Annotated in this window: 49 protein-coding genes and 1 pseudogene (1 of these 50 running past the window's edge); 14 read left to right on the top strand and 36 right to left on the bottom strand. The window is 62.9% G+C overall.

All coding sequences use genetic code 11. From position 1 onward, the window contains the following. Positions 1-295: 295 nt before the first annotated feature. The 9 genes from NKH43_RS17220 to bglB all read right to left on the bottom strand — a co-directional run bounded on the left by NKH43_RS17220 (position 296) and on the right by bglB (position 12,441). Positions 296-1,876, bottom strand: a complete 1,581-nt coding sequence (locus NKH43_RS17220; protein WP_352483675.1) for an MFS transporter — start codon at positions 1,874-1,876, stop codon at positions 296-298. Continuing rightward, a complete protein-coding gene (locus NKH43_RS17225; RefSeq protein WP_352483676.1) occupies positions 1,873-2,967 on the bottom strand; it encodes an HlyD family secretion protein in 1,095 nt (364 codons plus the stop codon). Before NKH43_RS17225 ends, NKH43_RS17220 begins: the two co-directional genes overlap by 4 nt. Positions 2,968-3,474: 507 nt before the next feature. Next, a complete protein-coding gene (locus NKH43_RS17230) occupies positions 3,475-4,563 on the bottom strand; it encodes an ABC transporter ATP-binding protein (protein WP_352483677.1) in 1,089 nt (362 codons plus the stop codon). A gap of 7 nt (positions 4,564-4,570) precedes the next feature. After that, the gene (locus NKH43_RS17235) at positions 4,571-5,623 is read right to left on the bottom strand and encodes a carbohydrate ABC transporter permease (protein ID WP_023716976.1); all 1,053 of its coding nucleotides are present in this window, start codon (positions 5,621-5,623) and stop codon (positions 4,571-4,573) included. After that, positions 5,620-6,642, bottom strand: coding sequence for a carbohydrate ABC transporter permease (locus NKH43_RS17240; RefSeq protein WP_023716975.1), 1,023 nt, complete (start codon positions 6,640-6,642; stop codon positions 5,620-5,622). The genes NKH43_RS17235 and NKH43_RS17240 overlap by 4 nt, the downstream gene beginning before the upstream one ends. Next, positions 6,639-7,907, bottom strand: a complete 1,269-nt coding sequence (locus tag NKH43_RS17245; RefSeq protein ID WP_352859157.1) for an ABC transporter substrate-binding protein — start codon at positions 7,905-7,907, stop codon at positions 6,639-6,641. Before NKH43_RS17245 ends, NKH43_RS17240 begins: the two co-directional genes overlap by 4 nt. Before the next feature lie 87 nt (positions 7,908-7,994). Then, complete coding sequence (locus tag NKH43_RS17250; protein WP_352589048.1) at positions 7,995-10,514, bottom strand: hypothetical protein; 2,520 nt, start codon at positions 10,512-10,514, stop codon at positions 7,995-7,997. Continuing rightward, positions 10,511-11,344, bottom strand: a complete 834-nt coding sequence (kduI, locus tag NKH43_RS17255) for a 5-dehydro-4-deoxy-D-glucuronate isomerase (protein ID WP_051409560.1) — start codon at positions 11,342-11,344, stop codon at positions 10,511-10,513. Before kduI ends, NKH43_RS17250 begins: the two co-directional genes overlap by 4 nt. After that, positions 11,341-12,441, bottom strand: coding sequence for a beta-galactosidase BglB (gene bglB, locus NKH43_RS17260; RefSeq protein ID WP_352494368.1), 1,101 nt, complete (start codon positions 12,439-12,441; stop codon positions 11,341-11,343). The genes kduI and bglB overlap by 4 nt, the downstream gene beginning before the upstream one ends. 110 nt (positions 12,442-12,551) lie before the next feature. Here bglB and NKH43_RS17265 point away from each other — a divergent pair, with 110 nt between their 5' ends. After that, entirely contained in the window at positions 12,552-13,619 is a 1,068-nt protein-coding gene (locus NKH43_RS17265) for a LacI family DNA-binding transcriptional regulator (protein ID WP_352859158.1), read from the top strand. On the opposite strand, the gene NKH43_RS17270 is transcribed toward NKH43_RS17265, so the two are convergent. After that, the gene (locus NKH43_RS17270; RefSeq protein ID WP_023716969.1) at positions 13,604-14,086 is read right to left on the bottom strand and encodes a flavin reductase family protein; all 483 of its coding nucleotides are present in this window, start codon (positions 14,084-14,086) and stop codon (positions 13,604-13,606) included. The genes NKH43_RS17265 and NKH43_RS17270 overlap by 16 nt on opposite strands. Beyond that, entirely contained in the window at positions 14,086-15,243 is a 1,158-nt protein-coding gene (locus NKH43_RS17275; RefSeq protein ID WP_352859160.1) for an LLM class flavin-dependent oxidoreductase, read from the bottom strand. The genes NKH43_RS17270 and NKH43_RS17275 overlap by 1 nt, the downstream gene beginning before the upstream one ends. Before the next feature lie 224 nt (positions 15,244-15,467). On the opposite strand from NKH43_RS17275, the gene NKH43_RS17280 reads away from it, so the two are divergent. Continuing rightward, entirely contained in the window at positions 15,468-16,124 is a 657-nt protein-coding gene (locus tag NKH43_RS17280) for a GntR family transcriptional regulator (protein ID WP_352589045.1), read from the top strand. 60 nt (positions 16,125-16,184) lie between these two features. After that, entirely contained in the window at positions 16,185-17,258 is a 1,074-nt protein-coding gene (locus NKH43_RS17285; RefSeq protein WP_502898288.1) for a Gfo/Idh/MocA family protein, read from the top strand. Between the two features lie 30 nt (positions 17,259-17,288). Here NKH43_RS17285 and NKH43_RS17290 read toward each other — a convergent pair whose 3' ends face one another. From NKH43_RS17290 to NKH43_RS17355, 14 genes and pseudogenes are all read right to left on the bottom strand, one after another. Then, positions 17,289-18,347, bottom strand: a complete 1,059-nt coding sequence (locus NKH43_RS17290) for an ABC transporter ATP-binding protein (RefSeq protein WP_352859161.1) — start codon at positions 18,345-18,347, stop codon at positions 17,289-17,291. Between the two features lie 39 nt (positions 18,348-18,386). Beyond that, complete coding sequence (locus tag NKH43_RS17295; RefSeq protein ID WP_352483688.1) at positions 18,387-19,208, bottom strand: carbohydrate ABC transporter permease; 822 nt, start codon at positions 19,206-19,208, stop codon at positions 18,387-18,389. Beyond that, positions 19,209-20,111, bottom strand: a complete 903-nt coding sequence (locus NKH43_RS17300) for a carbohydrate ABC transporter permease (protein ID WP_352494401.1) — start codon at positions 20,109-20,111, stop codon at positions 19,209-19,211. A gap of 35 nt (positions 20,112-20,146) precedes the next feature. Further along, a complete protein-coding gene (locus tag NKH43_RS17305) occupies positions 20,147-21,484 on the bottom strand; it encodes an extracellular solute-binding protein (RefSeq protein WP_023716964.1) in 1,338 nt (445 codons plus the stop codon). Positions 21,485-21,545: 61 nt separating this feature from the next. Continuing rightward, the gene (locus tag NKH43_RS17310) at positions 21,546-22,205 is read right to left on the bottom strand and encodes a GntR family transcriptional regulator (protein ID WP_023716963.1); all 660 of its coding nucleotides are present in this window, start codon (positions 22,203-22,205) and stop codon (positions 21,546-21,548) included. Positions 22,206-22,244: 39 nt separating this feature from the next. Next, positions 22,245-23,129 carry a dihydrodipicolinate synthase family protein gene (locus tag NKH43_RS17315; RefSeq protein ID WP_352859163.1) on the bottom strand — a complete coding sequence of 295 codons (885 nt, stop codon included), beginning with the start codon at positions 23,127-23,129 and terminating at the stop codon, positions 22,245-22,247. A 202-nt stretch (positions 23,130-23,331) separates the two neighbouring features. Next, on the bottom strand, positions 23,332-25,128 hold the full coding sequence (locus NKH43_RS17320; protein WP_352859165.1) for an ABC transporter ATP-binding protein: 1,797 nt from the start codon (positions 25,126-25,128) through the stop codon (positions 23,332-23,334). After that, positions 25,125-26,069 (bottom strand): acetamidase/formamidase family protein, encoded by a 945-nt coding sequence (locus tag NKH43_RS17325; protein WP_023716959.1) that lies wholly within the window; start codon positions 26,067-26,069, stop codon positions 25,125-25,127. The genes NKH43_RS17320 and NKH43_RS17325 overlap by 4 nt, the downstream gene beginning before the upstream one ends. Next, positions 26,059-27,708, bottom strand: coding sequence for an ABC transporter substrate-binding protein (locus NKH43_RS17330; protein WP_352859167.1), 1,650 nt, complete (start codon positions 27,706-27,708; stop codon positions 26,059-26,061). The genes NKH43_RS17325 and NKH43_RS17330 overlap by 11 nt, the downstream gene beginning before the upstream one ends. Before the next feature lie 32 nt (positions 27,709-27,740). Next, on the bottom strand, positions 27,741-28,661 hold the full coding sequence (locus NKH43_RS17335) for an ABC transporter permease (RefSeq protein WP_352547582.1): 921 nt from the start codon (positions 28,659-28,661) through the stop codon (positions 27,741-27,743). After that, on the bottom strand, positions 28,658-29,524 hold the full coding sequence (locus NKH43_RS17340; protein ID WP_352589251.1) for an ABC transporter permease: 867 nt from the start codon (positions 29,522-29,524) through the stop codon (positions 28,658-28,660). The genes NKH43_RS17335 and NKH43_RS17340 overlap by 4 nt, the downstream gene beginning before the upstream one ends. A gap of 19 nt (positions 29,525-29,543) precedes the next feature. Continuing rightward, positions 29,544-30,141, bottom strand: a pseudogene (locus tag NKH43_RS17345) (ANTAR domain-containing response regulator). Next, entirely contained in the window at positions 30,138-30,896 is a 759-nt protein-coding gene (locus tag NKH43_RS17350; protein ID WP_352859201.1) for a transporter substrate-binding protein, read from the bottom strand. The pseudogene NKH43_RS17345 and the gene NKH43_RS17350 overlap by 4 nt, the downstream one beginning before the upstream one ends. Then, positions 30,788-31,258, bottom strand: a complete 471-nt coding sequence (locus NKH43_RS17355; RefSeq protein WP_352859168.1) for a transporter substrate-binding protein — start codon at positions 31,256-31,258, stop codon at positions 30,788-30,790. The genes NKH43_RS17350 and NKH43_RS17355 overlap by 109 nt, the downstream gene beginning before the upstream one ends. A 517-nt stretch (positions 31,259-31,775) precedes the next feature. Here NKH43_RS17355 and NKH43_RS17360 point away from each other — a divergent pair. Next, positions 31,776-32,891: a hypothetical protein gene (locus NKH43_RS17360; RefSeq protein ID WP_352859169.1), complete on the top strand. Its 1,116-nt coding sequence runs from the start codon at positions 31,776-31,778 to the stop codon at positions 32,889-32,891. 54 nt (positions 32,892-32,945) lie between these two features. On the opposite strand, the gene nadE is transcribed toward NKH43_RS17360, so the two are convergent. The 8 genes from nadE to NKH43_RS17400 all read right to left on the bottom strand — a co-directional run bounded on the left by nadE (position 32,946) and on the right by NKH43_RS17400 (position 44,046). Beyond that, the gene (nadE, locus tag NKH43_RS17365; RefSeq protein ID WP_352483696.1) at positions 32,946-33,953 is read right to left on the bottom strand and encodes an NAD(+) synthase; all 1,008 of its coding nucleotides are present in this window, start codon (positions 33,951-33,953) and stop codon (positions 32,946-32,948) included. After that, entirely contained in the window at positions 33,950-35,497 is a 1,548-nt protein-coding gene (locus tag NKH43_RS17370; RefSeq protein ID WP_352483697.1) for a class I adenylate-forming enzyme family protein, read from the bottom strand. Before NKH43_RS17370 ends, nadE begins: the two co-directional genes overlap by 4 nt. 22 nt (positions 35,498-35,519) lie before the next feature. Further along, positions 35,520-35,783, bottom strand: a complete 264-nt coding sequence (locus NKH43_RS17375; RefSeq protein WP_156948004.1) for an acyl carrier protein — start codon at positions 35,781-35,783, stop codon at positions 35,520-35,522. Positions 35,784-35,802: 19 nt separating this feature from the next. Next, complete coding sequence (gene asnB / locus NKH43_RS17380) at positions 35,803-37,740, bottom strand: asparagine synthase (glutamine-hydrolyzing) (protein WP_352859171.1); 1,938 nt, start codon at positions 37,738-37,740, stop codon at positions 35,803-35,805. Between the two features lie 293 nt (positions 37,741-38,033). After that, positions 38,034-39,002 (bottom strand): NAD-dependent epimerase/dehydratase family protein, encoded by a 969-nt coding sequence (locus NKH43_RS17385; protein WP_352483699.1) that lies wholly within the window; start codon positions 39,000-39,002, stop codon positions 38,034-38,036. A 109-nt stretch (positions 39,003-39,111) separates the two neighbouring features. Continuing rightward, positions 39,112-42,570: a chromosome segregation protein SMC gene (gene smc / locus NKH43_RS17390; RefSeq protein WP_352859173.1), complete on the bottom strand. Its 3,459-nt coding sequence runs from the start codon at positions 42,568-42,570 to the stop codon at positions 39,112-39,114. A 117-nt stretch (positions 42,571-42,687) separates the two neighbouring features. Continuing rightward, a complete protein-coding gene (locus NKH43_RS17395; protein ID WP_023716945.1) occupies positions 42,688-43,416 on the bottom strand; it encodes a DsbA family protein in 729 nt (242 codons plus the stop codon). A 129-nt stretch (positions 43,417-43,545) separates the two neighbouring features. Next, a complete protein-coding gene (locus tag NKH43_RS17400; protein ID WP_023716944.1) occupies positions 43,546-44,046 on the bottom strand; it encodes a DUF721 domain-containing protein in 501 nt (166 codons plus the stop codon). A 56-nt stretch (positions 44,047-44,102) separates the two neighbouring features. On the opposite strand from NKH43_RS17400, the gene mutY reads away from it, so the two are divergent. Further along, the gene (gene mutY, locus NKH43_RS17405; protein ID WP_352859175.1) at positions 44,103-45,215 is read left to right on the top strand and encodes an A/G-specific adenine glycosylase; all 1,113 of its coding nucleotides are present in this window, start codon (positions 44,103-44,105) and stop codon (positions 45,213-45,215) included. Between the two features lie 15 nt (positions 45,216-45,230). Continuing rightward, the gene (locus NKH43_RS17410; RefSeq protein ID WP_352859177.1) at positions 45,231-45,842 is read left to right on the top strand and encodes an HAD family hydrolase; all 612 of its coding nucleotides are present in this window, start codon (positions 45,231-45,233) and stop codon (positions 45,840-45,842) included. Between the two features lie 65 nt (positions 45,843-45,907). Here NKH43_RS17410 and NKH43_RS17415 read toward each other — a convergent pair whose 3' ends face one another. Beyond that, complete coding sequence (locus NKH43_RS17415) at positions 45,908-47,041, bottom strand: site-specific DNA-methyltransferase (RefSeq protein WP_023716941.1); 1,134 nt, start codon at positions 47,039-47,041, stop codon at positions 45,908-45,910. Between the two features lie 180 nt (positions 47,042-47,221). On the opposite strand from NKH43_RS17415, the gene NKH43_RS17420 reads away from it, so the two are divergent. Then, entirely contained in the window at positions 47,222-47,911 is a 690-nt protein-coding gene (locus tag NKH43_RS17420) for an HAD family hydrolase (RefSeq protein ID WP_352639125.1), read from the top strand. Between the two features lie 38 nt (positions 47,912-47,949). Here NKH43_RS17420 and NKH43_RS17425 read toward each other — a convergent pair whose 3' ends face one another. Further along, entirely contained in the window at positions 47,950-48,654 is a 705-nt protein-coding gene (locus NKH43_RS17425) for a hypothetical protein (protein ID WP_352639123.1), read from the bottom strand. Between the two features lie 127 nt (positions 48,655-48,781). On the opposite strand from NKH43_RS17425, the gene thrC reads away from it, so the two are divergent. From thrC to NKH43_RS17445, 4 genes are read left to right on the top strand one after another with little or no spacing between them, the layout of a single operon-like run. Continuing rightward, positions 48,782-50,179, top strand: a complete 1,398-nt coding sequence (thrC, locus tag NKH43_RS17430) for a threonine synthase (protein ID WP_352846083.1) — start codon at positions 48,782-48,784, stop codon at positions 50,177-50,179. Between the two features lie 14 nt (positions 50,180-50,193). Continuing rightward, on the top strand, positions 50,194-51,486 hold the full coding sequence (locus NKH43_RS17435) for a M16 family metallopeptidase (RefSeq protein WP_023716937.1): 1,293 nt from the start codon (positions 50,194-50,196) through the stop codon (positions 51,484-51,486). A gap of 15 nt (positions 51,487-51,501) precedes the next feature. Beyond that, a complete protein-coding gene (locus NKH43_RS17440; RefSeq protein ID WP_023716936.1) occupies positions 51,502-52,098 on the top strand; it encodes a GNAT family N-acetyltransferase in 597 nt (198 codons plus the stop codon). Between the two features lie 2 nt (positions 52,099-52,100). Then, positions 52,101-54,989, top strand: a complete 2,889-nt coding sequence (locus NKH43_RS17445) for an EAL domain-containing protein (protein ID WP_023716935.1) — start codon at positions 52,101-52,103, stop codon at positions 54,987-54,989. Between the two features lie 23 nt (positions 54,990-55,012). Here NKH43_RS17445 and NKH43_RS17450 read toward each other — a convergent pair whose 3' ends face one another. Next, positions 55,013-55,621, bottom strand: a complete 609-nt coding sequence (locus NKH43_RS17450) for a YqgE/AlgH family protein (protein ID WP_023716934.1) — start codon at positions 55,619-55,621, stop codon at positions 55,013-55,015. A gap of 147 nt (positions 55,622-55,768) precedes the next feature. Here NKH43_RS17450 and NKH43_RS17455 point away from each other — a divergent pair, with 147 nt between their 5' ends. From NKH43_RS17455 to NKH43_RS17465, 3 genes are all read left to right on the top strand, one after another. Next, the gene (locus NKH43_RS17455) at positions 55,769-56,575 is read left to right on the top strand and encodes a protein-disulfide reductase DsbD domain-containing protein (RefSeq protein WP_023716933.1); all 807 of its coding nucleotides are present in this window, start codon (positions 55,769-55,771) and stop codon (positions 56,573-56,575) included. A gap of 83 nt (positions 56,576-56,658) precedes the next feature. Next, the gene (locus NKH43_RS17460) at positions 56,659-57,159 is read left to right on the top strand and encodes a peroxiredoxin (RefSeq protein WP_352589027.1); all 501 of its coding nucleotides are present in this window, start codon (positions 56,659-56,661) and stop codon (positions 57,157-57,159) included. Positions 57,160-57,305: 146 nt separating this feature from the next. After that, a protein-coding gene (locus tag NKH43_RS17465) for a DUF2938 domain-containing protein (RefSeq protein WP_023716931.1) crosses the window boundary here: on the top strand, positions 57,306-57,671 show its 5' portion. It continues 114 nt past the right edge of the window; the window shows 366 of its 480 coding nt (coding positions 1-366); the start codon lies at positions 57,306-57,308; its stop codon lies beyond the right edge, outside the window.

Genomic DNA, 57,671 nt, shown 5'->3' on the forward strand with positions numbered 1-57,671 from the left:
CACCACCGTGCCATGGCCGCTCGCCCTTCAGAGCAAGCGCCGTTCTCTCTCCAAAACTTTTTGCAGAACCTTCAGGACACTATCGACGCGGATCGACGCGTCAACACCCACCACTGGGAAATACGAGCCGGACAGGTAAGACGCTCGGCTGCCTCTTCGTCGGCTGCAGAGTGAAACCGGAAAAACCTCTGCATTCGTCATCCCTGTCTCGTCCGGTTAACACGGCTCATGAGATAATCTGGAAGCCTCGCCCGACCAAAACATCTGTTCCAAAGTATAGGGCCTGGACGCGGTTTTAGTTCTGCGGAGCGGCTTGGCGGGCGAGCAATTGTTTGGCGACAATGAGACAGGGCGCAGCGACCGCGAACAGCAGGACGAGCGCGAAGAAAGCTTCGTCGAACGAGATAGTGGCGACCTGCTTCTCAAGCGCGCGCTGCAGCAGCGGCAGCGCGGCCTTGGTCGCCGCGGCGCTGTCGATACTATTCGCCAGAACGTTCGCAGTGGCTCTCAAGCGCTGGTCCACGGCTGGATCGCCATTGACGAGGTGGGACGTCAGTATCGTCCGGTTGTGGACATTCTGGTGATCAATATACGTTTGCAAGAGGGCTGTGCCGGTCAGACCGCCCGCCTGCTTGCCGAAGTTGAACAGCCCGATGCCGAACGGCAGCGCATCAGGGGCAAGGCCCTGCAGTGTAATCAGCGTCAGTGCCACGAACAGAAGGCCGAGGCCGAATCCCCGCAGCAGCAGAGCAAGGGTCAGGTCCGGTGATCCGCTACCGCTCGTCGAAGCGGACAGCAGCCACATGGCGCCTGCGAAGAGCAGAATGCCAAACGGAGCAAGCGTGATCGGGCGCATCCCGGTCTTTTGGATGAGGAAGCCGGACAACAAAAGTCCAAGCGCGAGCATGGCTCCGCTTGGCAGCAGAAGCACTCCCGCGCCCGTGGCGGTAAAATCGAGCACGTTGAGGGCAAAAGCCGGAATGAGATAGGCGCTGCCCGAAAGGGCAGAGCCGGCGACGATGCTGACGAGAAGGCCAAAGCGAAAGTCCGGATTGCCAAGGGGCGAGATGGCCAGCAGTGAGCCTTCTGAACGAAGGCGGGTCTTCCAGACGGCCAGGAGGCCGGCAGCCGTCACACCGGTTGCGGCAAGGAAGGTGATGTCGGTGTCGTCGAACCAGTTGAACCTGCTGCCTTGCAGCAGGACGTAGGTCAAAAGCGCGGCGCTGATGCCGAGCAACGATATCCCGACGGCAGGAAACCTGGTTTTCCGCCAAAAGGTCCGATCGCCGTCCGCCGCCAACAGGACAAGGGAGACGATGCCGAGCGGAATGATGCTCAGGAATATCCACTCCCAAGTCAGATGGTCGACAAGCCAGCCCTGCAGGGCCGGCGTGACGGTTGTCGGAGCCATGACGGCGCCTACGGCAAAAACCGCCTGAACGACCGGCTGATGCCGATGAGGGAAGCGAAAGAACAGCAGCGTCTGGCCGGCGACGAGAATTGTGCCGCCAGCCAGCCCCTGGACAATGCGGCAGATGCAAATCCAGGTGAGGTCCACCGACAACGTCAAGGCCGCGGATGCCAGCAGAAGGGCGACAACCCCCGCGCGCAGGCAGACGGTCGGCCTGGCTGCCGTTACAAGAAGCGGAGCGACAAGGAACGCCGTCAGCTTCGCCGCGATGAAAACCACGTCGACCATCGCCAGCTCGTCCGACGTTGCGTAGGTGTCGCCAAGCATGTCGATCCGGCCGATGGACAGTGCGGTGGATGCGACCGCGTCCATGAAGGCGGCCAGCACGACGCCGGTTGCTATCAAGGAAGCGCGCAGGGTACCGGGATGGCGCTGCACAGCCGCCGTTTCGGCGAGGTGCATCATTGCGCTGAGCGCCCGTTCGCGGTCCCGCCTGTCTGCATTTCCTGCGCTACTGCCGGAGCATCCCTGGTGCCGACGGTGATGACAACACGAGCCGAGAGTCCCGGAACCAGGCGGCCGGGCAACGGATTGCGCGTCATCCTGATCTTGACCGGCACGCGTTGGACGACGCGGATGAAGTTGCCGGTGGCATTGTCCGGCGGCAGCAGGCTGAAGGCTGCGCCGCTGCCAGGAGCGAAGCTGTCGACAAGGCCGTCGATTTGCAGATCTGGATATTCATCAACCATGACGCGGACCCGTTGGCCGATCTCAACCTGCTTCAGCTGCGTTTCCTTGAAGTTTGCGACGATCCAGACATCGTTAACCGGAACGATGTCCAGGGCTGCCGTCCCTGGGGTGACATAGCGGCCGACCCGGATCTGGCGATTGCCGACGATGCCGTCGACCGGGGCCCTCACGACGGTGTTGGCCAGGTCTAGCATTGCCAGGTCGAGCGCTGCCTGTGCCTGCGACAGGGCTGCCTGCGCGCCGGACAATTGTGCATCCAGGACGCCGAGCTTCAACTTCTGAGCCAACAGATTGGCCTCTGCGCCGTCCAGCGATGCCCTTGCCTTGTCATGGCCGGCCTGCGCATCCTGCAGCTTCTGATCGCTTGCGGTTCCGTTCTTCTGCAGCGTGACGTAGCGGCTTAAGTTGGCGCGGGCGAATTGCAGGTCGGCTGCGGCAGATTGCTTCTGCGCCTCGGCCTGCGCGATCAATGCGTCCTGCAGTTCACGGGTCGCCTTGATGTTGGCGATTTCCGCCTGCCGGGCGGCGACGTTGGCTTTCGCCTGCTCCGCCTTGGCCTTGTAGTCGCTGTCGTCGATGCGAAACAGGACAGCACCTTTTGACACATTGGCATTGTCGTCTATGTCGACTTCGACGACGTAACCGGCGAGCTTCGGAGCGATGCTGGTAATGTCTCCGCGGAGATAGGCGTTATCGGTCGTTTCCTCGAACCGGCCCCTTGTAAACCACTGCCAGCTCCAAATAGCTGCCATTGGCAGCACCATAAGGGCAACGAGGGCGATCGCGATCTTGCGGGGTTGGCTCATGATTGCCTCGACCCCAAGTCGACGCGCTCACTTTCGAAGGAGATCTCCGCCTGCCGAAGAGCGAGCCGTTCGGCAAGGCTGCAAACCCACGGTGCGCAATAGAGTCTCACGAGAACGTCTCCGTCGAGCTGCGGCTCTGCAACAAGGCAGAACTGAAGAACGATCGCGGATTTCACGGCCTCGCCGCTATCATGCGGACGAACATCCCATTTGCCCTGATCGGTAGTTCGTACTGAACCTCAGCACAGGTCGTATTGTCAGTCGGCCGGATTCAGGCGCGCGAACGTGGCGGCGCGGATCTCCGTATTGCCGAAGACCGTCCACGAGAAAATCCACTTTGAAGTAAATTCCGGACATCCCGTGGCAGCAATGATCGCAGAGAGCGTCCTCTTGAAGAGTTTGGTTGTCTTAACGTTCACCTATTTTGTGTTTTGACAAGCGCGCAACACGCGTTCGCTGTGCAGCAGTTGCGACAGTTCATGAAACAACCCGCTATCTTGCCTCCGGCTAACGCGGTGCGACACGCAGCCCGGCGGCATCGAAGAGATGCATGCGCTCCGGCGGCAGAGCGAGGTGGATCGGCGGCCCTTGCGATTCAACGCCCTGCTGCTTGAGAACGGCGATAAGTTTGCTGTCGCCGGCAATGGTGGCGTGGACAACGGTTTCCGGTCCCAGCGCCTCGGCCAGCGTTATCCGCGCTTCCACCGATCCCTTGCTGCCATCCGAAAGTTGGATGTCGTGTGGTCGGATGCCAAGCGTCGCGTCGTCTCCCGGTTTCAGCGCGACCCCGTCGGCGGCGACCGAGGCCGACAGCCCGCCCGGACCTTCGACACGCACCTCGGCGCCGCTTGCCGAACGCACCTTCACCGGCAGCAGGTTCATCCGCGGCGCGCCGATGAAGCCGGCGACGAACAGGTTGGCCGGCGCGTTGTAGAGATCGAGCGGCCGGCCGACCTGTTCGATCCGCCCCGAGCGCATGACCACGATGCGGTCCGCCAGCGTCATCGCCTCGATCTGGTCATGGGTGACGTAGATCATCGTGGTTGCCAGCCGCCGGTGCAGGCCCGCCAGTTCAGCGCGCATGGTGATGCGCAGTTCGGCATCGAGGTTGGACAGCGGTTCGTCGAGTAGAAAGGCGGTCGGATTGCGCACCACCGCACGGCCGATCGCCACGCGCTGCTTCTGGCCGCCCGACAATTGACCGGGCCGGCGGTCTAGATAGGAAGCAATTTCCAGCATGCGCGTCGCTTCCGTGATCCGCGCGTCGATCTCGGCTTTCGGCATACGGATGTTTTCGAGCCCGAAGGCGAGGTTCTGGCGCACGCTCATGTGCGGGTAGAGCGCGTAAGACTGGAACACCATCGCCAGACCGCGCTGCGCGGCCGAAACGTTGGTGACGTCGACCCCGTCGATCTCAATCTTGCCGTCGGTCGGCCGATCGAGCCCGGCAATCAGCCGCAGCAGCGTGGACTTGCCGCAACCCGACGGGCCGACGAGGACTAGCATCTCGCCGTCCCCGACGTCGAGGTTGATGCCGTGCAAGATCTTCATCTTGCCGTAAGCGCGATCGATGTTGGTCAGCGTTATCCGTCCCATGACATCCTCACTTCAGTCCGGTGCCGGCAATGCCGGAAGTGATGTAACGCTGCAGGAAGACGAAGACGAGGACGACGGGGATCATCGTCACCACGGTCATCGCCAGGATGTAGTGCCACTGCACGTTTAGCTGGCCGGCATAGGTGTTGAGGCCGACCTGGAGTGTGTAGAGTTCCTTGCGCGACAGCACCACCAGCGGCCACAGAAAGTCGTTCCAGCGCCAGACGACCGAGAAGATCGCCAGCACGGCGAGCGCCGGTGCTGCAAGCGGCAATACGATGCGCCAGTAGATCTGCCATTCGGAAGCGTTGTCCATGCGCGCCGCATCGAGCAGCTCGTCCGGGATGGTCAGCATATATTGGCGCAGCAGGAAGACGCCGGTCGGCGTCGCCACGGTCGGCAAGATCACGCCCCACAGCGAATCGAGCAGTCCGACGGCGCCCACCACCGAATAGAGCGGCACCAGGATGACCGACAGCGGCACCATCAGCGTACCGACGATCACAAGCATCGTCAGATCGCGGCCGCGGAACTTGTATTTCGACAAGGCGAAGGCGGCCATCGAATTGGTGAGCAGCGTGATCAGCGTCGCCATTGCCGTCACAAAGACCGAATTGCGCAGATAGCGCAGGAAGTCGAAATGGACGAAGGGCTCGGTGTAGTTCTCCGTTGCGAAGCCGATTTCGCGCACCGGCTGCCGGTCGGCGATGTTGACCTTGACGATATCGTTCGGCGCCTGCGGGTCCACCATTTGCGCCATGATGCCGATGCGCCGCACCTCGGCCAGCACCTTGGTCGAACCATCCGGAAGCTTCACCCTGTAGAGGGCCAGCGGCTTATCGTAGCCTTCGACCCTCGCCTGTTGGCTGACATAAGGCATTATGGTCGGCGGGAACTCGGCGAGCTGTGCCGGTGTCTTGAATGACGAACCCACCAGCCAAACGGCCGGACCGAACATGATGACAACGCCGCCGAGCAGCCACAGCCAGCTCACGATATCCGTCCAGTGCCAGCCGCGACCGCCGCGCCGGCGGGTCAGGAATGTCATGACGCTGCTCATTCGCGGGCTCCTTTCCGCTCACCCCGGCGTCCGACCTGCAGCTGAACTAAGGTGAGCACGACCAGCACCAACCCCATCAAGATCGAAGCCGCCGAAGCCAGCCCCGGATTGCGCAGCAGGGAGGCGAAGCCGATCTCATAGATGTACTGCGTGATATAGAGGGTCGAGGTTCCCGGCCCTCCACCCGTCAGCACATAGACTTCGTCGAAGATCTGCACGGCGCGGATCAGCGTCAGCACGATGACGACAAGCAGGTTAGGCATCAGCAGCGGCAGCGTGATGCGCCAGAACACCCGCGCCGGCTTCGTGCCGTCCATCTCGGCCGCTTCGTAAAGGTCGCGCGGGATCGCCTGCAATCCGGCAAGCAGGATAAGCGTATAAAAGCCCATATGGGCCCAGACCGAAACGCTGACGGCGGCGGTGAAAGCCCAGAAGCGGTCGGTCAGCCAGTTGTGCGGCTCGCCGCCCAGATCATGGACGATCAGGTTCAGCAAGCCCTGGCGTTGCAGGATCCAGCGCCAGATCAGACCGGTGACGACGGGCGACAGCAGCACCGGAAAGAAGAACACCGCGCGCCAGAAGCTGCGCCCGACGATCTCACGGTTGAGGATCAGCGCTGTCGCCATCGACACGACCGTCATCAGCGCCACCTGCACGACGACGAACAGGCCGGTATTGTGCACGGCCTTCCAGAAGAGATCCTCGTGGCAAGTGGCAGTGTCCAGGTAGTTGCCGCAATCGAGCAGGCGCTGGTATTGCTCGAGCCCGACATAGGTTCGGTCCTGCAGGAAGTAGGCCGTTCCTGACGTGGCCGAATAGAAGAAGTTGATGATCATCGGCACCAGGACGAAAATGCCGAAGATCGCCATGTTTGGGGCCAGGAAGAACGCGGCCATGCCGCCGGTGCCCGTCGCGCGCTGCCAGAACTTCAGCGGCACGTTGACGATCGATGCCAGCCACACGACCGGCGCCGCGAGGGCGGCGCCAATCCATGCCTTCAGTGTCGCGGCGGCGGTCACTTCGCCTCGGCAACCTTGTCGGCGATATCCTGGTCGATCCTGCCCCAGGCATCGTCGAGGCTGAGCTCGCCGGCCATCACCTGGCTGACGCGCGTCACCAGCGCGGCGAAGTAAGCATTGGCCCACTTCCACGGCGGCAGCGCATCGGCCGCCGGCAGGGTTTCACCCGCCGCCTTGACGAATTTGTCGAGCGCCGGACCGACATTCTTGTCGGCCGAGACCCATTTCAGCCCGCCCTTGTCTACGACGCCCTTGTGCGCGGGCAGAAACAGCGTGCGCTCGCTGAACTCTTCCACCACGTCTTCACGGGTCAGATAATCCATGACCTTGGCGACATCCTTGGGATTCTTCGTGTATTTGATGGCGACCAGCGCCGCGCCGCCTTTCACGCCCGAACAGCCTGTAGTACCGCAGGGCGAGCCGGTTGCCACCCAGTCGAAACTGTCGCCGATCTTGGTCGACAGATTGGCGACCTGCCAGCTGCCCGAATAGTAGAACGGGATCTGGGCGTTGATGAAGTCGTCGGCGGCCGCGCGGTAGGTCGAGCCTGCCGCCGACACCCAGGTATCCTTCAGCATCAGGCCCTTGGCGGTCCAGTCGACGAGCTTGCCGACGAACGCCTTGGTGCCGTCGTCCACTTTGGCCGGCATGCCATTGGGGCCGATATAGTTCGCTCCGAAGGAGACATTCGGACCCGAAATGCGGTGGCCGGAACGGTCGATGGCGAAGGCAGCCGGAAGCTGTTGGCTCTTCGCCACCTCGGCGGCGGCGTTGATCCAGTCGTCCCAGGTCGCCTTGTCGCCGGGCAGCGGCACGCCGGCCTGTTCGAACAACGTCTTGTTGGCGAAGCCGCCGGTGAGCGTGAGCTGGGTCATGAAACCCGGGATGGCGTTGGAGCCGTCGGGGCGCATCCAGTCCAGCGTGTCAGCGAAATTGTCCTCCCAATATTTCGGATCGGCCACCAGTGGCCTGAGATCGAGCCAGTGCTGGGCAAGCTCCTTGATGTTCGTGACGCGGGCGATGTCCGGGCCCTGGCCGGCTTCGAGCTGGATGGGCAGCTGCTCCTGGATCACCTTGTAGGCGACGTTGTCGAGCGTGACGTGGATGTCGGGATTGTCCTTCATGAAGCGGTTCAGAATGTCCTGAATGACATCGCCTTCGACACCGTCCGAATACCACATGATGCGCACGTCGCCGGCAAACGCGCTGGTCGATGCGAGCAGACTGACCGATAGCGCGGCCAGCAAAGTGCGGGACTTATTCATGCTTTCGTCTCCTCCTTTAGCGGGGCGGCGCCCCGATAGTTCAAGCCGCTACGCCCTCTCCTCTTGAGCGTCGCAGCCGATTCCTCCCTACTCTCTGTGCTTCATGCGCATCGCCTCACCGCGCACGGTCCAGTTGGCCGGATCGAGTGTACGTCCCTCGGCCACGATCCTTGCGTCGGCGAGGAAATGCACCGTGCCGTACTCCGGATCCTCGACGATCAACTCGCCGTCGGGACCCGACCGCACCGACAGGCCGGCAAAGGCGCCCGCCCAGGCGTCGAGCGCCGGCAGATTGGCATCCCTGTCACCGAGGCGAACGATCCATGTCGTCCTGCGTCCCGCCGCCCGCAACTCGTTGCCGGCCGTCGGGCCGGCCTCTACCTGCGTGAGCGGAACATCCGTCTTCAGCATGACGAAGGCGCCGCCGGATTGCGCGAACGCCCGATCGCCACCCACTCGCACGGCATCGAAGGCACGTGCGGGGAACCAGGCGTGCGTGAAGTCGGGCTGTTCATCCGAGCAGGAGAAGCTGACGATGGCGAGGTCGCGGTATTGGTGAAGCCGGGGCAACGTGCCTGAGCCACCCCAATATGATGGTCTGCCATATCCCGACTGCAGCACTTCGCCGGGGTGGTTGATCCAGATCTGCGCATCCGGATTCTTGCCCAGCCGGGCGTGAATGACGGTCTCCTGATAACCCCATTGATTCCAGCGATAGCCAGCGGCGCTGCCCATCGCATGGCCGCGCGTCTTGTAGTGGTAGAGCCGCGCGAAGCGGTCTTGTCCCTGCGCGAAAGTCCATTCCCACGCCGTATCGTCGGTGAGGGAAGCAATTGCTGCCAACCCGTCCGGAACGCTCAAATCGTGATCCCGCAGGCACAATGCCAGCTGCGGCAGCGCGTGAAAGCGCATGCCGTAATTGCCCTTGCCCCAAAGCATGCGGCAGATGCCGGACAATTCCAGGGAACGCGCGGCGCGCAGCGTGTGCTCGTAGGAGCGGCCCTGCGCCCCGGTGAGGATGCCGCGATGCGCCGAGCGGGCGACGATTTCAAGCAGGCGTATGACTGCGTTGCCGGCACGTTCGGCGATGTCCTTGTCCGGGGCCAGCGCGCAGAGCGCGCACAGGCCCTTGAGGTCGATCGGAAAATAGGGCGCCGAGTTGAACTCGGCCATCTCCCATGCCTCGAAATGATCGAGCCAGGCGCGTACCCGCGCGGCTCCCACCGCGGACTGTTCGCGGCCAAGGCGGCCCGACCGCACGAACCGCACATCAGGCAACAGGCTCCCAGCAATATAGGCGGCGGTGTGGAAGAGCAGCGCGTGGTTCTCGGAGAAGTACCACTGCACATCATTGCCGGGCTCGTCCATCCAGTAGCGATAGCCGAGGATGGCGTTGTCGATGCGCGCGCGCAGGCTCACTTCCAGCCGATCGCCATAGGCCTTGCGGCACCACAGCAGCGGCACCAGGATGAAGTCGGCGCAATCGTGACAATCCTCGATCGCCGGCAGCGTGCCGGAGATCATGGCGTCGGTCTCGGCGCCCTGCTGCCCGATCGCCAGGCGCGCCAGCGCGCGCACCGTATCGGCCTCGGCGTGATCGGCGACCTCGCGCAAAGCCTCATCTATACGCGCGGTAAGCGTTTCCGGCGCATCGCCCTGACGGTGCGCGTGGCATATCTCGACGCCGAAGACACGCGATACGGCATGGTCTGCGACCCTCAGCGACACCTTGAAATGGCGAAAGTCGGCCGGCAGCTGCTCGGTATCGGCGATCGGCAGCCGCGTCTGGCCCGTTGGCAGATCGAAGGCGAAGCGCACCGGCGTCTCGATCGACATGAAATCGCCTTCGATCTCGATCTCGACTTGCGCGTCGCGCGGCAGGGCCACGCCGGTGACGAGCGCCACCTCGCCGCCGTCATAGGCGGGACGGTCGAAATGCATGTCGTCGAGGGCTGCTTCCATCGCATCGGCAACGCCGCTCTCGACTTCGATCGGCAGTGCGACCGAAGCAGCCGGACCGGATAGATAATCGAGCTGGAAATAGTAGCGGGCGTCGCGCTCGGCGAGATCGTCGAACCATATGCGAATGTCGTTGCGGCCGACCCTCAGCACGATCTTGAAGTGCTCGGCACTTTCCAGATTGCGGCCGTAGGGCGCCATCCAGCCGGCTTCCTCGCCATTGGCAAAGAGTATGGCGCCGCCGCATGTACGCAGCCGTACCATCACCTCGCCACTCGAGGCCGCCTCGATGGTGGTCTCGGCCCAGGTCCCAAGCACCGTCGGCCGGAACCAGAAGCCCGACAGGTCGATGCGTGGCGAGGCGAAGGGCAACCAGATGCGCTCAGCGCCGAATTCGGCGCTGACCTGTGGTCGCTTGCCGCGTCGTTCCGCTGCGAACTGCGTGCGGCACGGATATTCATGGGGAATGAAATTCTTGTGCTTGGTAAGGAAGAAGAAGGGATCCATCTCGCCTTGCATGGGCTGGTCGGCCACGTCGTAGCGTTGCTCGGCGATAGACCCGAGCCGCCAATAGACGATTGGCTGCCCCGCCACGAGCGGCCGGCGCAGCGTAAAGTCCGTCCGAACGCTTTGCGCGGCCTCGCTCATCGCAAATCCTTCACGGGTACTGGATCGACATCGGTGTAGGCCTGGTTCTCGCCGGTCATGCCCCAGACGAAAGCATAGGGGCCGGTGCCGGCACCCATATGGATAGACCAGGCGGGCGACAGGACAACGTCACCGTCCGCAACCATCAGGTGGCGCGTCTTGTCAGGCCGGCCCATCAGATGGACCACACGGTCGGCCTCGGCGAGGTCGAAGTAGCAATAAGCTTCCATGCGCCGCTCATGCAGATGCGGCGGCATGGTATTCCACACACTGCCCGGCGCGAGGTCGGTGATCCCCATCAGCAAGAGGCAGGACGGGGCCACTTCGGGATGGATGTACATGCGCAGCGTGCGCCTGTTCGCGCGAGCCTCCTCGCCGAGCACAAGCGGCTTGGCTTCGCTGTTGACGATGAGACGGTGCGCAATAGCGGCGCCGGCCGGCACCGAGTTCATATAGAAGCGTGCCGGCCTCTCCGGATCGTCGCTCTCCAGCGTCACCTCGCGCGCTCCGCGTCCGATATAGACGATGTCGCGGTTAGCCACGGGAAAGCGCCTGCCGTCCACCGCGACGGCGCCATTGCCGCCGAGATTGGCGATGCCCATCTCGCGCGCGTCAAAGAAGAGCGGCGTGCCGACTTCGGCCCCGTTGCCGAATGTCAGCGGGTTGGCCAGCGGCACCGCGCCACCGACGATCATGCGGTCGACATGGGTGTAGACGAATTCGATCGCGCCGGGCCGGAACAAGCCGTCGACCAGGAACTCGGCCCTCAGCCGGTCCGTGTCCATGCCGGCAATATCGCCCGGCGACACGCCATAGAGCGTCCGCATCATGCCGCCTCCACCTTCGACTGCAGATGCCGGGTCCCTTCGGTCAAGCACAGAATGGCCAGCGCCTGTCCGTAGCCCGTCGGATGGATGGGTATATCGCGATAGAACTGCAGGTCGGCGCCCATGCGTGTGCCATAAGACACGTTCGCCACCACACCTTTGTCATCGATGTTGGCCACCACGGCTTCCAAGGCGCGGAGGCCGGCGGCACGGCACTCTGTCGAGCCGATTCCGAGCCGCGCGGCCTTCATCAACCCGTAGCCGAAGCCGGCCGTGGCGGAAATCTCCTCGTAAGACGTCGGGTCGTCGAGCAGAGTGTGCCATGCGCCCGAACCTGCCTGCACCTCGAGCAGGGCGTTGATCTGCGTCTCCAGCACGCCGAGCAGATAGGCCCGGACCGAGGGTGCAATTTCGGCGAACTCCACCAGTTCGAGGATACCGACGGTAATCCAGGCATTGCCTCTCGCCCAACGCGCACGGGCGAAATTGTGCCGTCCCGCGAACGTCCAGCCGTGAAACCACAGCCCTGATGCCGGATCGGCGAGATAACGGGCGTGGACCAGGAATTGCCTTTCTGCTTCCTCGACGAAGCGACGCTGACCGGCAGCCTGGCCGTAGGATGCGAGGAACAGCGCCACCATGAACAGCGTGTCGTCCCACAATTCGTCGTCGTTGACCCGGTCCGAAACATCATGCTGGAAACCGCCTTCGGGCGTCCGTGGCAAGGCGGTGACTACCTGCTCGGCCCATTCGCGCAGGACCGGCTCGAAGCGCGGCTGGCGCCGGCGCCGCCACAATTCGCTTAGCGCCAGCAGAGGCGCCGTGGTGTTGACGTTCATCGCAGGGAGACCGGCAGCGATGCGTCGGTCGTACCAGGCCTCGATCGTCTGCAGCAGCCGATCGTCGCCGGTCTGCGCCCACAGCCGAACCAGCCCGTAGAGCCCGACGCCCTGCGGCCATTCCCAGCTGTCGAAGCTGACATAGTCGCCCGGCGTGCCGTCGAGATTCGGCTCATGGAACCGCCCGTCATGACGCAAGCCGGTCATGCCGGCCACGAGGCTGGCAAGCACGGAATTCAGGCGTTCGGCCGACAGCGGCATCACTCCTCCCGTTTCTCCCGCTTCATCGGAACTGTTTCACAGCCATTTTTCTTGCGCAATCTGAAAATTTTTTGCATTAATCGGGTGACTTGGCGGAGATGACGGAGCGGATGAATATCCAGGGCAAGCGCGGGCGCCCCAGCCGCCGCATTCGACTTGAGGAGATCGCGGCGCGTTGCGGCGTGTCGGTCAGCACCGCCTCCCGTGCGCTGAGCGGTGTCGGCGGCGTGAGGGACGAGCTTCGCACCAGGATCATCGAAACGGCGAAGTCGATGAACTATGCCATTCCCGCCTCGGTTGCCGGCCGCAAGGTCATCCTGGCCGCAAGCAGCGTGGCAATGGTGGACAGTGCCCGCAATCAGTTCACCTACCATGTCCTTGATGGGCTCAACGAGCGCGCCCGGTTGCTGGGCGTCGAACTGGTGACCCGGCCGGTTTCGGCGCCCGAGGACGAAATCGCGCTGCTGCGTGAATCCGAGCGCGACGACACCGTCGCCGGCTGCCTGTTTCTGACACTGGACGATGACGATGTGCTGACGCTGACAGCCGGATTCGCCAAGCCGATCGTGCTCGTCAACGGCGACGATTCCTCGATGCGCCATTCGAGCGTGACGCCCTGCAATCGCTCTGCCGCCATGCTTGCCGCGCAGCATCTGATCGGCCTCGGCCACCGCCGCATCCTGTTCCTGATGCGGCGTGGGCGGCGCACGATCGAGCGGCGCTACGAAGGTTGGCGCGACGCGCTGATCACGGCCGGCATTGTCGGCTTCGACGACTTCGTGGTCGAGGTGCAGGACTGGCTGCCGGAACTTGCGAGCAGGGCCGTGACCGAGCGCATCGCGGCCCGCGGCCTCGATTTCACCGCCGTGCTGACGGCCGGCGACAGCCTGGCGTTTGGTGCCATCGCCGGCGTCCAGGAGGCCGGATATTCGGTGCCTGGCGATGTGTCCGTGGTCGGTATGGACGACTTGCCGCTCGCTGCCTTCTGCAATCCGCCGCTGACGGCGATGCACATTCCCATGCGCGAGATCGGATCGGCGGCGCTTAGCCTGTTGCTCGACGACATGGCCCATTCGGGGTCGCCGCCGCGTCGCGTCGAACTTGCCTGCAATCTCGTGGTGCGCCAGTCGACGGCACCAGCCCGGAGCGGCGCCGGCGGTCATCAACTGGCCTCTTGAGCGCGCGACTTGCCGCCAGCAAAGAGCAACGGCAACCCCTCTTGCGTCTCCAGTTCAAGGACACGTCCAAGCAGGATCATATGGTCGCCAGCCGGAAAGCGGTCGGCGACGCTGCATTCGAACCGCGCCAGCGCGCGCGGCAGCAATGGCACGCCGTGCTCGCTCCATGACAGGTCAAGATCGGCAAAGTCCGTCCCCGACTTCGAAAAACGCCAGCACAGATCGATTTGATCTTCCGCCAGCACGTGAATGGCGTAGTGCGCGGAATTGGCGAAGGCTTCGAACCGGCGCGAGTGGCGGCCGATAGACCAGAGCACCAGCGGCGGGTCGAGCGACACGGATGAGAAGCTGTTGGCGGTGATTGCGACCGGGCCGTCGGCCGTGCCGGTGGTGACGACCGTGACGCCGGTGGCGAAACGCCCGAAGGCATTGCGCAAAAGGCCTGGATCGCACACGACATGCTCCATCAGCGGCGCTCCCCCGTTCCCAGTGGTGTCGCCGGGATCCGTTCGGGCACCCGGCCATAGGCGTGCGGGAGCGAGCATGTCTTGAGCTGGGGCAGGACCTTGGTGCCGAAATGACGCGCCTCGTCGAGATGGGGGTAGCCGGAAAAGATGAAGGCGCGGATCCCCATCTTCATATACGCCTCGATTTCCGACAGAACCTGATCGGTCGAGCCCACCAGCGCCGCGCCGCAGCCAGAGCGCGCCCGCCCGACCCCCGTCCACAGATGCGGCTCGACATAGCCTTCGGCATCGGCGATCTGGCGGTTCCTGGCCTGGTGCGATACGCCGAGCGATCGGGCGTCGAGCGCGCGCTCGCGGATCGCCCTGCCCTGCTCGTCGTCCAGCCTCGAAACCAGCTCCCGGGCATATTCCTTTGCCTCTGCCTCGGTATCGCGCACGATCATGTGGACGCGCAGGCCGTAGTCGAGCGTCCGCCCATGACGCTCGGCGCGCTCGTGGACTGCTCTCATGCGGCCGGCAAGCTCCTCCTTGGTTTCCGGCCACATCAGGTAGACGTCGCACTGTTCGGCGCAAAGCTCGAGCGCGTCGGGCGAATAACCGCCGAAATAGAGCAGCGGGCCGCCATTCTGCTGATAGGGCTTCGCCGGCGCCGTCGAGAGCCCTTTGTAGCGATAGACCTCGCCCTCGAAATCGATGCTGTCCCTGGTCCAGGCCTGGCGCAGGATCTGCACCACCTCGCGGGAACGCTGATAGCGGTAGGCGCTGTCGGCTGTCTCGCCCGGAAAGCCCGACGAAATGACGTTCACCGTCAGCCGGCCTTCCAGCATGTGGTCCAGCGTCGCAATCGTGCGCGCCAGCATGATCGGCTGCATCTCGCCGCAGCGCACAGCGGCAAGCAGATTGATCTTCGACGTGATCGGCGCGCAGCCGGCAACGAAGCTCAGCGTGTCCTGGCCGACCTGATAGGACGACGGACACAAGATGTTGCGGAAACCGAGTGCCTCGGACGTCTTCACGATCTCGGAGCAATGCGCCCAGCCCGAGCGCAGTGCGCCGTCCGGCACGCCGAGATATCGATAGTCGTCCGAGCAGAGTGCGGCGAACCACGAGACTTCGGCAGCATCGAGATCCGGCGAGGTGATTGGGACGATGCTCATTGCCACTCTTCAGAAAAGACGTCCGGGCCACTCAATGACGTCCGGAGCTGCGAATAGGGCTTGCGTAGCATTCGTTTCTGTGTAGATCAATACTGTATCAATTTTGGAGCCAAACCCGAAACCGAGATGCGATTGGAACACCGATGCATTTGACAAGGGCGGACCCAGGCCACCGATCCAGCCAGATGCGCGGGCCCTTGCCTGTGCACTTGCAGACCAGCGAAATGCTGATCCGCGAAATCGCGGCCGGACGGCTGCCCGACGGGGCGCGGCTGCCGCCCGAGCGCGAGATGGCCGCGAGCCTCGGGATTGCCGTCGGCACGCTCAGGCGCGCGCTGGCAGATTTGACCGAAAAGGGCCTTCTCGATCGCATCCAGGGCTCGGGTAACTATGTGCGAGCGCGCGGCGACTTGCTCGGGATCTATGCCTTCTTTCGCCTGGAGCGCATCGGCGGTGGCGGCCTGCCGAGCGCCGACGTGCTGTCCGTCGAGCGGCTGCCCAAGCCCGCCGACCTGCCGCAATTCGGCAGCACCGGCGAAGCCCACCGTATACGCCGGCTGCGGCGGCTTGACGGCGAGCCGGCCGCGGTCGAGGAGATCTGGCTCGACGTCAGCCGCGCCGAGCGGCTCAAGCGCGAGGACCTGTCGGAATCCCTCTATCTCCACTACCGGCTCGCGCTCGGCTTTTCGATCGTTCGCGCCGAAGACCACGTCGCCGTCGCGCCTGCGCCGGACTGGGCCCCGCTCGAGTTCAGGCCATCGCCGGGGACGGTCGTGGGTTTCATTGAACGTATCGCCTGGGCTGGCGACGGCGCCAGCGCGGAATATTCCCGCAGCTGGTTCGATCCGGGCGCGGCGCGCTACGTCACGCGTTTCAGATAGGCCGGAGGAAGTCGCAGCGTGACCAGATCATCGATCGGCTACGGCATCATCGGCTGCGGCATGATGGGCCGCGAGCACATCCGCAACATCGCTCTGTTGCCCGACGCGCATGTGGCCGCGATCTTCGAGCCGGACCCCGGCATGTTGGCGGCGTCGCTGGCGACGGCGTCGGGCGCGCGATCGGCGGCATCGATCGCCAAACTGCTGGCCATGGACGAGGTAGACTGCGTCTTGATTGCCAGCCCCAACCACCAGCACCTCGGTCAGATGGAGCAGATCGCCGCACTTCGACCACTGCCGGTGCTGGTGGAAAAGCCGCTCTTCACCGACGCCGCTGGCGAGGGGCGGATCGCGGCGCTGAAAGCTCGGCTTCCGCTCGTGTGGGTGGCCATGGAATACCGCTATATGCCGCCCGTCGCCGCATTCATCGAGCAGGCGCGCCACGCCACCGGCGGCATCCGCATGCTGACGGTCCGCGAGCACCGTTTCCCGTTTCTGACCAAGGTCGGCGACTGGAACCGCTTCAACCGCAACACCGGCGGCACGTTCGTCGAGAAGTGCTGCCACTTCTTCGACCTGATGCGGCTGATCCTCGGATCCGACCCCGTCCGCGTGATGGCGAGCGCTGGACAGGCCGTAAACCATCTCGACGAACGCTACGGCGGTGAGAGGCCGGATATCCTTGACCATGGCTATGTGCTGGTTGATTTCGCGAGCGGTGCGCGCGCCATGCTGGAACTCTGCATGTTCGCCGAGGGCAGCCGCTACCAGGACGAACTCTGCGCTGTCGGCGGCGACGGAAAGATCGAATGTCTGGTGCCGGGTCCCGGTCGCTTCTGGCCGACCCACCTTGGCCCTGCGCCAGTGCCCCAGTTGATCGTCAGCCCGCGCAATCTGCCTGGACCACGCCTGCTGGAGATTCCCGTCGACCCCCGGCTGCTCGAGGCAGGCGACCATAACGGTTCGACCTATTTCGAGCATGTCCGCTTCACCGCTGCGGTGCGCGGACAAGGCAAAGTGGAAGTGACCTTGCAAGACGGCTGGTGGGCCGTCGTCATGGGTCTCGCCGCCCAGAGATCGGCCCGCGAAGGCCGCGCCATCGAACTTGCCGTTGAATTCGCGTTGCCGACCTGAGGCCGACCACGCATTCACCAGACCATAGGGTCAGATGCGCCGACCGGTTGCTGCGTCGAACAGATGCGCACATGCGCGGTCGATCTCGATCCGCACCGGCGCGCCCTGCTTGAGCGGAAGCCGTTCGCGGAAAAGGCAGGAAATTTCCTCGCCGGCGCAGTCGACCTTGGCGAAGATTTCCGAACCTGTGGCTTCCAGAAGCGTGACCGTGCCTAGCATTCCCCCGGCAGTTGCGCGGATATGTTCGGGGCGGATGCCGTAGACGAGTTCGCGTCCTGCGGCATCCGCCGGCTGGGCGCCTTCCGGCAACGGCAGGATCAACCCGCCGGCGCTGCGGAACACGCCCTCCTCGATGCGGCCGGCAATGAAGTTCATGGCGGGCGAGCCGATGAAACCGGCAACGAAGAGATTGGCCGGATGGTCGTAGAGGTCCAGCGGCGCGCCGATCTGCTCGACCAGGCCGTCATGCAGTACGACGATCTTGTCGGCCATAGTCATGGCCTCGATCTGGTCGTGCGTGACATAGATGGTCGTGGTACCCAGCCGCTGGTGCAGGGCCTTGATCTCGCCGCGCATCTGGACGCGCAACTTGGCGTCGAGGTTGGAGAGCGGCTCGTCGAACAGGAAGACCTGCGGGTCGCGTACGATCGCGCGGCCCATGGCGACGCGCTGGCGCTGGCCGCCGGAAAGCTGGCGCGGATAGCGGTCGAGCAGCTTTTCGAGGCCAAGAATGCCGGCTGCCTTCCTGACCCGCCCAGCGGTATCGGTCGGGTCGGCTTTCTTGATCTTGAGGGCAAAGCCCATATTGTCGGCCACAGTCATATGCGGATAGAGCGCATAGTTCTGGAACACCATCGCGATGTTCCGGTCTCGCGCCCGCAGATTGTTGACCATGCGCTCGCCGATTGCGATCCTCCCGCCCGAGATCGTTTCAAGTCCGGCAATCATGCGCAGCAGCGTCGACTTTCCGCATCCCGACGGGCCGACCAGGATGACGAACTCGCCGTCGGCGATATCGACACTGACGTCGTGAATAATCTTGGTGGCCCCGAAGGCCTTCTGCACGTTGTTGATCGTTACCGATGCCATTGGATCTTTCCTGGAAAAAAAGTGATGTCCGGACGCGCCTCAGCCGCCCTTGACGGCGCCGGCGGTCAACCCCGCGACGATCTGCCTTTGCGCGAACATGGTCAGGATCAGCACCGGCAACGTCACCACCAGCGCCGCCGCGGCGAGCGGCCCCCAGCTGACCTGCTCGTAGGACAGCATGTTGTAGACGGCGACCGGCAATGTGCGCGTCTCCCGGCTGGCGAGCACCACGCCGAAGACGAAATTGTTCCACGAGAAGATCACGGACAGGATGAAGGCGACGACGATGCCCGGCTTGGCGATGGGCAGGGCAACCAGCCGGAAAACCTGCCAGGAGTTGGCGCCGTCGATGTTGGCCGCCTCTTCCAGTTCCATCGGCGTGGTCTCGAAATAGCCGATCATCACCCAGACCACGATCGGCACCGTCACCACCAGATGGATGATGATCTGCGGCCAGAGCGTGCCGAGGATCCCGATCCATTGGAACAGCAGAAACAGCGGGATGAGATAGGATAGCCCAGGCGTCATGCGGGCGATCATGATGACGACCGCCGACCGTTCAGCCTTGAGCCGTGCGATGCCATAGCCGGCCGGTACGCCGATCAGCAGCGCCAGCAAGGTCGCCGTGCCGGTCACCAGAACCGAGTTCCAGAGATAGAGCAGGAAATTGTTCTCCTCGAACACCTTTACATAGTTCGACCAGGCGAAACGTTCGGGGATCAGGATCGGCGGATAGGCACCGTTGTCGATTTCGAACTTCAGCGACAGCGAGATCATCCAGAGGAAGAACAGGATCGCCGGCGAGACGAAAACCAGGGCAGCGAAAAACAGACCGATCTGGTTGAGCAGCCGCGAACTCATCTATTTGCCCTCCGTATCGATCCACTGCGAGCGTTGACGCAGCATTAGGAGGACAAAAGACAGGGCCACGATGACAATGAAGAACACCACGGCCATGGCCGAGCCGTAGCCGATATCGTAGTAGGAGAAGGCGGTGTTGTAGAGATAGATGTTGATGGTTTCCGAGGCCGTGCCCGGCCCGCCCTGGGTCATCGCGTAGATGATGTCGAAGCTCTTCAGCGCATCGATGGTGCGGATGATGACCGCGATCATCAGGAACGGTGCGATCATCGGCAAAGTGAGATAGCGGAATTGCTGCCAGGCATTGGCGCCGTCGATCTCGGCGCTTTCGAAGGGCTCGCGCGGCACCGAAGCCAGCCCACCCAGCACAATCAGCATGACCAGCGGCGTCCACTGCCAGGTCTCGACCGCAACCAGCGACGGAATGACCGTGTTGGCATTGAATATCCATTCCTGAGCCGGGATGCCGACCAGCGACAGCAAGTAGTTGAGTACGCCGAGCTGAGGATGGAACATCATGGTCCAAACCAGTGCCACAGCAACGGGCGTCGCCATCATCGGCATGACGAAGACGCCGCGCAGCAGACCGCGCAGCGGAAACCTGGCGTCGAAGATCAGGGCGGCCACGGTGCCCAGGAGCATCGGCGCTGCAACCGAGAGGAAGGTGTAGGTCAACGTATGAACAAGGGATTCCCAGAAACGTGGGTCGCTTGCCAGGCGGAGGTAGTTTTCCATCCCGGCAAAGCTCCGCGACTGGCCGAGCGTCCAGCGGTTGACGCTCATCCACAGCGTGAAAGCCCAAGGAAAAACGATGACGGCGCCAACGACGACGAGTGCGGGGACAACGAAAGGCCAGTAGTTGGGAGCCAGCCGGATCGTCTGGCTCCCGTCGATAACCGGCATCGTCACCCCGGTCTGTTCTGGGGTGGTGGCCGACATCAGCCCTGCTCGCTCCTGTCGAGAACCGGCTGGAACTGCTCGGTGGCCTTCTTCAGCTCGGCGGCGGGATCGGCGCCGGCAATCATGTTGGTCAGCGCCACGCCATAGATGTCGCGGAATTCGGTGACGGGAATGATGACCGGCAGCGCCAGCCGGCTGATATTGCCTGAGCCGATCACGGCATCAAGCCAGCTTGCCGGCATAGTGACGCCTTCGCGCACCTTGGGATCCTCCAGCACGGATTTGCGGAACGGAACGCCGGCGCCGGCCTGCAACAGCCTCGCGCCCATGGCTGGCGATACCGCCCACTGGCAGAACAGATAGGCGGCCTCCTTCTTCTCGCTGGCGGCGGTAACGCCAATCCCGTCGCCAAAGGTGCCCGAGGCATGCGCCTTGGGACCCTTGGGCATGACGCCGTAGCCGACCTTGCCGACCACCCTCGATTTTTCCGGGTTTTCCATCGGCGGGGCAAAACCCACGCCGTCGAGCCACATGCCGATCTTGCCTTGCAGGAAGGCAGACTGTGCTTCGGCCCAATTGAACCCGGTGACGCCCGGAGGGGCGGACTTGGTCATCAATCTTTGATAGAGCGCGGCAGCCTCGATCGCCTCGGGAGCCTCGGTGCGCAGCTTGCCCTTGTCGTCGAGCGGCGTCATGTCGTAGCCGAGCATCAGCGATGTCCACACCGGCGTATTTGCGTTCTTGAGCCCGCGGGCGACGAAGCCGTATGTATTGGTCGACGGGTCGGTCAGCGCTTCGGCGGCGGCCACCAGTTGCTCGAAGGTCTCGGGGTATTTGAGGCCCTTGGCCTCGAACAGCTCCTTGTTCCAATAGAGTATCCAGTAGTCCACCGAGAAGGGTAGCGAGCGCAGCACGCCCTGGCCGTCCTTGGCAAACAGCATGCCGGCCTCGGCGAAGTCGCTTTCGACCAACCCCGGGTCGGTGAGCGACGGGTCGGCGAGGTAGCCGGCGATGTCAGCCAGCCAGCCACCTTTCTCGAACTGGCGCTTTTGCACGTGGTAGCTCAGATGCACGACGTCGAAGCTGGGCTTGCCCGAGCTCAATTCGATCACCGTCTTCTGGCGCTGCTGCTGCTCGGGCGTGGCCTCGGCATTGACCTTGATGCCGGTCAGTTCCTCGAACTCGGCGAGATATTTCAGGATGGTGTCGCTGCGCGGGCTTTTCACCAGATTGACGTCAAGCGTCGTCCCGGCAAAGCGTTTCCAGTCGACGCCTGCGGCAAAGCTAGGGCGGAGCCCCACAAGGCCGGCGGCGGTGAGCGCCGCGGTTCCGGCAAGGAGTTGCCTCCTGGTTGGGTTGAACAGATTGGACGACATTTCTTCCTCCCGGTTGCTGTCGTTGTGGATGCGCCGCGAACCGCGGCGCGGCTATATTTCCTCAGATCTGGAGCGCCAGCCGGCGCGCATTGTCGATATGCAGACTGATCGCTTCAACCGCCTTTTGCGAATTGCGGCTCTCCATGGCTTCGATGACCGCCAAATGTTCGCGCATCACCGGCACCACGCGACCGTCGATGCGGAAACGCTCCTGGTGGATCAGCCGGATTTTCACCGAGTTGACCAGATAGGCCTTGGCGATGATCTCGTTGCCCAGCGCATTGATAAAGGTATCGTGCATGGCCCAGTCGATGGTCTGGGCCTTGGCTTCCATTTCCGGCGTCGGCGCCTGCCCCAGAGCTTGAGCCAGCATCTCCTCGTGTTCGCGCCGCATGCGGGCAAGTTCGGCATCTGAAGCGCTGGCCGTGAATAGCGCCACCGCCTCGCGTTCCATGAATAGCCGAAACTGAAAGGCCTCGCGGATCAGATTGATGTCGATGTGCGCGATTTGCATGCCGCGCTGCGGGATGGTGGTCAGCAATCCCTCGGCCTCGAGACGCGGGACGATCTCGCGAATAGCGCCCAGCGGCAGCCCGGTGAAAGCGACCAGTTCGCGCTGTGACACGAACTGCCCCGGCCGCAGATCACGGGCCAGCAAATGCCGCGTGAAGCTGGCATAGGCTTTCTCCCGGAGAGTGATCGGTTCGCTGCCGTCTTCCACTTCAGCTCGCTTCCTTGTCGGCCAGCCCGGCCTTGTCGGTCAGGCCGCCTCTGTCGCAAACAGCCTGTCGTAGGCCGCGGCAAGCTGCCGCCGTCCTTGTGGGCCGATCGCCTCCAGGGGCGGGCGGACCGCCAGCCAGCGCTCGTCGCCGGTCGTGCGCGCGACCATGACCTTCACCGCCGGTGTGACCGAGTATTTGAGCAATTCGAGCACGAAGTCCTCGACGCGTGGGTCGTCGCGGCCGTCTTCGACCATTGCGAGGATTTCGCCGGTAACAAAATTAGCCATGCCGGAAATCGCACCCTGTCCGCCGCGGCGCACGCTTCTCGCCAGATGCCGTTCGTCGCCGATCAGGATCACCAGATCGCCATGCGCTTCAAGCAGCGCCTCACTGTAGCTCCAGTCCCCGCCGGAATCCTTCACCCCGGCCACCACAGCGGGAAAGGCGGCGCGCAACCGGCCGATCAGCCCAAGCGGGAGCGGCACCATGGTGACAGAGGGGATGTTATAGAGGAGCACATCACGCGCCAGCGGGCCGAGTGCGGCGAAGACGGCGGAAAACCATCCGAACAGCCCGTTCTCGCCTACATTCTTGAAGTAGCTCGGCGGAGCGAGCAGAATGTTGCGAACGCCGCGCTGCAAAGCGTGCCGAGCCTGATCGGCGGCATCTTCGATTGCATCGACCAGCACGCCGGCGACGAGCTGATGTGCCGGTATACCGGCCGCCAACATGGCTTCGGTGACGATCCGCCGCTCGTCGGTGCCCACCGAGGCTCCTTCCCCGGTGGTGCCGAACAGCGTCGCGCTGCTGCAGCCGGCGCCAAGGCAGGCTCGGGCGTGCGCGATCATCGGCGCGAGCGCTATCTGCCCCGACGGGTCGAAGGGTGTGGCTAAGGCAACCGAAAGACCAAAGCGGGAAGCCAATGCGATCTCCGTTGAAATCAATGTGCACGTAGCGTTAGCACGCTAACATGTCAGATGTAAACTGGCGATCTTGCCAACTCGGCATCGCCGATTGGCGCTGCCGCGGCAGCGCCATCACCGATCACATCCTGCCGCCCGAGCATCACATATGCTGCTGTCCCCGAGCGTCTGCGGATTGGCTGGACGAGGCGGCCTAAGCTGATCAAGTGGCGACGAGGTGGCCGTCGCCAACATCTTCAAGCTTGAGTTTCCGGGGCTCGTCACCGATGCGCCGCACAGCGCTTGGAATTTCGCTGTCCAAACGGGCGAACCGGGCGCGGCGCCGGCCTGGATCGGGAACCGGAACGGCTTCGATCAGCCGCTTTGTGTAAGGATGGCGCGGGTTGGAGAAGATCTGGTCGCGGGTGCCCATCTCGACGATCTGCCCCAGATACATTACCGCCACGCGATCGGAGATGTTCTCTACCACCGCCATGTCGTGCGAGATGAAGAGATATGCGACACCGAATTCGCGCTGCAGTTCCTTCAGCAATCTTAACACGCGCGCCTGCACCGACACATCGAGAGCAGAGACGCTCTCGTCGGCAATGATCAGCTTTGGTCGCAGCGCCAGCGCCCGTGCAACGCAGATTCGCTGGCGCTGCCCGCCGGAGAATTCGTGGGGATAGCGCTCCATCTGGTCAGCGGAGAGGCCGACGCGTTCGAACAGTGCGGCGATCTGGGCGTGCCGTTGCTCTTTGTCGCCGAGGCCGTGGATCAGCAGAGGCTCGGCGACGAGATCGCCTACTCGCATGCGCGGGTCGAGGGACGCGAAGGGATCCTGAAAGATCATCTGCACATTGCGGCGTACAGCCTTGCGCTCCTTGCGGCTGAGCGCCGACAAGTCGTGGCTGCCGATTGAAATGCTGCCGGTGTAGGGCACCAGCCCGGCGATCGCCTTGGCCGTCGTCGACTTGCCGCAGCCCGATTCGCCGACCAGCGACAGCGTTTCGTGCGGCGCGATCGAGAAACTGACGCCCTCGACCGCGTGCACCCTGCGGTCAACGCGACCGAAGAAGCCGCCGCGCAGGTCGAAGCGGACGTGAAGATCGCTGACGGATACAAGCTCGGCCGGCATGTGGGCGGCGTCTTGTCGGTCTTCGGCCGGCCGTCCACCGCCGATGCGTGGCACGGCGGCCAGAAGCTCGCGCGTATAATCTGCCTGCGGGCGGGTGAAGATGTCGGTCGCGCTGCCCTGCTCGACCATCCGGCCATCGCGCATGATGATAACGCGGTCCGCCATCTCGGCGACGACACCCATGTCGTGCGTGATCAGGATAACGCTGGTGCCGTGCTCGCGCTGCAGGTCACGCAGCAACTCCAGCACCTCGCCCTGAACGGTGACGTCGAGGGCGGTCGTCGGTTCATCGGCGATCAGCACATCCGGGTTCAGGGCCAGAGCCATGGCAATCATCACACGCTGGCGCATGCCGCCTGAGAGTTCGTGCGGATAGTGCTCGAGCCGCCGTTCGGCATCCGGAATTCGGACTGCCTTCAGCGCCTCGAGCGCCCTCAGCCGCGAGTTGGAGCGCGACAGCGAGGCGTGTGCCTCGATCGCCTCCGTGAGCTGCCGGCCGATGGAAAGAACCGGATTGAGCGATGTCATCGGTTCCTGAAAGATCATGGCAATGCGGTCGCCGCGGATGCGGCGCATACCACTCTCGCTAAGAGCCGCGAGATCCTGATCGCCGAGCCGGATGGAGCCTGATCTGATGCGTGCCGCCGGCTGCGGCAGCAAGCCCATGATGGCCAGCGCCGTCATCGACTTGCCGGAACCGGACTCGCCGGCGATGCAAAGCGTTTCGCCGCGCATCAGGTCGAATGTCAGGTCGGAAACGACGTCGCGGTCGCCCTCTTCGCCGCGCACGGCGACGCTCAGACCTGAGACGCTGAGTACCGGCCTGACAGAGCCACTCTCCGCGGCGCCCTGCCCGGATCGTTTGATGTCCTCCACCTTCATTCAAAGACGCAGCGGGGGAAGTAGAAAGAAACCACCCAGTTGGGCATGTCGACGATCTCGCTGATGCGCAGGTCGCCGCAAACCGACACGAGCATATAGGCGTCTACCGGATCCATGCGGTAGCGGCCGGAGAGCAGGTCGATCATCTGCGAGACGGCGCTCCTGGCGCCGTCCATCAGATCCGGCCCGATACCGGTTGTCACCTCATAGCCCTTGGCGTCGAGATGTCGCGACACCGGACCGGGCGTCGTGAAACGCGGCGTCCGCAGCCGGGCATCCTTGACCAGATCGAGCGTCAGCACGGCGTCCATGGGGCTCTCGATCGCCGTGCCGCAGACCTCGCCGTCGCCTTGCGCGGCGTGCGTGTCACCGACCGAGAACAACGCTCCCGCGACCTCTACGGGCAGGTAGAGCACCGTGCCGGCAGCGAGATCACGGATGTCCATATTGCCGCCCACGCGCCGCGGCGGGACCACCGAATGCAGACCCGGCTCAGCCGGGGCATTGCCGATGGTGCCGGCGAAGGGCTTGAGCGGCACCCGGCCGCTCTTGCCGAACAGCGCGGGTTCGAGCGAGGCGGCGTCGTACTTCCAGATATTCAGTGCCGGTTGAGTGAAGTCATCCGCCAACAGACCGAATCCCGGGATATTCGCTGTCCAACCGAAGCCGGACGGCTTGAACGCCTCGATGGTGATTTTCAGGGCATCGCCCGGCTCTGCCCCGTCGACATAGATTGGCCCAGTGACAGGGTTCACCTTGGCAAAATCGAGCAAAGCAACGTCGTCAACGGTGCTCTCCATCGTCAGCTGCCCGCCGGACGAGTCCAGGCACTGGAACTCGATCGTCGACCCTGGCGCCACCCGTTCGGCCGGGACAAAGGAATTGTCCCAGCCGAAATGATGGTGGCGCCCGTGGATGGTGTAGTCGCAGTTATTGCACATCGGTCACATACACATTGTCGTAGTTGATCGGGATGTGGACCGGGTCGACATAGAGGTTGTCCGCGCCACCCATGCGGGTTGATTTCATGGTGAAACGCTGCTCGTTGAACACCGGTGCCCAGGGCGCGTCTTCCATGATCTTGCCGTAGATCTCGCTCCACATCTTGGCGCGTTCGCCAGCCTTGGCCGGGTCGACGATGGAGTCGGCTTCGGCCGCCTTGGCGTCGAGCTCCTTGTTGCAATACCACGACCAGTTCCAGCCGCCCGGGACGGCACCAGCGCAGCCAAGGATCGGGCCGTAGAAGTTCGACGGATCGGGGAAGTCGGCGATCCAGGCCATGCCGCCGGACCAGATCATCGGCGCACCGGCCTTGTCGCCGCCGGCGGCGATGACGTTGGCCTGGGCGAGCGACTGGATGCTGGCCTTAATGCCGACCGCCGCCAGATCCTGCTGGATGGCCTGCGCGATACGCGGGTTGGGATCGGTATTCATGGCAAACAGCTGCGTGTCAAAACCACCGGGATGCCCCGCCTCGGCAAGCAAGGCCTTGGCCTTGGCCTTGGCTACGTCATAGGAATAGCCCTTGAATTCTTTGTCGTAGCCAGGCATCGACGGCGGCAATGGCTGATTGGCCGGCACCGCACGGTTGTTGATCAGTTGGACGATGCGGTCCTTGTTGATCGCCATGTTGACCGCCTGCCGCACCTTCACATTGTCGAACGGCGCCATGGTGGTATTCATGGTGATATAGCCGGTGTGCAACTGGCCGCCCTCGACGACACGGGCCTTCTGCTCGGGATCGGCCATCACCTCCTGGAATTTCGCCGGCGGAATGCCGTCGCCGGGAACGTCGATCTCGCCTTTCTGGAGCCGCAGCAGCGCCACGATCGGCTCCTGACCGATCTCAAAGGTGATCTTGTCGAGATGCGGCAGGCCCTTGTGCCAGTAATCCGGGTTACGCTCGAAGACCACGCGCTGGCCGAGCGTCCATTCCGCGAGCTTGAAGGCGCCGGTGCCGACCGGATGTTTGCCGAAGTCCGCGCCGTATTTTTCGACCTCTTCCTTCGGCACGATATGCGAGAAGTTGATCGCCATGACATGCAGGAAGGTGGCGTCGGGCCGGGTCAGCTCGAACTTGATCGTGTAGGGATCGACGACGGTTATGCCGGCCAGGCTTTCCGCCTTGCCGGCAGCGACATCGTCATAGCCTTTGATCGACCCGAAGAAGCCGGCACCAGGGCTCTGTGTCTTTGGATTGGTGACCCGGTCGAGCGAATATTTCACGTCGTCGGCGGTCATCTCACGGCCATTGTGGAACTTCACTCCTTGGCGCAGCTTGAAGGTGAAGGTCTTGCCGTCGGGCGCAATCTCGTAGCTCTCGGCAAGGTCGGGCCGCAGGTTGGTGGTGCCCGGCTCGTAGTCCATCAGCCCGTCGAACAGGCTCTTGATCATCGACCAGTTCTGCCAGTCATAGCCGATGGCCGGATCGAGCGTAGCGACGTCGTCCTTGTAGGTAATGGTGATCGCGCCGCCCTGCTTGGCATTCGGATCGACGGCGTCTTCGGCGCGTACGCTCGTCATGCCAAGCACCAGCGCAAGCGCCGATGCCGCCACGGTCGATATCAGATATTTTCTCATGTCATGTTCCCTTTCTCTGGTGTTCTTGGTTTTCATCTGAGCTTGATGCGTGGATCGATGAACGGTGCGACAGTGTCGGCCAGGAGATTGCCGAGCACGATGGCAAAGGCCGAAACCAGGGTGACCCCCATGATGATCGGAATGTCGATGCGCTGAATGGCCTGCCAGGCTAGCTGGCCGATGCCTGGCCAGCCGAACACGCTTTCGACAACCACGATGCCGCCCATGAAGATGCCGATGTCGATGCCGATCATGGCAATGACCGGCAGGATGGCGTTGGGCAGCGCGTGCCGGAAGATAATGGCGCTGCGTGCAAGACCCTTGGCACGCGCGGTACGCACGTAATCCTGGCGCAGCACGTCGATCATCGACGAGCGCATCATGCGGGCGTACCAGCCTGCGCCGAGAATTCCCATGGTCAGCGACGGCAGCACCAGATGGCGCCAAGTGCCGTAACCGCCGATCGGGAACCAACCGAGCCGCACCGCGAACACATAAAGCAGCAGCAGGCCGACAACGAATTGCGGCGCCGAGACGCCGACGAAGGAGGCGACCATCAGCGACTGGTCGGTGGCGGTGCCGCGCTTGACGGCGGCGATGAGGCCCATCGTAAGCCCGATCACGACTTCGCAAGTAATGGCGCCGACCATCAGCAGCAGGCTTGCCGGCAGCCGCGAGACGATCAGCTCCGTGACCTCCGAGCGCTGAATGTAGGAGCGCCCCAGATCGCCGCTGAGCAGGCTGATCAGATAGTGCCAATACTGGACGACAAAGGGCTGGTCGAGGCCGAGCTGCCGGCGGATGTTCTCGACCGTCTCGGGCGTGGCGCTGCGGCCGGCGATCTGGCGGACGGGATCGGCGGGCAGCAGATAGAGCAGCGCAAAGGTGATCAGAGAGACGCCGAGCAAGATGAGCACGGACTGGACAACGCGGCGGCCGAGATAGGCGATCATCTTCGCCCCCTTTGCGTCGGATCGAGAATGTCGCGCAACGCATCGCCGACTAGGTTAAAGGCTAGCGCTAGCGCCAGGATCGCCGCACCCGGAAAGAAAACCAGCCAGGGCGCTGCCTGAAAATAGGTTTGGTTTTCGAAGATGATGTTGCCCCAGGAAGCAGTCGGCGGTTGCACGCCGATGCCGAGATAGCTGAGCGTCGCTTCCAGAAGCACCGTGGTCGAGATGCCGAGCGTGCCCCAGACGATGATCGTCGGCAAAAGGTGCGGCAGGATATGACGAAACAGGATGCGTGGAGCGCTTGCGCCGATGGTGCGCTCAGCATCGATGAACTCGCGCTCGGAGAGCGAACTTGTCTCGGTGTAGATGACGCGGGCGGTCTGCACCCAGTTCACCAATGCGATCACCATAGCGACGATCCACAGGCTCGGCTGGAGCACCGCCGCCAGGCAGATGGCGAGCAGCAGCGCCGGGAAAGCCATCATCAAATCGGTGAAGCGCATAAGCGCGCTGCCGATCCAGCCGCGGAAATAGCCGGCCGTGATGCCGACCAGCGTGCCGATCAGAAGCGCCACGCCATTGGCGACGATGCCGATGATCAGCGACGTGCGCGCGCCGAAGAGAAGACGGGTCAGCAGGTCGCGGCCAAGCAGGTCGGTGCCTAGCCAGAATTGGGCTCCCGGCGGCAGTGGCGCGCCTTCAAGCGTGAGCCCGTCAAACATCTGCTCGTTCGGATCGTAGCCTGTCAGCCACGGTGCAAGAATGGCGCCGGCCAAGACAAGGGCAATAATCCCGAGGCCGAGCAATGCGAGAGGCCGTTTTAGCAGACGTCGCCAGACGCCGGCGCGAGGCTTGGCTGGCATACGCCCCGCGGCTGAAAGCTCAGGCGCGATCGGATTGGTCATCGTCGCCTTCTTCTTGTGTCATCGCCACGATCCTGCGCGCGGCGTCCTCGACGCTGATTTGCCAGCTCATCGCCAGCGAGCGAAGCTGCGCATAGGCACGGCCGTCCTCGGCGCCCTTCGACAAGACCTCCACCGCGCGTACGATGGTCTGGCGCTCCGCGACCCGCTGACGAAGCGAGGCGATCTCGCTGGCCAGAAGCTTGCGCGCCTCGAAACTCTGCCTTGCGATCAAAAGCGCGCTATAGACGCCGGCGTTGCCGACCGGTTTCAGCAATTGGGCATCGGCCTTGTGCGACAGTGCCCATTCGACACGCCCCGGCGGAGCCGATCAGCGCTATCAGCGGCATCGGTGCCTCGCCCGGCTTCCACGGAAATTGCTCGTCAAAGCCGAGGTCTACGTCGAAGAAAACGAAGTCCGCCGCCAAGGCTTCGGCCGGCAGTTCCGGCCAGAAGCCAATCGCCTCAAGGCCGATGGCCGACAATTGCCTTGTGATCGCCTGCACGGTCGGATGTGGACGATGCAGGACAAAAGCCCTGGCGCCTCCAAGGTTCGGGATACGCGCCATCTTGCTCACGACACCACCCGCAGGCGTGGCCGCCCGAACGTCTCCGTCCGGTCATAGCGGGAAAGGTAGGGATCGGGTGCCACGCCCTTCGTCAGCGTGACCGTTTTGAACGATGTCCCATCGATACGTCCGATCTGCACCGGCAAGGTAGCGTGCTGGGTTTGCGGATCGATGGCGATGTCGCCCAGCGGTGTTCGAAATGATGTTCCGGCAAAGACCTTGGGCAGGTCCGTCCATTGTGCACCGGGGTTGCGGGTGAGGATCTCGGCGAGCGTGCGCACCGAGGCATAAGCCGCCGCCTCGAAGGATGAGGCAGGCATGACGGAAGACACTGAAGCCGCTCCGCGATCCGCCCCCGAGGTGTCGTGAAAATAGGGCCCAACGGAAAGATGACCATCCCCTGCCCCGTTGAGCGCCGGCAATTCGCATTCCGTGAGATTGCAGGACAGGATCGGGCAACGCTCCGGCCTGAAATGCGGGTCGCGCCGGCCAAGCTCGGCATAGGCGGCGATAAACGCATAGGAAGAAGGGCCGATGAGATTGTTCAGAATGAAATCAGGTCTCGTCGCCTGTACCTCCGCGATCAGCCTCGCAACATCGACCTCGCCAAGCGGCAGATAGCGTTCGCCCAGCACCTTGCCGCCGGCGTCCGCAATCAGGTCGCGCGCCACACGGTTGGTCTCCCAACCCCAGATGTAGTTGGAACCGAGCAGGAAGCCGTCGGCGCCGAAACGAGGCACGACATAGGCAAGTAGCGGTACCAGATGCTGATTGGGGCAGGCGTGGGTGTAGACGACATGCTCATTGAGCCCTCGTACGGGCAGGCATACCACAGCGTGCCGCCTGCCCTTTCCAGGATTGGAATGACCTCCTTGCGGCTCCACGAGGTGACGCAGCCAATGATGTGACGCGCGCCGCTGTTGGCGAGAATGTCCGCGCAGCCGCTTGCATACCGATCGATGTTGCCCTGCGGGTCGCGCTCGACCGGGATGAATTCGAAGGGGACAACGGGATCGGCGTTGACGTCGGCGATGGCGTTCATCGCGCCCGCACGGCAGGATTCGGACACCAGCCGGTAGTTGCCGGACCGCGAATAGAGAATGCCGATCTCGATATGCCGTTTCAAGCAAAGCCTCAAAATGACAATGCCCCGCAGCCACCGCCGCAAGGCGAGGCATACGAGGCATTCTTGCCGCCCGGCGGCCAGAGCCGGTATTTGTCTCACCGTATTACGCCCGCGCCCCCAGTCAAGAGCCGCCACACGAAACTTTGGCCAGCCGAAACGGTTCGACGCGGAGCACGCAACTCATGCCGCTGGTCGTGTAGAGTCCGCCGGGAACCAAAATTACTGATGTCCAGGTATGAGGCCGGACAACCTGGTTCGCTACCATTCAAAGCAACGACTTTAATATCGGTTTACCTGAATCTGCTAGCAGCAATGACGCCGGTTTTCGTCGGTCAAGCAAAGGGTCCACCTTGCCGCAGCAATTCAGCACTCCGTTCAGTCACCGGGGCGACCGCAACTGGTCGAGGTTGCACGGCTTCATGGGCGTCGAGTTGGAACTCGCGTCCGATGTTCTCGTGCCTCGTGTCGCCTTGGCCCGGAAGCTCGGCGGACGGGACTTCGGTGCCGGGAGCCGGGCTTGAGCATCATTCGCGCCTTGCAAGGCGCCGACCTCCCGGCAGTCGCGGACATGTTTCAGCGCGTGCTGCTGAAGGAAGGGACGAAAGCGCCGGCCTCTCTCGTCGAATACATGAGACGGTTTTATCTGGATGCGCCCGGTTGCGGCGGCGACCTCCGGTCGCTTGTCCATGTCAACGACGCCGGTCGCGTCTCCGGATTTGTCGGTGTCCACGTGCTGCCGATGACGTTCAACGGCCGACAACTACGCGCCGCCATCTGTAGCTCGCTCATGGTCGAGGACCATGAGCACGATCCGCTGGCCGGCGCCCGCTTGCTGAAAGCATACCTTGATGGTCCGCAGGACATCTCCTTCAGCGAGACGGCCAACGATATCTCCGTGAAATTGTGGACCCGGCTGCGCGGCGCGGTCCTGCCGCAATACAGCCTTGACTGGGTCCGCGTGATGCGCCCCGCGGCCTTCATGCTCAGCCTTTCCGCCAATCGCCTGACGCTTGCCCGAATGCTCAATCCGTTGACGCGTGCCGTCGACCGATTTTATTGCAGGAGGATGACGCCCAGCGAACGACGCTGGTCAGGTGTGGCGGTGGAAGGGGCAGGCCACGGAGCATTTCGGATATCCGAAATCGACAGCCACACATTTGCCAAGCTCATCGAGCCGTTTACCGCTCAATTCGCCCTGCGCCCGGATTGGACGGAAGGCCAACTCGACCACATCCTGACCGATGCGGCACAGAAGCCGGATTTAGGCGAGCTTGTCTTCGGTTGCGTGACATCGCCAGTCGGCAACAATGTCGGCGCTTTCGCCTATTACGCACGGAAGTATCAAATTGGTCGCGTGCTGCAGATCCTCGCCCTCCCCGGCCAGGCGGGCTCGGTGATAGACTGCCTTATCGATCATGCCGCCGCGCGCGGCGTCAGCGGCCTGCGCGGACGTGTTCAACCTGCACTTCTGGAGGCGATGCTTGGACGACGCATCGCTTTCCTGACCGTTGCCTCAACGGTGGTGCATTCACGTGATCCAGAGCTGTTGGACGCCATGAAGAACTCGCAAGTCTTCCTGAACGGTCTTGCGGGCGAGCAGTGGAGCCGGCTGATCGGGAGCCGTTTCAGCTAGAGTCGGGACACGTTCAAATCGAACCGTCCATCCGTGGCCCGGTTTCGAGGCGGTTCAGGTGCCGATTTCCTCGACTTCATCAACGAGTTGCGGACGCTGGTGCAGATAACGCGTCGCCTTGCGTTTGGCGATGATATCGGCCCAGACGCGTTCCACTTGTGAGGCGGCCAACCCCGCCGCCTGCCCCACCAGCTCAGCCGCCACGCCGTTGTTGAGGCCGTAAAGGCAAATATCCATACGGTCATAAGGAAGCGAGAAGTAGAACTCCTCCTGGGTCTGCGCCAGCGAGTAGGTATCGGTGGTCGGCGGCCGGTTCCGGATTTCCTCCGGAACACCGAGATGGGCCGCCAGCGCATAGACCTGCGTTTTATAGAGGTGCGCGATCGGCTTGACGTCCGCTGCGCCGTCACCGTTCTTCACGAAGAAACCCTGATCGTATTCCAGCCGGTTCGGCGTTCCAAGGACGGCGAAGTTCAAGCGGTCGGCGTGATAGTATTCGATCTGCTTGCGGGTGCGCTGTTTCATGTTGGTGGCGGCGACGATACCAAGATAGACAGGCAACGGCATTCTCAGTTTCGTCTGCTTGCCTTCCGGATCCTGCACCACCAGGGATGAGATATTGTAGCCCTTGCCCTCGAGGGCGTTCGCGATCACGATCTTCGAGGCCCAGCCTTCGGCGTATTCCGGGACCAATTCGCGGATAAAGGCGTCGCGACGCTGGTAGCAGCCCATCGCGCTCAGGGTCGGCCCGATATCCTCTACGATAGCCTCGACGCCAAAAGTTTCGGCGACGAGGCGGCCGAGCCGCAGACTTTCGGGATCGGAATCGCTTTCCGGCATGAACAGGCAAAGCACATTCCGCGGTCCGACGGCTCGCGCGGCCAACGCGACCGACACGCTCGAATCGATCCCGCCCGAAAGACCGAGCACAAGGCCCCGCTTGCGAAACCCGCGCAACTGCTGACGCAAAGCCGTTACGACACGGTCCGTTTCGGCGGCCAGGTCGATCGCCAGAGCCTGCGCCAGAAAGGTCCGCGCGTCCTTGGCGGGGCGAACATTCATTGAGCGGCCTCCATGGTTTCTGCCGCAAGCCGACGACTGACCTTGCCGGTATCGGTCTTCGGCAGTTCCCGGCGGAACTCGATGACCCTGGGGACCATAAAGTCCTCAAGGTGGCGTGCACAATGACGAATGATATCCTTTTCGCTAAGCGCCGGGTCGGACCGTACGATGAGTGCACCGATCGCATGCCCGAGCACGGGATCCGGCACACCGACAACCACTGCTTCCGCGATGCCCGGATGCGCGTGAAGCACGGCTTCCACTTCCTTGGGCGCGACTTTCTCCCCCCGCGACTTTATGATGTCGTCCTTGCGGCCGACGAAATAAAGAAAGCCTTCCTCATCGGCCCGGAACAGATCGCCGGTGTAGAGAACCATCTCCCAAGGATTCGGACCTGGGCGAAGGGCTTGTGCCGTCGCAGCTTCGTTTCGCCAATAACCCTGCATGACGTGCGGCCCGCGAATGACCAACTCACCTGCTACGCCCGGCGGCACTCGTTGCCCGTAGTCGTCGACGACAAAGGCCTCGGTGTTCGGAATGGCTATCCCGACCGACCCCGGCCGGTGGTCGAGTTCCTCGGGTGGCAGATAGGTGCAGCGCTTGCATTCCGTCAGGCCATACATCGAATAGAGCCTGACATCGGGGAAAAGAAACCGCAGGCGTTCTATGTGAGCCGGCGGCAAGGCAGCCGCCGTGTTGGAAATATAGCGAAGGCTGGGCAGGAAGCCCGGCGCCAGGTCACGCATCTGCAGGATCATCGCTGCCATCGTGGGCACGAGCGGAAGACCGGTGACGCCTTCCTGGCGGATACGTTCAAAGACCGCCTGGGGAAAAGCGAAGGACTTCTCGAGCACGAGCGTGGCGCCGAGCCTGACAGCCATCAGCAACTGATAGAGCCCGTAGTCGAAAGCCAAGGGCAGAACATTCAAGATGATGTCGTCCGGCGAATTGCGCAGATAGGTGGTGATTGAGTCGGCCGCCGCGTCGCAATTGCGGTGCGTCATCATCACGCCCTTGGGCCGGCCGGTCGAGCCCGAGGTGTAGATCAACATCGCAAGATCGACGTCAATGCCGCGGTGGTCAATCTCCCTGGCTTGGAACGTCAAGCAATCCGCCAGGGATGTGGCGCCTGCCGGGCATTGGTTATCCGCACCAAGGGTGGAAGCCACGAAGATGCCGGTCTTGCCGGAGGATCCGGACGCCTCGGCGACCAAGGGCATCAGTTTTGCTTGCGTAAGGATCGCAGCTGCGTCGCAATCGGCGATGATGTAGGCAAGCTTTTCGGCCTTGGTAGATGCGTTGATCGGACTGAAAGTCGCGCCTGCCTTAAGAACTGCGAAAATCGAAACCGCAGCCTCCCAGCAATTGTCCATGAAGATCAGGACGCGGTCGTCGCGCCTGACGCCATTCGTGAAAAGGGCGGCGGCCAGGCGGCTTGAGAGATCGTCCAGCTCTTCGTAACACAGCCTTTTGTGCTCGGTGATCAATGCCGTTTTGGCTGGATGGGCAGCGGCCTTGGCAGCCAGAAAATGTTCGATCCGCACGGACGCTCCTCGCCAATTGCGCCTACGCTGCCAGCGCTTCTGCTTTCGCCTTGATGAAGGCGGAGATACGGTCAATCGAATCCAGATTGGCCGGTACGATGTCGGTATCGACCATCGCGATGCCGAAATCATCCTCAATGAAAGCTACGAGTTCCAGCACGGCCGTCGAGTCGATGATGTCGTTCTCGATCAGTGATGCCGTGTCTGCAAGCTCGTAGGACGAGTCGCCGAACAGGAAGTTGTCGACGATAAAGGTTTTGACCTTGTCCTTGATTGTTACCATGATGTTTTCTTCCCTCGATTTCTCAGGCCGCTCGTGCTGTACCGACCTTTTGGCCGGTGAAAATCTTCTGCCACAGTTGGGTCGACAAAATGCCGACGAAGGCAGCATTGTCGCGGAACCCGGACGCTGGCTGCAAGCGGCATTTCTCGTGCAGGTTCGCCACCGCCTTGGCGTTGAATAGTCCTCCGGCGGCGATGCTCGCCTCGCTGAGCGAGTCGCGCACGTAGTCCAGTTCTCCGGCTCCAACGAAGGAGCGGGCTTCCGGCGCCCGGTAAGGCTGTTTGGTGCGCTCCCCGATGGCCGTCGGGAGCAAGTGCTTGGCAACTTTGCGCAGTATGTGTTTTTCCACCAGTCCCTTCAGCTTCATTTCCGGCGGAAGTCTTGCTGCAAACTCCACCAAACGATGATCGAGGAAGGGGAAACGCCCTTCAATACCGTGCGCCATGGCCATCCGGTCGCCCTGGCTCGAGAGGATGTAGCCCGGCAGGAGAAAGCGGGTTTCGAGATATTGCCCCTGATGCAGCGGATGCCACCGGGAAAACGCCTCAGGCAACCGGCTGGCCAGTTCCTCGGCTGCGTCATAGCCCTTCAATGTCGCGCGCAGGTCACCGGAAAAGAACATCTTCGCCGCTGATGTGGTCTTGAAACGCGGCCGATGCGAGAACAGCGGATCGTCCAGGGCAGCGCTGCCGGTGCCGAAGAACGCAGCCAGGTACTCCACGGACTGCTGTTGCAGCCCCGGCAGATAGGGATAAAGCTTGCGGAACAGCTGTGGCCTGCTGCGCGATGCCGGCTGTCGTCCGCAGAAACGGCGAACCCGCGCTTCCTTGAAGACATCATAGCCGGCAAAGACCTCGTCGGCGCCTTCGCCTGTCAGCACCACTTTCAAACCGGCCTGGCGAACGAGGCCGGACAGTTGATAGAGGGGGGCGGGGGCGGTGCGGATGATCGGCCGTTCGGCAAAGCGGATGACTTCGGGAAACACACCGGCGATATCGCCGGCACGGCAGGCGATGGTTCGATGATAGGTGCCAAGCGCCAACGCCATTTCGGTCTGAAAGGCGCTTTCGTCATGCTCGGCGCTGTCGAACGTCACGGAAAATGTCTGCAGCTTAAGAGGAGTCATGCCGGCCGCGATTGCCGAAACGAGGGATGAATCGAGCCCGCCCGAAAGGTAAGAACCGACCGGAACGTCGGCGCGCATGCGAAGCTTCACCGCGTCGGTCAAAAGGGCCTGCAGTTCTTCGGCCGCATCGTCCTCATTGCTAATTTTTGATGGCGCGTCGAGATACGGGTAGTCTAGGTGCCAATATGGTTTGACCGTGACTTGCCCCAGTGTCGCGATCATCACGCTTCCCGGCTCCAGCTCGTGGATGTTGCGGAAAGCCGTGCGTGGAGCGATCGGCGCCCACAGCGTAAAGATCTGGTCGAGTGCGATCTGATCGATTTCGGCCGAGACGCCGGGCACCTTCAGCAGGGCTTTTATCTCCGACGCAAAGTAGAGCACCCCGTCCCTGCTGGTGTAGAACAGCGGCCGAACACCCATGCGGTCTCTTGCAAGCACCATCCGCCGACGCCGATTATCCCATATCGTGAAGGCGAAATCACCGTTCAGGAGCGACAGGCAGTCCTCGCCCATCTCGTCATACAGCTGCAGGAGAACTTCTGTGTCGCTCGACGTGCGGAAGCGTCGGCCCTTGGCCAGCAGTCCTTCGCGCAATTCCACGTAATTGAAAATCTCGCCGTTGAACGCAATCGTCAAATTGCCGGTCTCGTCGGACATCGGTTGCTGGCCATCACCAATCCCGATCACCGACAGCCGCGCATGCCCAAGTCCAGCTTCGGGCGCTACGAATTTCCCTTGTTCATCCGGCCCGCGATGGGCGATCGCAGACGTCATGCGCGCAAGCAAAGCTTCCGCATCCCGGACTGAACCGAAATAGCCCCCGAATCCGCACATCTACACAGCTCATACTGAACAGCAAGCCACAGAACATAGCGTTCATAAGCGCCTCAAAGGTTAATCAGATACTTTTCAGCGAGCATGTGGTTAACAGGATGTTAGGACAGTATGATGCTTTTTGCAGTCCGACTTGTACCCACTCCAGGTCACGCTTGATGGTGAGCTACTGTCGCACGAGCCCATGGGCCAGGTTCTTCAAAGCTTCGCGCCGGATCAGTTGCGGATTTGGGCCGAATGCCAGTGATATCGGTTCGCATCGAGATAGGAGATGTCACAGCGAGCGGTGCAAATTACTGCTTCGAGTACGGCCGGTACCAATCGACAAACTTCTTCAGCCCGTCCTCTATCGAAACGCTAGGCCTAAAGCCGAAATCCCGCTCCAGCGCGGTCATGTCAGCATAAGTCTTCTCGACGTCGCTCGCCTGCATCGGCTCGTTGTGGCGGATTGCCTTGACCCCGAGCAGCCTTTCCAGAATGTCGATGAAGTCGCCCAGCCGCACCGGCCGGTTGTTGCCGACATTGTAAAGCCTGTTCGGCGGAACGTCCGTGGGGGGCTTGTCGAGCACAGCGACAACCGCCTTCACAACATCGTCTATGTAGGTGAAATCGCGCCACATTTCGCCATTGTTGAAGACCCGGATCGGATTGCCCTCGAGCATCGCCTTGCTGAACATCCAATAGGCCATGTCGGGGCGGCCCCAGGGACCATAGACCGTGAAAAACCGCAGGCCGGTCTGCGGTATGCCGAACAGATGGGCGTAGGTGTGGCTCATCAGTTCATCGGTTTTCTTGGTGGCGGCGTAAAGCGAGACGGGCTTGTCGACCTGATCGGCCTCGCTGAACGGCACGCTGCGGTTGCCACCATAGACCGAGCTCGACGAGGCATAGACCAGATGCTCGAATGCCGGTTCGGCGCGACAGAATTCGAGCACTTCGAGGTGGCCCATGACATTGGAACGGATATAGAGCCGTGGATTGTCGAGTGAGTGACGCACGCCGGCCTGCGCTGCGAGATGCACGATCCTGACGATGCCTTTCCCGGCCAAAGCGGCCGCAAGCGCGCCCTGTTCGGCAATATCGATCTGGTGGAACGAAAAATCCTTACGGGGCAGAAGGCGGGCAAGCCGCCCCTTTTTGAGCGCCAGGTCGTAATAGTCGTTCATGTTGTCGACGCCGACGACCGCTTCTCCCCGGTTGAGCAGATGGTGGCAAACATGACTGCCAATGAACCCCGCGGCTCCGGTGACAAGTATAGGCAACAAGCTTCTCCACGCGCACAGCCGGGCGGGTATCTGGAGAGGCAGATCCAGCCCATTTCGTCGTGCTATAGTCGAAAGCCGAGGTGGAGACCACCACTAAGCTGATGCTTCAGCTTGCCTCGCGCATGGCTTCGGCAGCCTGCAGGTCGACCGACACCAGTTGGCTGACGCCTTGCTCGGCCATGGTTACCCCGAACAGCCGGTCCATGCGCGCCATGGTGATCGGGTTGTGTGTGATGATGACGAAGCGCGTTTCGGTGGTTGCGGCCATTTCGTCCATCAGATTGCAGAAGCGTTCGACATTGTGGTCGTCGAGCGGGGCGTCGACTTCGTCGAGCACGCAGATCGGCGCCGGGTTGGTCAGGAACACGGCGAAGATCAGCGACATCGCCGTCAATGCCTGCTCACCGCCGGACAGCAGCGTCATCGTCTGCGGTTTCTTGCCGGGCGGGCGCGCCAGGATCTCGAGCCCGGCTTCGAGCGGATCGTCGGACTCGATCAGTTGCAGCTCGGCGGTGCCGCCGCCGAACAAATGCGAAAACAGCCGCTGAAAATGGCCGTTGACCACCGCGAAGGCGGCGAGCAGCCGCTCGCGGCCTTCGCGGTTCAGGCTGTGGATCGCCTGCCGCAGCTTGCGGATCGCCTCGATGATGTCGTCGCGCTCGGAGACGATGGTCTCCAGCCGGTCCGATAGTTCCTTCTGCTCTTCCTCGGCGCGCAAATTGACGGCGCCCAACCGTTCGCGCTCAACCTTCAGCCGGTCGAGCTGACGCTCGATCTCGGCCATTTCGGGCATCGGGCTGTCGGGTTCGAGGCCAGTGTGGCGGATCACCAGATGCGGCGGCGTGTTCAGCGTTTCCTGGATGCGCGCCTCGACTTCCAGCCGACGCTCGTCGGCGGCGGTCAGCCGCTCTTCGGCGCGAACACGCGTTTCGCGCGCTTCGGCGAGCGACTGAATGGCAGCGGTCGCAGCCTTGTCCAGCTCGGACTGCCGGTTCTCCGCTTCCTGCAAGCGGTCACCTGCAGCTTTTCGCAGGCTTTCGGCCTCGGCGAGTTGCGACAGCAGGGCGCGCCGTTTGCCGTCGATCTCGTCGGGTGCGTCGGCCAGTTGCTCGCGCTCGGCCTCAGCCTCTGCCTTGCGTTCGCCGAGTGCCGCGATCTGCGTCGAGGCGTTTTCGGCGCGCTCCACCCAATTGCGCCGTTCCGCGCCGATCGCGTCGAGCCGGCGCGCACGTGCCTCGGCTTCTCGCCTCAGGCCCTCGTGAACGGCACGCGCATCGGCAAGGGCGGCGCGGTGGCGGGCGACGTTGGCCGCCGACTGCTCGAGCTGCAGTTGCAGATCGCCGAGATCGGGAGCGTCTTGCAGCAGCATTTCCGCCTCGACGAATGCCGCCGCCGTCTCCTCATGGCTGTCGACGATACGCGCGCGCGCCTCGTCAAGTGCTGCACGCCGGCTCGACAGTTCGCCGCCGGCTTTTTCGGCCTCAGCCAGCGTATTGCGGGCAGCATCCAGCCCATGCTGGGCGTCGCGCCCGGCCTGTCGGGCATTGCGTTCGGCCTCGCTCGCCTGGGCAAGCGCCTGTTCGGCCTGCGCAAGCGCCTGTTCGGCTTCGCGCAGGATGCGCGTGGCATGAACCGCTTCGGCATCGAGTTCGGCCAGCCGGTTTTTCTGCGCCAGCCGCTGCGCGGCGGCGGTCGGCGCATCGGCGCTGGCGGTGAAGCCATCCCAACGCCAGAGCGCGCCTTCGCGGCTGACCAATCGTTGACCGGGAGCAAGCAGCGTCTGCAACTTTCTTCCGTCGGCGGCATCGACAATGCCGATCTGGGCCAGCCGGCGGGCCAGTTGCGCCGGCGCGCGCACCACGCTAGCGAGGCTCTTTATGCGTTCCGGCAAAGCGACATCGCCGGGCTGGATTTCGCTCTGGCCCCAATGCACAGGCGCGCTACGATCAAGCGGCACGTCGAGATCTTCGCCAAGCGCGGCACCCAGCGCCGTCTCGTAGCCACGCTCGACGCTGATCTGCTCCAGCACCGAGGGAAACAAATCGCCGCTCGCGGCGTTCAGGATCTTGGCGAGCGTGCGGGCCTCGGTTTCGATCCGCGCCAGTTCGGCCTTTGCGTCCTGAACCGGTGGGCGGGCGGCACTTTCGCTTGCGCGTGCCTCGGCGACCGCCTGTTCCGTGGCAATCGCGGCTCGTTCGGCCCCTTCGAGCAGCGCCTGCGCCTGTTCGACCAGCAGCCGCTTCTCGGCGGGGTCGGGCAGGCCGGCGACCCTGGAGACGATCTCCGACAGTTCGCGGTCGACATCAGCAAGCTGGCGGGCAAAGCGGTCGCGGCGCTCAGCGGTATCGCGCAGCGTCCGTTCAATCTGGTTGCGCGAGGCGGCCGCCTCCGCCCGTTCGGCGGTCAGCGAGGCCAGCTTGGCCTCGCTCGAAGCAAGCGTCGATGCCGCCTGCTCGAAAGCCGCGCGGGTGCTGGCCTCGCGCTCGGCGGCGCCGGCGTTTTCGACATTGAGCGCGGCTTCTTCGGCGGCGAGGCGTTCGAGGATATCCGCATTGTCGCGGACCATGCGCTCCTCGCGGGCAAGGTCGCCATCGAGCTGTTGCAGTCGGCGGTCGAGCTCAGCCTGGCGGGCGCGGATGCGGCCTGCCTCTTCCTCGATCTGTGCCTTGGCGATCGACAGACGCTGGAAGGCGGCGGCGGCGGCGGCTTCCGCATCGCGCAGGTCCGGCAGCCGGTGGGCGTTGATACCTTGTTCCCTGGCGGCAGCCATCTGGGCGGCAGCACGGTCGCCGACCAGCGCGGTGGCAATCGCCAGCGCCGAACGCGCTTCGCCTTCCTGCGTCTTGGCCAGCGTCCAACGCAGATGCAGCAGCGTCGCTTCGGCCTTGCGGATGTCGGCCGACAGGTTCTTGAAGCGCGAGGCCTGGCGGGCCTGGCGTTTCAGGCTTTCGATCTGGCTTTCCAGCTCGCCGACGACGTCGTCCAGCCGTTCGAGGTTCTGTTCGGCCGCCTTCAGCCGCAGCTCGGCTTCGTGGCGCCGTGTGTGCAGGCCGGAAATGCCGGCCGCCTCTTCCAGCAGTGCGCGGCGCGCCTGCGGCTTTGCCTGGATCAGCTCGCCGATGCGGCCCTGGCCAACCATCGAGGGCGAGCGGGCGCCGGTCGACTGGTCGGCGAACAGCAGCTGGACATCCTTGGCGCGGGCTTCCTTGCCATTGATGCGGTAGAGCGAGCCGGCCTCGCGCTCGATGCGGCGCGAGACCTGCAACTCATCGGCGTCGTTGAAGGCAGACGGCGCAGTCCGGTCGCTATTGTCGAGGAACAGCGTGACTTCGGCGGTGTTGCGGGCCGGACGCGTTCCCGAGCCGGAAAAGATGACATCGTCCATGCCGGACGCACGCATGTTCTTGTAAGAGCTTTCGCCCATAACCCAGCGTAGCGCCTCGACCAGGTTCGACTTGCCGCAGCCGTTCGGCCCGACGATGCCGGTCAGGCCGCGTTCGATGACGAACTCGCCGGGTTCGACGAAGGATTTGAAGCCGAGGAGGCGAAGGCGCGAGAACTTCATTCGCGCCGGCCCATAGCCAAGTTTCGCAAAACTGTTCGGGGGTTTTGCAAGGAGACCCCGCGGCAAGACAAAGAAGTGCGCACGCCGAAGCGACGCCGCTTCGGCGCTGCCGAAACGTCAGAGCAGAGGGTCGATGATGGCCGACATTTCCGCAATCGACATCGCCCCTTTGTAGGTCTTTCCGTTGATGAAAAAGGTCGGTGTGGAATCGACCTTGAATTCGTCGGCGCCGCGCTTCTGGACGGATCTCACATCGTCCAGAAGCTTCTGGTCCGTCAAGCAGGCCTCGAAGGACTCCTGTGTAAAACCGGCAAGCTTGGCGATTTGCAGCAGTGCGTCCTTGGTATTGTTCACACCAACCCAGTTCGCCTGCTGCCTGAACAGCACGTCGACCATCGGGAAATAGTTGTCCTTGGAGCAGCGCGCCAGCATGAAACCGGCCTCGGCGCTGGGGTCGAACGGAAATTCGCGCAGGATGTAACGGGCCTTGCCGGTGTCGATATATTTCGTCTTCAGTTCCGGAAAAGTGGTCTCGGCGAAATGCGCGCAATGCGGGCAGGTCATCGATGCATATTCAACGATGGTGACCTTTGCGTCGTCCTTGCCGAGCTGCATGTCGGGCAGCGCGCCGGGCTTCAACAAGGCTGCCATATCCACCGTGCCCTGAGCTTCAGGCGCTTTGGCGGCGGCTGGAGCGGCCGGCTTCGCAGGTTCCGCCGGAGCCGCAGGCTTCACATCCTGCGCCTCGGCTTTCTCGCCGGAATCGCTGCAGGCGGCAAGCAGCGCCACCGCTGGTATGGCGGCGAGCGACGACAAGAGATTTCTGCGGGACAAGGAACGGATCATACGAATCACCTGGCAATAGTTGGATTTTGCAATGCAAAGGCTACAAAAAGCGAGAGTTGGCGCGAATTAAGGCATTGCCACCCCTATTCCAATCGGCAAATTCGAGCATGCCATCACGATAGCGCGAGATTACGGCTTCCTTTGGCCTAGAATGGTGGCGCCAAGCCGCTCCAGCGAGGCGCGCAGCCCGTCGTCCTCGATCAAACCGACAGTGCCCGACAGCTTCGCCTTCTCGGCCACGGTCAGCGGCCGCAAAATGGGTTTCGGCTTTTCCTTGCCAGTCATTACCGGTTTCTGCACGATCCTGATCCGGCCGATCGCATTGAAGCCGAGAAACGCATTGACCCGGTTGATGATCTCGCCGGTCTCGTGCTGCAGATGCAGTGCCGCCACACCCTCGCAGGCAATCACCAGCACCGCCGGCTCGAACGGATCGTCCTCGTGCATGCGGCGTGGCCACTGGATCTTTTCCGGGCGCGAGCGGCCGGCAAGCCGCGGCCCGGCAATCTCTTCCCACGACTGAACCAGCCCGATCGACATGCCGGCCCGCTTGCGCAGCACCGGGTCGAGGATCTCGGTTGCGAGATCGCTCACCGGAACGGGATTGCCGAAGGGCCTTTTCCCTGCCATGTGCGTTCTCCAGTCACCAGCTTCAGCACCAGTGGATTAGGGCCGACCCTCGATCAATGGCACTGCACGACCAGACCCGCAAGGCCGTATCCGGAGACAATGGCGAGATCGCGTTCCGGCTGCTTGGCTGGTACGACGCGCATCACCGCGACCTGCCCTGGCGTGTTCCGCCGCACGCGCTGGCAAGCGGCGCGCAGCCCGATCCCTATCTGGTCTGGCTTTCCGAGGTGATGCTGCAGCAAACCACGGTCGAGGCGGTAAAATCCTATTTCCGGGCGTTCGTGCAGAAGTGGCCAACTGTCGAGGCACTGGCGGCGGCACCGATCGAAGACGTCATGAAGGCCTGGGCCGGGCTCGGCTATTATTCTCGCGCCCGCAACCTCAAGGCTTGCGCCGATCTCGTCGCGCGGCTAGGCGGCCGCTTTCCGGACAGTGAGACCGGCTTGAAGGAACTGCCCGGTATCGGCGCCTATACGGCAGCGGCGATCGCGGCGATCGCCTTCGACCGACCAGCCGCCGTCGTCGACGGCAATGTCGAACGGGTCGTCTCACGGCTGTTTTCGATCGCCACGCCGCTGGGCGAAGCCAAGAGCGAGATACGCAGCCATGTCGAGCACCTGGTTCCCGGGACAAGGCCCGGCGACTTCGCGCAGGCGATGATGGACCTGGGCGCGACGATCTGCACGCCGCGCCGGCCCCGCTGCATGCTTTGCCCCGTCAGGCAGGATTGCAGCGCCACAATCTCGGGCGATCCCGAGCGCTTTCCGGTCCGCCTGCCCAAGGCCGAGAAACCCTTGCGCCGCGGCGCCGCCTTCGTCGCCGTCAGGGGCGACGGCGCCATCCTTTTACGCAAGCGCGTGGATAAAGGCCTGCTCGGCGGCATGACTGAGGTGCCAACGACCGGCTGGACGGCGCGCATCGACGGCGCCACAACGGAAGCGGCAGCCCCGTTCCCCGGCGACTGGCGGCAGGCCGGACGCATCGGCCATGTCTTTACCCATTTTGCGCTCGAACTCGACGTGTTCAAGGCGGAGACCGACAGCGTCGCCCCGGCCGGGCATTTTTGGTCGCTGGCCCATGAAATTTCCGGGGAGGCGCTGCCGACCGTCATGAAAAAGGTAATCGAAGCGGCGATACCGGGCGCGACGAAGAAGCAGCGTCCGCATTGAAAGAAAGAGAGAAGAATGTCCGAAATCCGCCACATCGTTTTCGACATTGGCAAAGTGCTGATCCACTATGATCCGAACCTGCCCTTCAGCCGCTTGATCCCCGATCCCGACCAACGGAAATGGTTCTTCGACAATGTCTGCACGCATGATTGGAACATCGAGCAGGATCGCGGCCGGACCTGGGAAGAGGCAGAGACGCTCCTGATCGCCCAGTACCCGGATCACGAACAGAATATCCGCAATTTCCGCCGCCATTGGCACGAAATGGCACCGCATGCCTATAATGACAGCGTAGCCATCATGGAGCGCCTGATCGACACGGGCCATGACGTGACGCTGCTGACCAACTGGGCTGACGATACGTTCCGCGAAGCGCGCGACCGCTTTCCGTTCCTGGAGCGCCCGCGCGGCATCACCGTGTCAGCCGAGATCGGGCTAATCAAGCCGGATCGCGCCATCTATGATCACCACGTCACCGCGTTCGGCCTCGAACCGTCAGCCACGCTATTCATCGACGACAGCCAGAGAAATGTCGACGGCGCCAAGGCGGCCGGCTGGCAGTCGGTGCTGTTCACCGATGCAAAGACGCTCAGGGCGGACCTTGCGCGTCTTGGGATCAAGGTGTGATTTGAATCGCTTCCAGGGACTGGCTGAGCCTTCGCATTAACTGATCTGTCGCAACTCAGAAACCGTCAGGCCCCTGCCCGTTCCATGCCTAGCCGCGCAATGCGGCGAAGCTCGTCGATCGGGGTCAGTCCTCCGCTGCGCTCATAATGCCAGAAGGTCCATCCGTTGCAGGCGTCCAGCCCCTGTACCTCGGCGCCGATCTTGTGGATCGACCCGGCACTGTCGCCGATCGCCAGCGTGCCGTCGGCACGCACCTTGGCCGCCCAGCGCTTCTTGGCGTCGTAGAGCGTGGCGCCGGGTGCCACCAGGCCATTGTCGAGCAGGGTGACGAAGGCGACGCGCGGCTCGGCGCGCTTGCCGGTCAGCACTGTCAAATTGGCGCCGTCCAGCGGCCGGACCGCATCGATGCGTTCCATGGCGGCATCGATATAGGCTTGCTCACGCTCGATGCCGACGAAGTGGCGGCCAAGCCGTTTGGCCACCGCACCGGTGGTTCCTGAACCGAAGAAGGGATCGAGCACGATGTCGCCGGGCCTGGTCGATGCCGTCATGACGCGGGCAAGCAACGCTTCCGGCTTCTGCGTCGGATGCAATTTGTCGCCATTGTCGTTCTTCAGGCGCTCGCCGCCGGTGCAGATCGGAAACAGCCAGTCGGAGCGCATCTGAATGTCGTCGTTCGATGCCTTCAGCGCCTCGTAGTTGAAGGTGTAACCTTTGCCCTTCTGGTCGCGCGATGCCCAGATCATCGTCTCATGCGCGTTCTGGAAGCGACGGCCACGGAAATTGGGCATTGGATTGGTCTTGCGCCAGACGACGTCATTGAGGATCCAGAAGCCCAGGTCCTGCATCTTGGCGCCGACCCTGAAAATATTGTGGTAGGAGCCGATGACCCAGATCGTGCCGTTGGGCTTCAACACGCGGCGCGCCGCCAGCAGCCAGGCGCGGGTGAAGGCGTCGTAGGCCTCAAAACTGTCGAACTGGTCCCAATGGTCGTCGACGGCATCGACCTTGGATTGGTCGGGCCGGTGCAGATCGCCATCGAGCTGCAGATTGTAAGGCGGATCGGCAAAGATCACGTCGATCGATTTTTCCGGCAGCCGTTCCAGCGCGGCGACGCAGTCGCCCTTCAGGATCGTATCCAGCCACTCGGATTGCTGGGGAGCATCGGAAAGCTCGTCGAGAAGACGCACGGCAGACATTATGACACCCAAGGCACGCGTTACTGTTTACTGTCCGTTATGGTTACCGATCAGCGTAAATATTCAGTGAAGCATACTGCCGAATTTGCGAAGCCCGGCCTGTTGGTGTATGCCGCGCCGCCTGAGCCGTTTGGACCAAAGGCCTCTTGGCATTCCCTTCATCCCGCTTTCCGGATCACCATGCCCCAGCCAGACCTTGTCATCTTCGATTGCGACGGCGTGCTCGTCGATTCCGAAATCATCGCCGCACGCATCGATGCCGAGCTTTTGACCTCGGCCGGCTATGAGATATCGGCGGAGGAGATTTCCGAGGTCTATGCCGGGCTGACTTTCAAGGACATCATGATGCGGGTCGAGGAAAAGTCCCGGATCCCGTTCCAGGCCTCCCTGATCGACAAGGAGGAACAGCTGGTCGATCGCCGGCTGCGCAGCGACGTGCGTGCCATCGACGGGGCGCACGAGGCTGTCGCCGCGGTAACGGTGCCGCGCTGCGTCTGTTCGAATTCGCGTTCGGAGCGGATCGAATTCATGCTGGAGAAGGTGCAGCTTTTGCCGTTCTTTGCCGGCCGTATCTTTTCGTCGCTGGAAACGCCGACCGGGAAAACCAAGCCGGCGCCGGACGTGTTCCGGTTCGCCGCGGAAAAGCTCAAGGCCGATCCTGCGAACACCTTCGTCATCGAGGATTCCGTGCATGGCGTCACCGGCGCCAAGACGGCGGGAATGCGCGTCATCGGCTTCACCGGCGCGGCGCACAGCTATCCCGGCCACGCCGATGCGCTGACCGAAGCCGGTGCCGAAACGGTCATCCGCCGCTGGGCGGAACTGAAAAGCGTGATCGCCGCGCTGTCGGAATGGTCGGCGGACGCCTGAGAGGCCCCCTCCAACCGCCGTGGCGCGAATGCACCGGCTCAGTTGGTCGCGGCGGCTTTCTTCTTCTTCGGCTTGTCCGACGCCCCTTTCGGAGCGCCCTCGTCATACCCGGCAAATGCCTGGTAGTCCCGCGCCGTCGGCTCCGGAACGACGACGTTGGAATCGGTGAAGACGAACTGCGTGGCACTCGAGGGATCGGTAACCTGGACCTGATAGGAGTGAAGCTGCGAATAGAGAACTTCGGTGCCGTGCATCACCGCGATACGGATCGGCATGGTGATGGTACCGGGGGCGAACATCGGACCAGGCACGACCTTGCCGGCAACGGCTATCTTCATCGACAAGGAGCCGTTGGCGCGGCTGCAGTCGCGGGTCACATCGGTGATCGAAGCCTGATAGATGATCTTGGCGGAATCGTCCGGCTGATCGACGCCTGCCGCGTCCGCTGCCGGCTGGGCGGCTTGGGCATCCTCGGCGGCAACATCGGTTTTTTTCTTCGGCTTCGGACCGCTCTTGGCGTAGATATTGAAGAAGGCGGTGCCGTCACGCAACGTCACTTTCGGGCAATAGGCCTGCAGCTGGCTGGAAAGCACCTTGGGGTCGGGTGGCGGTGGTGGCGTCGTATCCTTCTTGCCGAAGCCGAGAATGCCATTGTCGCTCGATTGGCAGCCTGCGGCAGCAAGCATAAAGCCGGTGAGCGCCAGACCCGCGACAAAACGACCGTTGAATGAATGAAACGCCATGAACTGCACTTCCCTCTCGCAAAGCCGGTGACGTATATCAACCGCGCGGCAAAAATGCGACTGAGCCAGCGCAGAAATCCACCACCTTACGGCGGGCGAAGATTCCCGCAGCAATGGAAACGTGACGATGCAATATGTGAGTACCCGCGGGGAAGCGCCCGCGCTTGGATTCTCCGACGCGGTGCTGGCCGGGCTGGCCCGCGACGGCGGGCTCTATCTGCCGAGCGCCTGGCCGCATTTTTCCGCAGCAGAGGTCCGCGCCATGCGCGGCCTTGCCTATCCCGATCTTGCAATCCGCGTGCTGTCGCCGTTCCTCGGTGGCGAGATCGCGGCGCCGGTGTTCGAACGGCTGGTGCGCGAAGCCTATGCGACCTTCCGCCATGAGGCCGTCTGCCCGCTGGTGCAGAGCGGGCCGAACAGCTTCGTGCTCGAGTTGTTCCACGGCCCGACGCTCGCGTTCAAGGACGTGGCGATGCAGCTTCTTGCGCGGCTGATGGACCATGTGCTGGCCGAGCGCGACCAGCGCGCCACCATTGTCGGCGCCACTTCCGGCGACACCGGAGGGGCCGCCATCGATGCCTTTGCCGGGCGCAACCGCACCGACATCTTCGTGCTTTTCCCGCACGGCCGCGTCTCGCCGGTGCAGCAGCGGCAGATGACGACCTCGACCGCCGCAAACGTCCACGCATTGGCGATCGAAGGCAATTTCGACGACTGCCAAGGCCTGGTGAAGGACATGTTCAACGACCACGGTTTTCGCGACCGGGTGTCGCTATCCGGCGTCAATTCGATCAATTGGGCCCGCATCATGGCCCAGATCGTCTATTATTTCTCCTCCGCGCTGTCGCTTGGCGCGCCCGACAGGCCGGTTTCCTTCACGGTGCCGACCGGCAATTTCGGCGACATTTTCGCCGGCTACGCCGCCAAGAAGATGGGATTGCCGATCGAGCGGCTGATCATAGCCACGAACGACAACGATATTCTGGCGCGCATGCTGGCGACCGGCGAATACCGCATGAAAGGGGTCTTTTCGACCACGTCGCCCTCGATGGACATCCAGGTGTCTTCGAACTTCGAACGCTTGCTGTTCGAGGCGTCCGGCCGCGATGCCTCGACCGTGCGGCGCTACATGGACGGGCTCAAGCAGTCCGGCGCCTTCACCATCGAGGCCGGCGAAATCGCCAAGATCCGCTCCGAATTCGACGCCGGCCGCGCCACCATGGGCGAGGTCGCCGCCACAATCCGCACCACACTTGCGGCGAGTGGCTACCTGCTCGACCCGCATACCGCCGCAGCCGTGCATGTGGCCACTGGCAAAGCCGCCGGTGAGGTGCCAATGGTGGTGCTGGGCACTGCGCACCCGGCAAAGTTTCCGGCGGCCGTCGAAGCCGCCAGCGGCGTGTCGCCTGCCCTCCCCGCATGGCTGGGCGGGTTGATGAGCGCCGAGGAAAAATACACGGTACTTCCATCCGACCTGAAAATGGTGGAAGATTATGTCGGCCGCCACACGCGGGCGGCGCGTTAGGGAGTAATTGCCATATGGGTGTTGAGGTAAGCCGTCTGTCGAACGGCCTGACAGTCGCCACCGAAACCCTTCCAAGCCTCGAATCTGTTGCCCTTGGTGCCTGGGTCAAGTCGGGCGCACGCAACGAGCGTGACGAAGAGCACGGAATGGCGCATTTGCTCGAGCACATGGCTTTCAAGGGCACCAGGCGGCGAAGCGCCTTCGAGATCGCCTCGGAGATCGAGGACGTCGGCGGCGAGATCAATGCCGCGACCAGCGTCGAGACGACCTCCTATTATGCAAGGGTTCTGAGCGACGATGTGCCGCTGGCGGTCGATATCCTTTCCGACATCCTGCAGGACTCCGAATTCGATCCGCAGGAGCTGGAGCGCGAACAGCATGTGATTCTGCAGGAGATCGGCGCCGCGCACGATACGCCCGACGATGTCGTTTTCGATCACTTTACCGAGACCGCCTTCCGCCACCAGACTATCGGCCGCTCGATTCTCGGCACGCCGGAAACCGTCAAATCCTTCACTTCGAAGCAACTGCACGACTTCATCGAACGGCAGTACGGCGCCGAGAACATGGTGATGGTGGCAGCCGGCGACATCAAGCACGACGATTTCGTGCGCGAGGTCGAAAAGCGTCTCGGCGGCTTCCGCGGCAAGGCCGACGGCACCATCCCGCAATATGCGCAATATGTCGGCGGCGATTTTCGCGAAGACCGCGACCTGATGGACGCCCAGATCGTGCTGGGTTTCGAGGGCCGTGCCTATCACGTCCGCGATTTCTATGCCTCTCAGGTCCTGTCGATGATCCTCGGCGGCGGCATGTCGTCGCGGCTTTTCCAGGAAGTCCGCGAAAAACGCGGCCTGTGCTATTCGGTCTATGCCTTCCATTGGGGTTTTTCCGACACCGGCGTCTTCGGGGTCCATGCGGCAACCGGACAAAGCGATATCGCCGAGCTGGTGCCTGTGATCATCGACGAGCTACAAAAGGCCGGCGAAAACATCCTGCAGGAGGAGCTCGACCGGGCGCGTGCCCAATACCGCGCCGGGCTGATCATGTCGGCCGAGAGCCCGGCCAGCCGCGCCTCGCAGATCGCCAGGCAGTTGCTTCTGTTCGGCAGGCCGATCGCCAAGGAAGAGCTGATGGAGCGGCTGTCGGCGCTGACGGTCAAGCGGCTGACGGATCTGTCGTCGCGGCTTTTTTCGACGAAGCCGACGCTTACAGCCGTCGGGCCGGTGGGTACGCTCGCGCCCTATGAAGCGATCCTCGATTCGCTTTCGGGCTCGCAGACCACTGCCCGTAAGCTTGCCGTCTAAGCTTATTCGAGCGTCGTGTTTGCGCTCCCTTTCTTTCGCCGCGACCTGCCGGCACTGAAGGGCGACCTTGTCACGCTGCGTGTGCCGCTGACCAACGACTATCGCGAGTGGTCGGTGCTGCGCGGCGAAAGCCGTGCCTTCCTTGAGCCGTGGGAGCCGCGATGGACCCCTGACGAGCTCGACCGCACCGCATGGCGGCATCGTATCGGCCGCTACCGCGAGGACTATGCGCAGGGGACGGCGATCGCCTTCTTCATCTTCGAGAAAAGCAGCGGCAAGCTTGCCGGCGGTATCACCCTCGGCAATATCCGCCACGGGGTCGCCCAAAGCGGCCATATCGGCTACTGGATCGGCGAGCGCTTCAGCGGACGCGGCCTGATGACCGATGCCGTCAAGGTGGTGACGCGTTTCGCCTTCGAAACGCTGCGGTTGCACCGGATCGAAGCTGCCTGTATCCCCGATAACGCCCGGTCGATCCGCGTGCTTGAAAAAGCCGGATTCCGGCGCGAAGGACTGCTACGATCCTATCTCAGGATCAACGGCATCTGGCAGGACCATTACCTATACGCCCGAATCGCGGACGATCCGCCGGGCGTTGGAACAAAGGGCTGATTTTGACGAATTTTCTGCGCAACGGGTCGCTGCTTGCCCTTATGCTGGCGGCAATCGTCACGCTCTGCGCGGCATCCTCGGCGTTTGCGGTCGAACCGATCAAGATTGCCCGCGACGACGTGGCGCTCGACCTTTCGGGTGCCGTTGAAATCTACCGCAACCAGGGCGAGAATTTCCAGGTCTCAACGGCACCCGGCCCGGACGGCATCGTGCGGCGAATCGAGGTCGAGGCCAATGACGCGCGCTCGACCGGCGACTGGGCGGTGTTCGCGCTCGCCAATACCACCGACCAGCAGCTCGACAGGCTGATTGTCGCACCGCATTTCCGGCTGGTGAATTCCGGCCTGTTCTGGCCGGATCTCGGCTCGACCCGTATCGCCGCGATCACGCCCAGCGAAGGCTTTGCGCTCGACCGCCAGACCAGCCCAGACGCCGACGTGTTCCGGGTGACGCTGAACCCCGGAACGGTGATTACCTTCATCGCCGAGCTCGCCTCGCCCAAGCTGCCGCAGGTCTATCTGTGGGACCCCGAATCCTACAAGGACTCCGTCAATTCCTACACGCTGTTTCGTGGCATCGTCATCGGCATCGCCGGCCTGCTGGCGCTGTTCCTGACCATTCTTTTCGTCGTCAAGGGGACCTCGATGTTCCCGGCGACGGCGGCCCTAGCCTGGGCGGTGCTTGCCTATATCTGCGTCGATTTCGGCTTTCTCAACAAGATCATAGAAATATCCCCGGGCAATGAGCAGATGTGGCGCGCCGGAACGGAGGTGGCGCTTGCGGCGACCTTCGTGGTGTTCCTGTTTGCCTATCTCAACCTCAACCGGTGGCACGGCCATTTCAGCTACGGCGCACTGGTCTGGATCCTCGGGCTGGTGCTGATCGCCGGCGTTGCCATCGTCGATCCGGCGGTTGCCGCCGGCATTGCCAGGCTGTCCTTCGCAGCCACCGCGCTGACCGGGCTCGGCCTGATCATCTTCCTCGGTATACGCGGTTACGACCGCGCCATCATGCTGGTGCCCAGTTGGGTGATGGTTCTGCTGTGGCTATGCGGATCGTGGATGGCAATCACCGGCATGCTGGACAACGATATCGCCCAGCCGGCGCTCGGCGGTGGGCTGATCCTCATCATCTTGCTGATCGGCTTCACCGTGATGCAGCACGCTTTTGCCGGCGGCGCCCTGCATCAGGGCCTGTTCTCCGACCTCGAGCGGCAGGCGTTGGCGGTTGCCGGATCGGGCGATACTGTGTGGGACTGGGACGTGCTGCGCGACCGCGTCGTCACTCGTCCCGACGTCAGCATTCAGCTCGGCCTTGCGCCGAACAGCCTCGGCGGCCCTGCCCGCAACTGGCTGCCGGTGCTGCATGCCGACGACCGCGACACGTTTCGCACGACGCTCGACGTGGTGCTCGAGCACCGGCGCGGCCGGGTGTCGCAAAACTTCCGCCTGCGCGGCGCCGACGGGCACTATCACTGGTTTTCGCTGCGTGCCCGGCCGGTGATCGGCTCGGACGGCGAGGTCATCCGCTGCGTCGGCACCATGGTCGACGTGACGGAGCAGAAGAAATCCGAGGAACGGCTGCTGCACGACGCCGTGCACGACAATCTGACCGGCTTGCCCAACCGCGAGCTGTTCATGAACCGGCTGGAGGCGATCATCTCGATCGCCCGTACCGAAGAGAAGGTGCGCCCGACCGTCTTCGTCATCGACATCGACCGCTTCAAGCAGGTCAATGACGGGCTCGGCATCTCGGCCGGCGATACCATCCTTTTGACCATCGCGCGGCGGCTGCACCGGCTGCTCAAGCCGAAGGATTCGCTGTCGCGATTTGCCGGCGACCAGTTCGCGCTGATGCTTTTGTCGGAGCAGGATCCGGCTCGCATCGCGGCCATTGCCGATGCCATCAAGCACGCCATCAACAACCCGATCACCTTCGCCAAGCGCGAGATCGTGCTGACCGCCTCGATCGGGCTGATCACCTGGACCTCCACGCAGACCTCGGCTGAGGACATGGTCAAGGACGCCGAGCTTGCCATGCATCAAGCCAAGCGCTTCGGCGGCGACAGGATCGAGCCGTTCCGGCCAGCCTTCCGCACCGTCGGCACCGACCGGCTGCAGTTCGAGTCCGATCTGCGCCGCGCTATCGAACGACGCGAATTCACGCTTGCCTACCAGCCAATCGTGCGGCTGGAGGACGGCAGCGTTGCCGGCTTCGAAGCGCTGCTGCGCTGGGACCATCCGCGTCGCGGCATGATCCCGCCGGCAGATTTCATCCCGGTCGCCGAAAACTGCGGCCTGATCGTGCAGCTTGGCCTGTTTGCCATGCAACAGGCTGCCGAAGACCTAGCAGGATGGCAAAAGCAGATCGGCGATGCGCCGCTCTCGGTCTCGGTCAATCTGTCCAGCCGTCAGCTCATCCGCCGCGACCTGGTCAGCGACGTCCGCTCGGTGATCGCGCGGGCCAATCTGAAACCGCGCTGCTTCCGGCTCGAACTCACCGAATCGCTGGTGATGGACAATCCCGAGCAGACCGCCCATGTGCTGACCAAGCTGAAGCAGCTTGGCATCGGCCTGTCGCTGGACGATTTCGGCACCGGCTATTCATCGCTGGCCTATCTGACGCGCTTTCCGTTCGACACCATCAAGATCGACAAGAGCTTCGTCGACGACGCGACGCCGAAACGCGCGGTGCTGCTCAAATCCATGGTCAACATGGCGCATGAACTCGGCCTGTCGGTTGTCGCCGAAGGCATTTCGGACGAGAGCGATGCGCTGGAGTTGCGGCAGATGGGCTGCGAATACGTGCAGAGTTTCATGTTCGGAGCGCCGATGCCGGGCGACCAGGTGCTGAAGACGCTGAAGGAACAGTATCCGCTCACTCAGGCGTGACAAATTTCGGGACGTAATGAGGTTCAGGCGTGACCGGCAGCCAGGCTGAGATGCGCGAGATCGATGCCGATCGAGGCAAGGATCCGGTCGTATTTGCGGTCGATGTCGGCGTCGAACAGAAGCTCGGCACTAGCCGGGCAAGTCAGCCAGCCATTCTCGACGATCTCGTTTTCAAGCTGACCCGCACCCCAGCCGGCATAGCCGAGCGCCATCAGAGCCCGCCGGGGTCCGCGGCCGGAGGAGATGGCGCGCAATATGTCGACGGTCGCAGTCAGGCAGACGTCGTCGGACACGGCGAGCGAGGATTCCACCCGGTAGTCGCCCGAATGCAGGACGAAGCCGCGGCTGCGATCCACCGGTCCGCCATTGCGCACGACGAAGTCGCGCGCCGGCGGCGGCAGGCGAATTGCCTCCAGTTCGTTCATGATCCCGAGTTGCACGAGCAGGTCCGGAAACAGCATCTGCTGCGTCTGGTTGATGATCAACCCCATCGCGCCTTCGTCGCTGTGCGCGCAAATGTAGATGACGGAGCGCGTGAAGCGGTCGTCCTTCATGCCGGGCATGGCAATCAGGAACTGGTCGTCGAGAAAGCCGGGTCCTGCGGCCGTCTTTTTATGACGCAACAAATCCATGACCACAGCGTAACGCGTTTCCAGGGCGCCGAAAAGATGGGCGGCGCCCGATTTGATCAGGCTCATAAGTCAAAGGTCACGCAAATATGATGCCGGCGGCGTCATGAAATCATTGTGCGGCCATCAACAGACGATCAAATCATTGCCATGCAAAGCTTGAAAATCCTGCTGCTTGGCGTGGCCATTGGGTCGGCGACCTGCCTCCCCGCCTCAGCCTCCTCGTCGGCCTGGTACAATAGCGAAGGCGGCCGGGTGCGGCTGGTGACGAGCGGCAAAGCCGACGAGGCCGGGCGTCTCCAAGGTGTCCTCGACATTGCGCTGAAGCCAGGCTGGAAGACCTATTGGCGCGATCCGGGCGATGCGGGCGTGCCGCCACAGATCGACATCTCGGCCAGCACCAACATTGCCGACGCGACGCTTTCGTTTCCGCCGCCGCAGCGCCACGATGACGGCTATGGCAAATGGGCCGGCTACGACCACCCGGTTTCATTGCCGGTGACGTTCACGCTTGCTGCACCCGGCCAGCCGGCCGTCATCGATGCGGACATCTTCCTCGGCATTTGCGAAACCATCTGCATCCCGGTGCAGACAAGGCTGACCATCGATCCCGGCGCCGATCCCGACAACGCCGAGGATGCGGCACTGGTCAAGGCAGGCCTTGCAACTCTGCCCGCCACGGCAACGCCCGATTTCGGAATAAACGTACTGCCGGGCGATCACGAAACCCTGATTGTCGAAGCGAGCTTTCCGGGCACTCCCGAGGCCGCCGACTTCTTCGTTGCCGGCGAACGCGACTACATGTTCGGTGCCCCGACCCGCAGCGAAAAGGATGGCAAGCTGATCTTTACGGTGCCGATCCTCGACAGGCCGTCGACAACGCCAACCGATGGCGGCCTTCACTACACACTGACAAGTGCCGCTGGCGCGGTCGAAGGCCTGCTGCCTTTTCCGTGATGCCAACGTCTGGACGGTTGCCGGGCGCGCCTTAGTTCGCTATCGCAAGGACACTCCCTTTCCATTCTCAAGCGAGGACCATCATGACGATCTCCGTTGGCGACAAACTGCCGGATGCGACCTTCAAAACAATGACCGCCGACGGTGCAAAGCCGATCACGACGGGCGAGATATTCTCAGGAAAGACGGTCGTGCTGTTTGGCGTTCCAGGCGCTTTCACGCCGACCTGCAGCAATAATCACCTGCCGGGCTACCTGGATAATTACGACGCCATCCTGGCGCGCGGCGTCGACACTATCGCCGTCGTCTCGGTCAACGATGTTCACGTCATGGGAGCCTGGGCTCGCTTCAGCGGCGGTGAAGGCAAAATACTTTATCTTGCCGATGGCAATGGCGATTTCGCCAAATCGGTCGGCCTCGACGCCGACCTCTCCAGCGGCGGCATGGGGCTGCGCTCGAGGCGTTTTTCGATGATCGTCGATGACGGCAAGGTCACCGCACTCAATGTCGAGACAAAGCCCGGCGTCGACGAGTCCGGTGCGGCTCACATTCTCGGACAGCTTTCCGTCTTGGCGACAGCCTAGGCCAGGGATGACAAAGGGCGCCTTCGAGCGCTACGCGTTCAAAGGATGCCGCCTTTTCATCGGCGCATGATCCTTCCGAAAGCCGACCCGGTTTTCAGGGCCATGCGTCGGCGCTTCGGGACTGCTTGCTTTTTGGGACCTCGGTTATGTCTGACATCTTTTGGCGCGCTGTCGCGATCGGTATCGGCGCAACCGCGCTTATGGATATCTGGGCGATTTTCCTGAACAAGGCGTTTGCTCAGCCGCGGCCGAACTGGGGGCTGGTCGGCCGCTGGGTCTGGCATCTCAGGGAAGGCAAGGTCTTCCATGACGACATTGGCGAGGCCTCGCCCTATGCGCATGAATCTGCACTTGGCTGGGCCTTTCATTATGCTGTCGGCATCGTCTACGGCATCATACTGGTCGTGCTGGCCGGAACGGGCTGGCTCACCGCGCCGACCTTCCTGCCGGCCTTTATCCTCGGCATCGTCACCGTCGGCGCCGGTTGGTTTCTGCTGGCGCCCGGCATGGGT

Origin of the sequence: Mesorhizobium sp. M1163 (assembly GCF_040318415.1) — a bacterium.
In the GTDB taxonomy this organism is placed as follows: domain Bacteria; phylum Pseudomonadota; class Alphaproteobacteria; order Rhizobiales; family Rhizobiaceae; genus Mesorhizobium.

Coding starts and splice junctions, on each gene's coding strand:
- NKH43_RS17220 (WP_352483675.1), bottom strand. CDS start 1,876: ATGATGCACCTCGCCGAAACGGCGGCTGTGCAGCGCCATCCCGGTACC.
- NKH43_RS17225 (WP_352483676.1), bottom strand. CDS start 2,967: ATGAGCCAACCCCGCAAGATCGCGATCGCCCTCGTTGCCCTTATGGTG.
- NKH43_RS17230 (WP_352483677.1), bottom strand. CDS start 4,563: ATGGGACGGATAACGCTGACCAACATCGATCGCGCTTACGGCAAGATG.
- NKH43_RS17235 (WP_023716976.1), bottom strand. CDS start 5,623: ATGAGCAGCGTCATGACATTCCTGACCCGCCGGCGCGGCGGTCGCGGC.
- NKH43_RS17245 (WP_352859157.1), bottom strand. CDS start 7,907: ATGAATAAGTCCCGCACTTTGCTGGCCGCGCTATCGGTCAGTCTGCTC.
- NKH43_RS17250 (WP_352589048.1), bottom strand. CDS start 10,514: ATGAGCGAGGCCGCGCAAAGCGTTCGGACGGACTTTACGCTGCGCCGG.
- kduI (WP_051409560.1), bottom strand. CDS start 11,344: ATGATGCGGACGCTCTATGGCGTGTCGCCGGGCGATATTGCCGGCATG.
- bglB (WP_352494368.1), bottom strand. CDS start 12,441: ATGCCGCTGTCGGCCGAACGCCTGAATTCCGTGCTTGCCAGCCTCGTG.
- NKH43_RS17265 (WP_352859158.1), top strand. CDS start 12,552: ATGAATATCCAGGGCAAGCGCGGGCGCCCCAGCCGCCGCATTCGACTT.
- NKH43_RS17270 (WP_023716969.1), bottom strand. CDS start 14,086: ATGGAGCATGTCGTGTGCGATCCAGGCCTTTTGCGCAATGCCTTCGGG.
- NKH43_RS17275 (WP_352859160.1), bottom strand. CDS start 15,243: ATGAGCATCGTCCCAATCACCTCGCCGGATCTCGATGCTGCCGAAGTC.
- NKH43_RS17280 (WP_352589045.1), top strand. CDS start 15,468: ATGCTGATCCGCGAAATCGCGGCCGGACGGCTGCCCGACGGGGCGCGG.
- NKH43_RS17285 (WP_502898288.1), top strand. CDS start 16,185: ATGATGGGCCGCGAGCACATCCGCAACATCGCTCTGTTGCCCGACGCG.
- NKH43_RS17290 (WP_352859161.1), bottom strand. CDS start 18,347: ATGGCATCGGTAACGATCAACAACGTGCAGAAGGCCTTCGGGGCCACC.
- NKH43_RS17295 (WP_352483688.1), bottom strand. CDS start 19,208: ATGAGTTCGCGGCTGCTCAACCAGATCGGTCTGTTTTTCGCTGCCCTG.
- NKH43_RS17300 (WP_352494401.1), bottom strand. CDS start 20,111: ATGCCGGTTATCGACGGGAGCCAGACGATCCGGCTGGCTCCCAACTAC.
- NKH43_RS17305 (WP_023716964.1), bottom strand. CDS start 21,484: ATGTCGTCCAATCTGTTCAACCCAACCAGGAGGCAACTCCTTGCCGGA.
- NKH43_RS17320 (WP_352859165.1), bottom strand. CDS start 25,128: ATGAAGGTGGAGGACATCAAACGATCCGGGCAGGGCGCCGCGGAGAGT.
- NKH43_RS17325 (WP_023716959.1), bottom strand. CDS start 26,069: ATGTGCAATAACTGCGACTACACCATCCACGGGCGCCACCATCATTTC.
- NKH43_RS17330 (WP_352859167.1), bottom strand. CDS start 27,708: ATGAGAAAATATCTGATATCGACCGTGGCGGCATCGGCGCTTGCGCTG.
- NKH43_RS17335 (WP_352547582.1), bottom strand. CDS start 28,661: ATGATCGCCTATCTCGGCCGCCGCGTTGTCCAGTCCGTGCTCATCTTG.
- NKH43_RS17340 (WP_352589251.1), bottom strand. CDS start 29,524: ATGCCAGCCAAGCCTCGCGCCGGCGTCTGGCGACGTCTGCTAAAACGG.
- nadE (WP_352483696.1), bottom strand. CDS start 33,953: ATGAATGTTCGCCCCGCCAAGGACGCGCGGACCTTTCTGGCGCAGGCT.
- asnB (WP_352859171.1), bottom strand. CDS start 37,740: ATGTGCGGATTCGGGGGCTATTTCGGTTCAGTCCGGGATGCGGAAGCT.
- smc (WP_352859173.1), bottom strand. CDS start 42,570: ATGAAGTTCTCGCGCCTTCGCCTCCTCGGCTTCAAATCCTTCGTCGAA.
- NKH43_RS17395 (WP_023716945.1), bottom strand. CDS start 43,416: ATGATCCGTTCCTTGTCCCGCAGAAATCTCTTGTCGTCGCTCGCCGCC.
- NKH43_RS17400 (WP_023716944.1), bottom strand. CDS start 44,046: ATGGCAGGGAAAAGGCCCTTCGGCAATCCCGTTCCGGTGAGCGATCTC.
- mutY (WP_352859175.1), top strand. CDS start 44,103: ATGGCACTGCACGACCAGACCCGCAAGGCCGTATCCGGAGACAATGGC.
- NKH43_RS17410 (WP_352859177.1), top strand. CDS start 45,231: ATGTCCGAAATCCGCCACATCGTTTTCGACATTGGCAAAGTGCTGATC.
- NKH43_RS17415 (WP_023716941.1), bottom strand. CDS start 47,041: ATGTCTGCCGTGCGTCTTCTCGACGAGCTTTCCGATGCTCCCCAGCAA.
- NKH43_RS17420 (WP_352639125.1), top strand. CDS start 47,222: ATGCCCCAGCCAGACCTTGTCATCTTCGATTGCGACGGCGTGCTCGTC.
- NKH43_RS17425 (WP_352639123.1), bottom strand. CDS start 48,654: ATGGCGTTTCATTCATTCAACGGTCGTTTTGTCGCGGGTCTGGCGCTC.
- thrC (WP_352846083.1), top strand. CDS start 48,782: ATGCAATATGTGAGTACCCGCGGGGAAGCGCCCGCGCTTGGATTCTCC.
- NKH43_RS17435 (WP_023716937.1), top strand. CDS start 50,194: ATGGGTGTTGAGGTAAGCCGTCTGTCGAACGGCCTGACAGTCGCCACC.
- NKH43_RS17450 (WP_023716934.1), bottom strand. CDS start 55,621: ATGGATTTGTTGCGTCATAAAAAGACGGCCGCAGGACCCGGCTTTCTC.
- NKH43_RS17455 (WP_023716933.1), top strand. CDS start 55,769: ATGCAAAGCTTGAAAATCCTGCTGCTTGGCGTGGCCATTGGGTCGGCG.
- NKH43_RS17460 (WP_352589027.1), top strand. CDS start 56,659: ATGACGATCTCCGTTGGCGACAAACTGCCGGATGCGACCTTCAAAACA.